Raw genomic sequence first — 57415 nt, 5'->3', positions numbered from 1 at the left:
GCCAAGTCCCGCCGGGCTCTTGATGATCCGGAGATGTACCGCGAGCAGGAGTACGACCGGCGTGCCGCGCTCGGCCTGCGGCAACTCCTCGCCGTGATGCGCGACGAGGGGGCCCCGGGGCTGCTGGACGAGGCCATCACCGAGCTGACCCGAGCCCGCGCGCTGCTCGCCGAGGGACGCGGCAGAGCGTACGGCGTGGACCTTCTGACGAAGCTGGCGGAGGCCCACATAGTGCGCGCCGCGCGGGGCGGTCCGCATGCCGACGCGGACAGAAGGGCGTTCGTGGAGATCACCCGCGAGGCGCTGGGCGAACTGGCCGCCGATGTCCTGCTCCAGACCGGTGCGGACCACGGGCTGTCGGCCGGCCTCAAAGGTGCCGTACTGTCGCGCCGGCTGGCGTTCGTCGCCTTCCGCACCCAGCGGCCGGCCGACGCGGTGGCCGACCTGGAGAAGGGGCGGGCCCTGGTGCTTCAGGCCGCTGCCGCCTCCCGGAGCATCCCCGAGCTCCTCGATTCCGCCGGCCACCCCGAACTGGCCCGGCAGTGGCGCGCTCAGATCCCCAGGGACCCGCTCCGGCCCAAGACCGACGACGTACCGCCGTCCCGGCCGGCCGGGAGTTCGCCGATCCCCAGCGGCCTGCGGCGCAAGGCTCTGGAAGTGCTGGGCGTCCGCCGCGACGCTCAAGGAGGGCCGGGCATCGGGCAGTTGGTGGGCGCGGCGGATGTGACCGAGTTGACCGCCGGCCTCGCCGCCACAGGCACCGACGCGTTGGTCTATCTGGTAGCCGGCATGCCCCTGCCCGGCAATTCGTTCCCCGGCCGCGCGCTGATCCTGCGCCCGGGAGCCGGTCCGACCACGCTTCCCCTGCCCGAGTTGATGGTCCCGGGCAGCCCGCCGCTGGAGCGGTACCTCGACGCCGCGGCGGAACGCTCCCGGGCGCTCACCGACCCGGACGCGGACATGTCGTGGCGTGCCACCCGCGAGGAGCGCTGGCGGGACGCGCTGGGCACGCTGTGCGAGTGGGCCTGGCGGGCAGTGATGGAACCGGTGCTCGCGGCCGTACGTCCAGTGCCGGCGGGCCAGTGGCCACTGGCCCGGACACCGCGGATCGTGCTGGTGCCCTGCGGCACGCTCGGCGTCGTACCGTGGCACGCGGCGCGCACCCGGGGTCCCGGCGAGCACGGCCATCGGTACGCCTGCCAGGAGGCCGTCCTCAGCTACGCCCCGTCCGGCGCCCAGTTCCTGGCCGCGGCCGCCCGGCGCCGGATGCCCCCCGCCGCCGGACCGCAGGTCCTCGTCGCCGACCCGGAACTGACCCTGCCGTGGGCCGAGGTGGAGACAGCCGCCCTGCGGGCCGGCTACTACCCCGACGCACTCCGTTACGGCGAGTTCTTCACCACCGGCGAGGTACCGGACGCCGCGGGCACGCCGGCGGAACTGCTCGCCGTACTGCCCGGCGGTGCGTCGCCCGCGTCCGTGGTCCATCTGTCCTGCCACGCCGTCGCCGCGCCGCGCCCCACCGACTCCGCGCTATGGCTGGCGGACCCGCCCGGCGAGGACCAGGGCGCCGGCCGGCTCACCGTGGCCGGAATCCTCGACGGCGCCGCCGGGCGCCGACCGGACACGGCGGGCCCGCTGGTCGTGCTCAGCGCCTGCGAGACCGACTTGAGCACAGGCCATCACGACGAGGCGCTGACCCTCACCACCGCACTGGTCACAGGCGGTGCCAGCGATGTCGTGGGGTCCCGCTGGGCGGTGCGCGACGGACCGACCTCCGTGATGATGGCGGTCTTCCACCATCACCTCACATCCGGCGGGCTGGCCCCGCCGGACGCCCTGCGCGCCGCCCAGTTGTGGATGCTCGACCCGCGCCGCGAGCTCCCACCCACCGTCGACGGCCTCCTCCGCCGCCAGGTCACCCGCCCCGATCTCCACCACCTCCACCACTGGGCCGCCTTCATCCACCAGGGCAACCCGGCGGCGGGGTGAGGGGGCGGGGGGCGGATCCCACCGCCTCGACCGGCAGTGGTGGACCGCCGATGCCGGACGGAGCCCTACGGCTTCCTGGTCGTGGTGCGAGTGTGCGGCGAAGGGATGACGGCCTTCGGTGAACTCTCGGGCCGGGACGCCGTATTGATGTTTTCCAGCGACAGCCCTCTGGTCCGTACGCCGAAAGCGACAGCGGTCGCGGCCAGCAGCATCGCCGCCGCCCCCACGATGAACACGGCACCCACTCCGGCGCCGTAGAAGAGCGGGACCATATAGAAGGGCGCTGCCGCGGTGGACAGCCGGTTCAGCGAGAACAGCCAGCCGTTGGCCGTGGTGCGCAGGCTCGTCGGGAACTGTTCCAACTGGTAGATGTGGGTGGCATTGGTCTTGATGTTGGCCACCACGGTGAAACAGAAACCGAGAGCAGTGATCATCACCGCTGACTGCGCGTACCCGTAGGCGAGTCCGATCGCCGCCATGACCGTCAGCGCCGCACACAGGATCCACTTCCGCTCGGCCTTCTCCACGATGTGCATGGACAGATACGAGCCGATCGGCGATCCGAGGAACGACAGCGTCATGAACGTCAGTGAACTGCCGAGATCGAAGCCCTTCGCCTCCAGTGCGAGCGTGGCGAGCTTGCTGAAGCCGTAGTACCCGATCGGCCCGAGAGTCCACAGCAAGGCCATCAGCGCTGTACGGCGGGCCAGGGGAGCCCGGAAGAGCATGCGGACGGGCAGGCGCGCCTCCGTGGGCGAGGGGATCGCCTCTTCCTTCGTGGTCGCGGCCGGCGGCCTCCACCCCTCCGCCTCCGCGGCCCTCTCGAAGACGGCGGTCACCTTGTCCGCTTCCGCCGACCGTCCGACCATCTCCAGCCACCGGGGTGACTCGGGCAGACCTCTGCGGACGAAGAAGGTCAGCAGCGCGCCGAGGGACCCGATCGCGAACATCCACCGCCATCCCGCGATACCGAACGGGGCCTTGTCGACGAGCAGCAGGCCCAGCACCCCGACGACGGGTACGGCGACATGGGCACAGGTGTAGGCCCTTGCCGCGTAGTAACCGCGTCGGGCCGGCGGCAGAATGTCGGCCAGATAGGAATCCGTGACCGGGAGTTCGCCGCCGAGTCCGATGCCGATGACGAAACGGCAGACGATCAGAGTCCAGATGTCCGGCGCGAAGGCGCAGGCGATCGTACCCGCCGAGTACAGGCTGAGCGTGATCACGTAGGCGCCGCGCCGCCCGATCCGGTCCGCCACCCGCCCCACCACGACCGCGCCGAGGAAGCCTCCGACGACGGTCGACGCGAGGAACAGCGACAGAGAGAAGCCGTTCAGGGAGAAGGCTTCCTTGAGAGTGCTCAACAGGACACTCGTCAGGAAGAGTTCATAGATCTCGAAGAAGTTGCCGAGCGCCATTACATTGACGAAGCGCTTGTGGCGCGCTGTTACCGGCAGTCGGTCGAGCCGGGCTCCGATCGATGGTCCGACAGTAGCTCGCGGACTATGCATATGTTCTTCCCCTCAGGGGTTCCGAAAGGGAATCCCTTGGTCATGGGAATTACTTGAGCAGGGCGATCTACCGAGAGGGTAGGGAGGTTGACGGCATGACACGCGCAACTACCCTCTGTGCCCACTGGAAGTGGGCATCGACGCACGGCCGTGCGAAGGTCCCCCGGTGGCTCGACCCCTCACCTGGAAGGCGGGCGCGACGGCGGCTGAGCAACTTTGGCCTGGTAGGACAGTTGGTTACTCTTTGTGTCCGTGCGGGCGTCAATCACATCAAGGCATTTACGGATGGACGGAGCGGCCCGGACCCGGTCGGCGATGTCCGCCGCTTTCCCTCGGTATCCGATGCTTTCCGTCGCTTCCCATTCCTGCCCTCGGGGAAGAATCCGCGCGCTGGTTTCGCTTCTGTGGGCTCCGATTTGACGGAGGGGGCAAGGCATCGTGGAAGAACTGCGGGAATTCACCACCGCGATTGGTCGCCAAGGTGGCAAAGGGTACGAGGCCGTGGCGATGGAAGGCTGCACCGCGGGACAACTTCAACGTCCTGCGGCGTATAGCCTGGGAATATGCTGACCGAAGTCACCGCGACCCGCTATGTCACGCCCTTGCGTGAAGGCGGCTCGCTTCCCGGGATCGTCGAGGCCGACGATCTCGGTACATATGTCATGAAATTCACCGGCGCGGGACAGGGACGCAAGACCCTGGTCGCGGAGGTGATCTGCGGGCAGCTGGCCCGCAGGCTGGGACTGAGAATCCCCGAACTGGTCCGTATGCGGCTCGACCCCGTCATCGGACTCTCCGAGCCCGACCAGGAAGTACAGGAGTTGCTGAAGGCCAGCGGTGGGCTGAACCTCGGCATGGACTATCTGCCGGGATCGATCGGCTTCGACCCGCTGGCTTACCAGGTGGGGCCGGAGGAGGCCGGGCGGATCGTCTGGTTCGACGCCGTCATCAACAATGTCGACCGTTCCTGGCGCAACCCCAACATGCTTGTCTGGCATGGCGACGTGTGGCTCATCGACCATGGCGCGACGATGATCTGGCACCACAACTGGCCCGGTGCGCGGGCTTCCGCGGCGAAGCCGTACAACGCCTCCGACCATGTACTCGCCTCCTTCGACCCCGACATCGCGTCGGCCGCGGCCGAGCTGGCGCCGCTGGTCACCGAGGAGTTGCTGACGGAGGTCACCGCCGACGTACCGGACGAGTGGCTGGCCGACGAGCCGGGCTTCGACTCCACCGACGCGCTGCGCCGCGCGTATGTGGAGCCGCTGCTCGCGCGGGCCGGCACGATCCATGAGCGCATCACCCTCGACGCGCCCACCGCCAACGGCCCGTCGCGGGTGCCCGGTTGGCTGGCCGACCGGCTGGCGCCCGCGGCGCGGACCACGCGACGGACGGCTGACGAGAAGAGCGCCAAGGACGGTGGCCGATGAGCGCGAAGGACGTCTACGAGTACGCACTGCTGCGGGTCGTGCCGCGGGTCGAGCGCGGTGAGTGTTTCAACGCCGGGGTGCTGGTCTACTGCCGCGCCCGGTCCTACGTTTCGGCCAGGACCCATCTGGACGAGGTCAAGCTGAGGATCCTCGACCCGGACGCGGATGTGGTGGGGGTACGGGCGGCGCTGCGCGCGGTCGAGAGCGTCTGCCGCGGCGGCGACGCGGCCGGGCAGGCCGCGGACGACGACGCGGGCAGGCGGTTCCGGTGGCTGATCGCGCCACGCTCGACCGTCGTACAGCCCGGTCCCGTACACACCGGACTGACGGACGACCCCGGGGCGGAGGCCGAGCGGCTGCTCGACCTGCTGGTGCGCTGACGGGCGGCGGGCCCGATGTCGCGGTGACGCGGGCGGGGTGATGCCGGTGCGGTGACGCGGGCGGGGTGATGCCGGTGGTGTGACGCCGGCTCCGGATCCCGCCATCGGCGCCGTCGGCCGTTGACACCGCGTGCCGTGGCTTCTAGCGTCTGTCTGCTGGACCTACTAAGCGGTTGCTCAGTGGTCCTGGTGATCAGGAGCCGCAGGAGCCTAGGGCGAGGAGAACAGGGATGTCCACCACCGAGCAGCGCGTAGCCATCGTGACCGGGGCGGCGCGTGGCATTGGCGCCGCCACCGCGGTACGGCTGGCGGCGGAGGGCCGCGCCGTCGCCGTACTCGACCTCGACGAGGCGGCGTGCGAGGACACCGTCGGGAAGATCACCGCCGCGGGCGGCACGGCACTGGCGGTCGGCTGCGATGTCTCGGACAGCGCGCAGGTGGAGACCGCCGTCGCGCGGGTCGCCGCCGAGCTGGGGGCGCCGACGATCCTGGTCAACAACGCGGGTGTGCTGCGGGACAATCTGCTCTTCAAGATGACCGAGGCCGACTGGGACACCGTGGTGAACGTGCATCTCAAGGGCGCGTTCCTGATGGCCAAGGCCTGCCAGAAGTACATGGTGGACGCCGGGTTCGGCCGTATCGTCAGCCTCTCCTCCAGCTCCGCGCTGGGCAATCGCGGCCAGGCCAACTACGCGGCGGTCAAGGCCGGTCTCCAGGGCTTCACCAAGACCCTCGCCAAGGAACTCGGCAAGTTCGGCATCACCGCCAACGCGGTGGCGCCCGGCTTCGTCGTCACCGAGATGACCGCCCAGACCGCTGCCCGTATCGGCATGGGCTTCGAGGAGTTCCAGGCCGCGGCGGCGAGCCAGATCCCGGTGCAGCGCGTCGGCAGGCCGGAGGACATCGCGAACGCCATCGCCTTCTTCGCGGGCGAGGAGGCCGGTTTCGTCTCCGGCCAGGTCATGTACGTCGCCGGCGGACCGCTCAACTGAGGCCGGGGGACACGGACATGACAGAGCGGACGCGGCAGCCGGAGTCCGAGCGCCAGGTGCCGGACAGCGGGAAGGTCGCCCTGATCACGGGCGCGAGCCGGGGCATCGGATACGGAGTGGCCGAGGCGTTCGTCGCCCGCGGCGACCGGGTGTGCATCACCGGCCGGGGCGAGGACGCGCTCAAGGAGGCAGTGGAGAGGCTCGGTTCCGGCCGGGCGATCGGCGTGGCGGGCAAGGCGCACGACGAGCAGCACCAGGCGGCGGCCGTCGAACGTGTCATGGAGGCGTTCGGCAGGGTCGACTTCCTGGTCAACAACGCGGGGACGAACCCCGTCTTCGGTCCGATGGCCGAGCTGGACCTCAACGTGGCCCGCAAGGTGTACGAGACGAACGTCATCTCGGCGCTCGGCTTCGCCCAGCAGACCTGGCGGGCCTGGCAGAAGGAGAACGGCGGCGCGATCGTGAACATCGCGTCGGTCGCCGGGATCTCGGCGTCCCCCTTCATCGGCGCGTACGGCATGAGCAAGGCGGCGATGGTGAATCTGACCCTTCAGCTGGCGCACGAGTTCGCGCCGACGGTACGGGTCAACGCCATCGCGCCCGCTGTGGTCAAGACGAAGTTCGCGCAGGCGCTCTACGAGGGCAGGGAGGCGGAGGCGGCGGCCGCCTACCCGATGGGGCGGCTCGGGGTGCCCGAGGACATCGGCGGGGCCGCCGCGTTCCTCACCTCCGACCAGTCCGACTGGATCACCGGCCAGACGCTGGTCGTAGACGGAGGCATCTTCCTCAACGCCGGGGTGGGGTGACGGGCACGAAGGCCGTTGTCAGTGGTCCCCGGTAGGTTCAGTCGTGCACAAGTGATCGCTTACCGGAGGTTGTTGACGTGACCGACACCGACATGCTGCCCGAGTCCTGGCGCGGCGTCCTCGGCGATGAGCTGCAGAAGCCCTACTTCAAGGAGCTGACCGAGTTCGTCGAGGAGGAGCGGGCGAAGGGGCCGGTCTATCCGCCGCGCGAAGAGGTCTTCGCGGCGCTCGACGCCACCCCTTACGACAAGGTGAAGGTCCTGATCCTGGGCCAGGATCCGTACCACGGCGAGGGGCAGGGGCACGGCCTGTGCTTCTCCGTGCGGCCCGGTGTCAGGACCCCTCCCTCCCTGCGGAACATCTACAAGGAGATGAAGGAGGAGCTGGGCCTCCCGGTGCCGGACAACGGCTATCTGATGCCGTGGGCCGAGCAGGGTGTGCTGCTGCTCAACGCGGTGCTGACGGTCCGCGCGGGTGAGGCCAACTCCCACAAGGGCAAGGGCTGGGAGAAGGTGACGGACGCGGTGATCCGCGCCGTGGCCGAGCGGCCCGACCCGGCGGTCTTCGTCCTGTGGGGCGCCTACGCACAGAAGAAGCTGCCGCTGATCGACACGGAGCGGCATGTGGTGGTGAAGGGCGCGCACCCCTCGCCGCTCTCCGCGAAGAAGTTCTTCGGGTCGCGGCCGTTCACCCAGATCAATGAGGCGGTCGCCGCGCAGGGGCACGAGCCCATCGACTGGCGCATCCCCGACCTCGCCGACCGCGGCTGATCCGCCGGACCGGCCGACAGGCTCGGGTTGTCCGCCCGAGCCTGAAGGCCAATGCTCGTCATGCCGGATAGCGTCGTGTTTGTCGGATTTACTGGACGGCGTGTGGACGGCACATGGACGGCACATGGACGGCATACGGAGGCGGCGGTAGTGAGGGAGCGGCAGGAGGCGTCGGAGGACGCCGTCATGACCAGGATCGGGCAGGCGGTCATGCTTCTCCACGGCGGCGACCGCGAGGAGGCGCGCAATCGGTTCGGTGAGCTCTGGGCGGAGCTGGGGGAGGCGGGGGACACGTTTCACCGCTGCGCCCTGGCGCACTATCTGGCCGATACGCAGGACGACCCGGGTGATGAACTGGCCTGGGATCTGCGGGCGCTGACGGCGGCGGACGGGCTGAAGGAGGAGTCGGCGGGCGGCGGCCGGGGGGCCGACGACGGAGCGGACGGCGACCGGTTGGCGGAGGCCCGGGCGGGCGTACCCGGGACCTCTTCGGTGGTACGGGCCTTCTATCCGTCGCTCCATCTCAATCTCGCCGCCGACTATGTGAAGCTCCAGCGGCCCGAGGCCGCGCGGCTCCATCTGGACCGGGCGCGTGAGGCGGCGGACGCCCTGGGGGACGAGGGGGATGTGAACGGGGTCCGGGCGGGGATCGACCGGCTGGAGTGGCTGCTGCGCGAGCGGTGAGAGAGACAGCGGGGGCGGGGGCCGGGCTGGGGAGCCGGGGGTGGGGCCGGGGGGAGCCGGGGGCGTCAATCGCCGTAGGTGTCACGGCAGATGCGGGCCTGGGGACTGTCCTTCGGCCACTGGCCGTAACGCTCGCCCAGAGCGCAGACATCTCTGATGGCCGGTGTGGACGACGGCGCGGAATGCCGCTGTTCCTGGGGGTGGTCCTGGGTCCGCCGTTCCGGCCGGGGTGCGGCCGGGGGCCGCGCGGAGCCGCTCGCCCGGTCCGGGGCGGACCGGTCCTGGGCCGGCGGGCGGGCTTCGGCGGAGGAGTGCGGCGCCGCTCCCGGAGCCGGCGGGGGAACGACCGCCTCCAGCGCTTCCTTGGCCGGGGCCTCGATGATCAGCGGCCGGGGCGCCGCCGGGCCCTGGATGCCGCTGCTCGTCCCCGGGCGCGGCGAGGGACCGGGCGAGGGGTGCGGCTCCACGGCCACACATCCGGAGACGGCGGTGACCGCCACCCCCATCAGGATCATCGCCGCGCTTCTCGTTCGGTTGGTTCGGTGCACTCGGGCAACTCTGCTGGTTGGGGGCGCTGTTGGGGAGCGGAAGAGCGCGGATTGGCCCGGACGGGTGACGCCGGGCCCACGCGCCGCCCGCCCGGTCGGGTCGGACGCCGGTCCGGTCCGGTCCGTCGAGGTCAGTCGGTCAGCCGGCCGTCGGTCGGGTCAGCCGGTCGGCCGGTCCGTCGAGGTCAGTCGCCCGTCGCGCCGTCGATCCGCTCACGGAGGAGATCGGCGTGGCCGTTGTGCCGGGCGTACTCCTCGATCAAGTGGGTGTAGATCCAGCGGAGGGTGTACGGCTCGCCGGTCTGCCGGCTGGGCGGTCCCGCGCCGAGGTCGTCGAGGGAGTGCCGCGCGGCCAGTTCGCGGGCGTAGGCGATCTCGGCGCGCCAGGTGGCGGACGCCTCCTCCCAGGTGTCGGCCTCACTCGGGTGGAAGTCGCCGTCCGGGTCGGCGTCGCTGCAGTAGAGCGGTGCGGTCCGTTCGTCGGCCAGCCGGTTGCGGAACCAGTCGTTCTCCACCTCGGCCATATGCCGTACCAGCCCGAGCAGGGACAGCCCCGAGGGCGGGACCGACGCCTCCTTGAGCTGTTTCGCGTCCAGGCCGGAACATTTCAGGGCCAGGGTCTCACGGTAGTAGTCGAGCCAGCCCTCCAGCATCTCGCGTTCGCCGGCGAGAGTGGAGGGTTCGGTGCGCTGCGGTGTGGCCTCGGGTGCGGCCTCGGTGGATGTCATGGCGGACATCCTCATGGATGAGCCGCTGATGTAGCGAAGGCTTTAAGACGCCGCCCCACCTATCCGAGCGGCCTCTTATCCTGCGCGGCTTCGCCGGGAGCGCCGGGAGCGCCGGGAGCGCCGGGAGCGCCGGCCGGCGGCCCCCGCGGCGCACGTATGCTTCCGGGACACCGCGTCAGTGAAGCGGACAGACATGCGAACCCGCATGTCAACGACGGGTAAGGACAGGCTGGGGAGGCCCTTGTGAAGGTCGGCTGCATCGGGCTCGGCGACATCGCGCGCAAGGCGTATCTGCCGGTGCTCACCACACAGCCCGGGGTCGAGCTGCATCTCCAGACCCGTACCCCCGCCACCTTGACCCGCACCGCCGCGGTTCACCACATCCCGGCCGAGCGGTGCCACGCGGATCTCGACTCGCTGCTCGCCCAGGGCCTCGACGCCGCGTTCGTGCACGCCCCGACCGCCGTGCACGCCGAGATCGTCACCCGGCTCCTGGAGGCGGGCGTACCAACCTTTGTCGACAAGCCGATCGCGTACGAACTCGCCGACTCCGAGCGGATCGTGCGCCTCGCGGAGGAGCGGGGCGTGAGCCTCGCCGTCGGTTTCAACCGCCGGTTCGCGCCCGGGTACGCGCAGTGCCTGGAGCATCCGCGCGAGCTGATCCTTCTCCAGAAGAACCGGGTGGGTCTCCCCGAGGACCCGCGTACCTTCGTCCTCGACGACTTCATCCATGTCGTGGACACGCTGCGCTTCCTGCTCCCGGGACCGGTCGAACACACCGATGTACGGGCGCGGATCCGGCAGGGACTGCTGCACCATGTCGTCCTCCAGCTCTCCGGCGACGGTTTCACCGCGATCGGCGTGATGAACCGGCTGAGCGGCTCCACCGAGGAGATCCTCGAAGTGTCGGGACAGGACACCAAGCGTGCCGTCCACGATCTCGCCACGATCATCGACCACAAGGGGCAGCCGAGTGTCAGGCGGCGCGGCGACTGGGTCCCGGTGGCCCGCCAGCGCGGTATCGAGCAGTGCGTGCTGGCGTTCCTCGACACCGTACGGGCCGGAAAGACGCTCAGCGCGCGGGATGCGCTGCTGACTCATGAGCTGTGCGAGCGGGTGGTACGAGAGGCGCTGGACCAGTCCGCCGCCTGAGCGAGCGCACGCCCTCCACCGCGAAGAACGCCGCCAGAACGGCCAGCGCGCCATGGACCGCCCAGTCACCGAAGCGCGCGTAGAGGGTCGTGCCCCGGGCCAGCGGGAGATCGAAGACGGCGGCGGCCGAACGGTCCGTGCCGATCGCGCCGCCCACCCGTTCGCCCTCGGGGCCGAACACCGCGCTGACGCCCGTGAGCGTGGCGTGCACCATCGCCCTGCCGGTCTCCGCGGCCCGCAGCGCCGCCAGCGAGGCATGCTGCTGCGGCGCCCAACTGCCCTGGAACGACGAGGTCGAGGACTGCGCCACCAGCACCTGCGCGCCGTCCCTGACCAACCGCCTGCTCATATCGGGGAACGCCGACTCGAAGCAGATCAGCGGACCGAAACGCAGTCCGCCCCTGCCCTCGCCCGGCAGCACCATCACCGACTGGTGGGTGCCGCGAATACGGTCCTCACCCGCCGCCTTGCCCACCGAGGTCACCCAGCCCAGCGCGGCACGGGCCGGTATGTACTCGCCGAAGGGCACCAGCCGCATCTTGTCGTACACATCGCCGGTCGGACCGTTCGGCCCCACCAGGACACCGCGCTTGAATATGCCCGCCCGGCCCGTCGGATCCGTACTGCGCGCGTCGACATTGACCAGGATCTCGGCGCCCACCGTGCGGGACAGTACGGCGATCCGCGCCGCCAGATCGGGCCGTGCCGCCAGATCGGCGCCCACGCTGCTCTCGCCCCACACCACCAGATCGAGATCCTGTCCGGCCAGCGTGCGGGTCAGTTCCTCGCCGCGTGCGAACCGGCGCTCCACCGCGCCCGTGCCGGACACCACGCCCGGCTGGACGACGGCGATCCGTGCCAGGCCCGACCGTTCGGGCTCCGGCGCCCACCACCCCACCGATCCCACGGTGACCGCGCACACCATGGCCCCGAGGGCCGCCACGCCGCGCACCCGGGGCACCGAGACCAGCAGGGTCAGCGCGGTGTTCACCGCGACCACCAGCAGACTGACCAGCCACACCCCGCCCACCGAGGCCAGCCGCAGCGCCGGGGAGACCTCCCACTGACTGGCGCCGAGCAGCCCCCATGGCCCGCCAAGACCCTCCCAGGACCTGACCAGTTCGACCATCAGCCAGCCCGAGGGGAGCACGGCCAGGGCGACGGCCGCGCGGCTCGTGGACGGCGCCCCGCCGAGAACGGCGCGTACCAGCCACCCCCACGGCGCCCACAGCAGACCCAGCAGCGCCGCCAGCACCACGATGAACACATGAAGGCTCGGTATCAGCCAGTGGTGCACGGCGATGATGAAGCCGAGACCGCCCAGCCAGCCTTCCAGCGCCGCTCGGCGGCCCGTGGGCGCGGACCGTATGAGCAGCATCCAGGGCACCAGCGCGACATACGCCAGCCACCACAGGGACGGCGAGGGAAAGGCGAGGGCCGGGAGCGCGCCGGCGGTCACGGCGGACGCGCCGCGCCACCACGGCGATGCCGTTCGCATACCGCGCCTCCTCGCTCTGATCGTGTAGCAGTCCCTTCCCCCGATCGGGGCAACTGAAGCAGTTACGGAGCAGGCGGGTCCGGCGCGTACCCCGCAGGTCAGCCGTCGACGGCGGGGACGGCGGGGACGACAGGGACGGCGGCCGTGGCGGACACGGACGCACGGCGCCACTTCTCGTGGGCCACCACCGTACGCAGCCGCCAGCCGTCCCCACCGCGCAGCAGCCCGAACGTGAACCCGCCGCCACTCATCAGGTCCTCGCCCGACTCGTGCCGCAGCGGGCGGAGATAGTCGGCCCGCAGCTCGGCGCGGTCGCCCGGATAGCCCCCGAGGTCCTGGATGCGCAGCCGCCGGTTGACGATCAGATGCTGACGGACGGTGAAGGGCCGCAGCGTGCCGGCCAGCCAGTCGGCGACCTCGGCGGCGGTCCCCTCGATACCGCCCGCCGCGGTGTAGTCGGCGCGGCCGTCCGGGGTGAACAGGGCACGGAACCCCGGCCAGTCGGCGTCGTCCATGGTCACGGCGTAGTCGGTGATCACCTCATCGATCGCCAGACGGTCCATCACGGTCGCGAGATCCACACGCTGTGTCATCGGTTCAGTCTCCGTCAGCGGGGGCCCCAGGCCAAGGGCCATGAGTGGTCTGATCGACATCCGGCCACCCGCGTGGCCCATTCAGCGCCGTCCGAAGAACTCGATCTCGGCGATGGCGGGTCTGCGGCCGGGACCGTTGCCGTGGACGTCGTCGATCGCGAGCCGCACCCGTACGACGTCCGAGCCGCGTAGGTCGAAGGTCTGCTGGCCGGGCTGGTCCCTGAGCGTGATCCTCTTCTCGGTGACCTCGTCGGCCGCGGAACGCAGTGTCACGGTCAGCGCGGCGGGCCGGGCCTGCGCGAGGAATTCGTCCTCCTTGGCCGACCGGCCCGCGAAGACGACCAGTTTGAGCATCCGTACCGGCTCCTCGAAGTCGGCCTCCAGATACTCGCCGAGTCCGGGCCCGGCCTCGGCGGGGACCCAGAAACGATTGGTGTACGTGTCGAACGCGTCCCGGGGCGGGTGGTCCGACAGCGCGCTGGAGCCGCGGACACGGATCGGCCGCAGCTCTTCGGGCGTACCGGTGCTGTCCTTGGTGAAGTCGAACGCCTCGGAGAGGTGTGGACGTACGAACCAGACGGCGGCGGCCAGGACGACGAGGGTGAGTGGAATGGCCAGGCTCGGGCGGCGCCACAGGCGGCGCTTGGGACGCGTGCCCGCGGCCGGCAGGGCGCGCCGACGGCGGCGGCGCCGGCTCAGGATTCGGCGCCACCACGGCAGCGGCAGTTCGGGCGGTGGTCCCGGATCGAGCAGCAGACCGCAGCGCAGACAGAGGGCGCGGTCGGGAGCGTTCTCCGTACGGCAGTTGGGGCAGCGGACGGCGGGTCCGCGGCTCGGGGGCGGTACGGCGTCGGGGTCCGGCCGGCCGGGCGGCTCGTCGGGTTCCTCCCCGGGGCCGGGTACGGGGGAGTCCAGCCGGTCGCCGGGGCGGCGGGGACCCGCGGCGACGGGCTCCGGTGCCGGCTCCGGCACCGGCACCGGAACTGGCTCCGGGGCGGGCTCCGAAGCGGGCGCACTGGTGGCGGGTGCGGGCGTTGTTGTGGGCATGGGCATGGGCATGGGCGTTGTTGTGGGCGTGGGTGTGGGGCTTGGCGTGGGTGTCGGTGTCGGTATAGCTGTCGGCGCGGGTGTCGGTGCGGGCGTTCGCCGCGACGATCCGGAATCCCCGGCACCGGTGGTCCCCGGACCGGCCGGCTCCGGATCGCCCCACTCCAGGAACGTCTCGCAGGACGCGCAGAACGCCGTCCCCGGCGCGTTGCGGTGCCCGCACTCGGGGCAGGTCATGGCCGCTCCCCGGGACCGCCGGACGGCGCCTCGGCCGACGGCAGGATCTCCACCTCGTACCTGATGTGCGCGGGGATCTCCCCCTCGATCAGCTCCTCCAGACCGACCCGGTCCACCGCGTCCGGCTCCGGCACCCGCAGCCGTACGACCACCCACGGGCGTTCCTCGCCCGGCAGTTCCGTGTGAGGGGTCGCCGACCAGCCGGCGCCGCCGCTCTCGGTGATCTCCGGCGCCACACCGGTCCGCCGCCGGATCGCCTCCGCCAGCCCGCCGCGCGTCCCCCGGCGGCTGTGCCTGGCCACCGCCTCCGTCACCGCCGTCCGCCGCTCGCCGGCCGGCGCGTCGCCGTGCGGCTCCGCGGCCACCCACTGCGCCACCCAGTCGAGGAAGTCCTCGGGCGCGCTGCGCGGATCCAGATGCGCGGGCAGATTGTCGAGGGTCAGCTGGATCGGGGCGAGCACATCGTCCAGCGCCGAGAGGAAGCGACCCAGGAAGTCCTGCTCCAGATAGAGCGCGGGCAGCAGCTCGACCAGCGGATGCGGCGAGGGCAGTCCGGCGACGGTTCCGCGCATCGCTCATACCTCCCGTATCCGCAGCTGGTGTTCGTACGAGAAGGCCAGCGCGTGCCGGTCGAGCGTGATCCTCGTCGTCGCCTCACCCCGCTGCCCGGTCATCGGGTCCGCCGGGAAGAGCCGTACGTCCTCCACCAGATCCACCTCCGGCACCCGCTGGAGCACCGCGAACGCCTCACCGGACTGGATGGGCCGCCCGAACGGCCAGCCCTGTCCGTCCGGGCCGCCGGTCAGCGGGTTGAAGTAGCCGTAGAGCGCGGTGAGCGCGGCCTCGCGCAGCCGCTCGGGCACGGCGCCCCGGCGCGCCTGCACCGAAGCGACGACCGTGACGCCCTGGTAGAACGGCGGCTCCACCATCAGCCGGGCCCCGATCGGACGCCGCTCGTCCAGATGCCCCCTGATCTGCGCCATCGTGTCCGGCGGCGGGATCAGCTCGTCGAAGCTGATCCGGCCCTGCTCATCGCTGCGCCCGGCCGGTACGACCAGCAGGCGCACCCCGCCCGCGTCCGCGTCGCGGCCCGCCGGTACGCAGTACACCCGCGCCGCGTCCGGGGCCACCTCGCGGGCCAGTAGTTCGTAGTCGTGCGGCACGACGGCGCGGTGCAGTGTCCGCAGCGTCATCGGCCCGCGCACCCTGGCGCTCTCCACCGTCTCGCCGTCGACCCCGCCCAGCGCGGGCCGCCGGTTCTCCACCCGCGCCACGAACGGCAATGAGCTGCGCAGGACGCGCAGCGCGCCCCTGGCGACATTGCCCCGTCTGCCCCCGCCCGTACGGTAGCCGCGCACCCGTACCGCGCTGCCCTTGCGCGGGACCGCGCCGTAATACCGCAGGCCGCCGTCCTGTTCCCGTACGGCGGGACCGAAGTCGACCCGGCCGGAGTTGGGGTCCAGGGTGATGTGCCGGTCGTCGGGTCCCGAGTGGGCGAAGTCGTCGACCCGGGTCCAGTCGGCCCAGCCGGACCCCTCGTCCGGATCCGCCACCTCGACGACGAAGTCCCCCGGTACCACGGGCGGTCTCGCGAGCAGGAAACTCTGCCCGGGAACACCCTCCGCGGCACCCAGCACCTCGTCACGTACGGTCTCGGCGTGCGCGGCCTCGACCGTCGCCCCGATCGTGAAAGCGGTGATCCGCCGGACGGTCGGCGGCGCCACATAGCTGGGCTGGCCCGGCTCGGACTCCAGCAGCCGGCAGCGCAGCCAGCCGGCGGTACGCCGTACGACCGCCGAGGCGGTGTGGGTGTGCGGCAGATGGAGGATCAGCTCGCCCGACTTGTTGAAGCCGCCGGTGTCGTCCTTCTCGATCTCGCAGGCCCGCCACTCCGTGCCGTCCCATGCCTCCCAGCGCAGTGGCGCGCGCCGCGGGTCGACGCCCACGCCCTCGACCCGGCAGTCGAGCCGCAGCACGACCACCCCCGCGGGCACCGCGGCGGAGAGGCCCACATAGAGCGCGTCGCCGGGGGTGGGGGTACGGCCGAAGCAGGGCACCTCGCAGCCGAGCGCCACCTCCTCGGACCGCTCCACCGCCTCGCCGTCCGCCGATCGGGTGGCCAGATACGCGAACGAGCAGGGAACGATGGACAGCGGCCGGCTCGTGGTGAAGACCACCGCTTCCTCGGTCTCGGTACGGACCGTGGCGACCTCGGTGCCCGCCCTGACCCGTACCGGCTCGGGCTGCGGCGCCGAGAGCCGGAACGTCACGTCGGTACGGGCCGCCGTCGGCGGATAGAGCCGTACCCCGATGAGATCGAGAAAGGTCAGATAGTTCTTCTCCGGCACCCGGTTCAGCCGGTAGACGAGCTGGTCGACCATGGTGGCGAAGGCCTCGATCAGGGTCACCCCGGGGTCGGAGACATTGTGGTCGGTCCACTCGGGACAGCGCTGCTGCACCAGCCGCTTGGCCTCGTCCACCAGGCCCTGGAAACGGCGGTCGTCCAGATCGGGGCTGGGAAGCGTCACGCGCCGTCCTCCTCGTGCTGCGGGATCACATAGAACGGGAATACGAGATTCCGGGGGTCGTTGGAGCCGCGTACCGTGTAGCCGATGTCGATATAGAGGACCCCGTGGTCCGCCTCGTCGAACCGGACCGTCACATCCGCCACCTCGATACGGGGCTCCCACCGCTCCAGCGCGAGACGCACCTCGTACGCGAGCTGCCCCGCCGTACCCGCGTCCGCCGGGGCGAACACGTAGTCGTTGACGGCGCAGCCGAACTCGGGCCGCATCGGCCGTTCGCCGGGCGACGTCGCCAGGATCAGCCGGATCGACTCCTCCAGCGCGCGTTCACCGCTCACGAGCGCGATGGAGCCGGTGGCGTCCGTACGCGGCGGGAAGGCCCAGCCCGCGCCGATGAACTGCTCTCCCACGGCACTCAGCCCCCGATCAGCACGGTCGGGCAGCCGGTCATGACGGGTGAGCCACAGCCCGCACGGTCACCGACCCGGGCGGCCGGTCTGCCGCCGATCAGTACGGTGGAGCTGCCGGGCCCGGCGATCGCGGACGGCGGATGTACGACGGGAGGCGCGACGGCGCATTGGTGCGGGGTGCCGACGGTGGCGGCGGGCCTGCCGCCGATCAGCACCGACGGTACGCCCGGCGGGCCGACCGTACCGGGGTGGCCGGTGGGGTCGCCGACGCGTGCGGCTGCCGACATCTGTGCGTGCTCCTCTCGCCCGCTCGCTGATGAGCCTGCTAGTTGATCTTGACCAGTGGTGCGTTGATGGAGCAGGTGCCGCCGCCCTTGATCTCGGTCCGCGAGGTCCCGTTGACCGATACCTGACTACCCGTCACATCGAGTGCGCCGCCGGTGGCCAGCCGGAGCCGGCCGGTCCCGCCGTCCACCTGGACGCCGGTGCGTGCCGTCAACTTCACCGAGTCACCCGTGAGTTCGAGCGCGCCCTGCCCGGCGTCCAGTGCCACGCCGCTGCCCGCTTTGATCGAGACCCGCTGCCGGGCCTCGATCTCCACGCTGCCGTCGCTGCTGACGACGATGGTGGTGCCCCTGCGGTCCAGGTCGATCCTCAACTTGCCGTCGCCGGTGACCAGTCGTACGCCCTGCGGGCCGTTCGCGGCGTCCAACAGCTCCAGTTGATTGCCGCCTTTGGAGGCGAAGGCGCGCCGGTTGACCGCGCCGGTGGTGGGGTCGATCAGCTCGCCGCCTCCGGAGCCGCCCCCGGCGCCGCCCCCGAAGCCGCCCCCGGCGCCCTCCCCGCCGCCGTTTCCGCCGCCCTGGGAGGGCTTGTCCTGACCGTTGTAGAGACCGGCCAGTACATACGGCCGGTCCAGATGACCCTGCTCGAACCCGACCAGCACCTCGTCCCCCACCTCGGGGATGAACGCCCCGCCGCCGCCCGTACCGCCGGACTGCGCCGTACGCGCCCAGTCGCTCGCGTACTCGTCAGACAACCACGGGAAGCGGACCTTCACCCGCCCCATCCCTTGCGGGTCCTGAGTGTCCGTCACCGTCCCACTGACCAGCCCCGAGCAGCGCCCGCCCGCGCCCGCACCGGCGCCGCCACCGCCCGAGCCCGCGCCGCCGCCGGTCAGACCGAACAGCGAGCGCTCCTGCTGCCCCGAGACGGTGATCCAGGTCTCGTAGCCGCGTACCGGGTCGAAGACATGCCGCGAGGAGGTGACCGTATAGCGCCCCTCGAAGGGCGCGCCCACGGCATTGAGCGCCACGGCACTGCCCGCCCGCACCCGCGGATTGCCCCGGATCACCGCCTCCAGCTCGGCGAAGGACCCGGCGATCCGCTCCGCCAGCGCCTTCGCCGCCTGATCCACCTGCGCCTGCGTCCCGTACGAGGCGTCCGTGACGACGAAACTCGCCTCACCGAAGGGCGCCGACACCTCGGCCGCCGTCACCCCGAGGGCCAGCGTCGACGTACTCCCCGCCGGTGCCCGGCCCACCAGCGGCTGTTTGGCCGCCACGTCCCAGCCGCGCACCTCCACCTCGGAGACCTGCTCGGCCGACGACACCCCGGCCCGGCAGCGGATCAGATTGCTCCCCATCTCCAGCACCAGCGGGTTCTGTTCGGCCCGCGCGGAGCTGTCCGGCGCGCCACTGGCCTCGGCGGGCCTGGTGATGTGCAGCCGGCCGTCCGTGACATACGCCTGGGCGCCCGCCTCCTCCGCGAGCCCGCGTACGAACTCCCAGTCGCTGATGTTGGGTTGGGCCACATGCTCAAGCACCGGCCCGGCGACATCGACCGTCCCGGGGCGCAGCCCGGCCCGCTGTGCCACCTGCGCGCAGATGTCGGCGAGCGTCATGTTCTGATACCCGGCGACGCGGCGGCCACGGAACAGCCGGTGCGACTCGTCGAGCCCGCGCACCACCGTGAACGTGCCGGTGTCGTCGATCTCGACCTCCAGGGCGGTCACCACACCGGTCAGCAGCGGTGTCGCGGAGGGGCCCCCGCCCGCGTGCGCCAGCAGCCGGGCCTCGCCGCCGATCTTGAGGCCGGTCTGTTCCAGCAGCCCCCGGCCCGGATCGCGGAAGCGCAGAACGAAGAGGTCCGGCAGCGTGCGGCTGTCGTCCACGTACCCCTCGACCAGTGTGTTGGCGAGGGCAGGTGGCAGGGGACTGCCACCGAACTCGACCACCAGCGCCTTGGCGACACTCTGCTGGGCCATCCGCCCTCACCCCTGCCTCGGCAGTTCCCGCGCGCGCCCGGATTCGCGCAGCCGGTCCAGCTCGTCGAGTGCGGGCAGCAGCAACTCCTGGCCGCTGGTCAGCCGCATCGGGTCGTCGATCCCGTTCGCCTCCGCGATGACCCGCCAGGTACCCGGATCCCCGTACTCGCGGTGGGCGAGAGCCGGCAGCGAATCCCCGGCGCGCACCCGGTGCACGCGCCGCGCCGCCAGCGCACCCGACGTCGGGTTCTGTCCCGGCGTCTCCCCGCTGATCTCCTCCATGGTCACCTGGCAGAGCGCCCGGATGGGCACACCTGAGGTGGTGAACAGGGTGTACTTCGCCTGCACTTGGCTCACATAGCCGGGAAAGCCCGTCAGCCCGCCCCAGTGGAAGACCACCCACGGGGGCGAGGAACGCTGCTGCTGACGGGTCTCGTCGGTCGGCACACAGCAGGCGAACAGCTTCTCCACAGAGGTCACCACACTGCTGTCCTGCGTGTCGCTGGCGTCGAAGAACATCTCGACCGTGAGCTTGCTGGGCCCCGGCCCCTGATACTCCGGCGGCCCGGAACTCTTCGCGCCCTTGGCGGGGGTGCGCTTCCAGGACGCCGTCTTCGTCAGGCTCAACTCCTTGGGATTGAACTGGAAGTCGATACGGCCGCACGGCCCGCCGGGGGTCAGACTGCCGCCGGGCGGCGGCGTACGCAGCTCCAGATAGGCGTGCTCCAGCTTGGACCTCGGAGAGCCGGGCGCCCGGGAGGCGGCCGTACCGGATCCGGAGCTGCCGGCGGCACTGAAGGCGATGGGCCCGCTCATCGTGCTCAGCCCTCCATCACATAGCCGTGGTGGGCGATCTCGATGGTCTCGATCGCGACCTTGGGGGACTCGGGGGTGAAGGAGGGGCCGGTCCAGCGGACCGGTACGACCTCCAGCAGCCCCCACTGGGCCACCTTGCGCCCGTCGCCCGTCCTGGCCTCGATATGCGCGGTCTTACGGATGAAACCGGTCGTCATACTGGCGAACCACTTGGCGACCTTCTCCGTCTCCCGGGTCAGCGGGCGGGACAGCTTGACGTTCGAGTACTTGAGCCGGGTGGGCAACTGCCAGACGTGGCCGTTGTTGCCGCCCTCCTCGCGTGCTTCGAGCACCACTTCGCAGCCGAGACCGTCGCAGGTGTTGAACGAGCCGAGTTCGATGCCGTCGATGGTGACGACGAAGGAGACGCTGACGGCCGGATCGTCGTTGTCGGTCGGGGCCATGGCACGTACCTCTCCATGCTGGTGTTGATCAGGTCAATGCCTGGTGTTGATCAGGAATCCGGCGCGTTCGCGCTCCAGGCGCAGGTCTGCCTTGAGGAGTCTGCTCAGGGGCGCGTACAGCGCTCGTACGAGTTCATCGGTGACGGGCGGGGTGGCGGTGCCGGTGCCGGTGCCGGCGCTTGTGCCCGTGCTTGTGCCTGTGTTCGTGTCTGTACCTGTGCTTGTGTCCTGGGCCGGGGAGCCGGGTGGGACGGATTCGGGGTCGTCGGGGCTCGGTGCCGGGTCGGGGGCGTCGGCCGGCAGTGGGTCCGGTTCCGGCGCGGGTGGGGGATCGGGGATGGAGCCGGCGGCCGGGGACTCGCTGATCGTGGCCGCACGCTGGATCACGCGCGTACGGCTGAAGACCACGCTGCCATCGGCCATCCGCTGGGCCACGCCTGCGGCGACGGCTACGGAACCGGCGCCCTGGAATGTGGGGGTGGGACGCCGGGGGCTACTCGTCGCCGTACCTCTGGTCATGACGTCGCTGCCCACGGCCGCTCGGGCCACGACCGCTGGGGCCACGGCCGCATGGGCCACGGTCAACGGCCTTGCTGCGGGGGAGCGTTGGACCGATGTCGTCCTCTCGGGACGAGTGCGTTCCCACCGGACCGGCACGGCCGGCGGCTCCGGGGCTGTGCCGGTGGGGGCGGGGACAGCCGCTGGGGCCACGGGGGCGTCCGGCCCGGTGGCGAAGAGGGGGACCGCCCGCTGTGCGAGGAGCGGCGCCACCGGCCCGGACGCCGGTTCTGTCGGCCGGGGGAGTGCGGGAGGACCGGTCAGGCGCTGGATGGGGACGGGGGCCTGGACCGGGACGGGGGCGGGGACGGGTACGGGTACGGGGGCGGGGTCTGTCGGCGAAGCGGCGAGTCGTTCCGTCCCGGACTCCGGCGTGTACGGGGTGTGTTGTCGGGTGAGGGGCGGGGCCTCACCGAGCAGCGGCCCGATCGGTTCGCCCGTATCCGGCGGAGACTCGGGTGCGCTTGGATGGACCGATGGGGCAGGTGGGGCTGATGTGGCCAGTTCGTCCATCGGGCCGGAGGTGCGAGCCGCGATCTCCCGTTGTGCCGTGGGCGGCAGACCGGCCAGTGGCGCCCCCAGACCCGGCATACGCGGACGGGACGGCGGCTGTGGCGTCTCCGGCGGGACGGGCAGGGGCGCGGCATGAGACCGCTGAACGGGTCGGTGTCCGGGACCAGTTGGTGACGTACTGACAGTGGGGACGTCGTCCGGGACGGGTGTGGCGGACGGAGGCGAGATGGGCAACGCCGGCTCCACAGGCCGCTCACCCACCAGCTGACGTACGGGAAGCTCGGAGGGCGAGCCGCCGGCCGTGACCATCTCCCCCGGGGAATCGCTCCGTTGCGGCGGAACAGCTTGGGGCTGTACCTGTACGCGCCCCGTCGCCCCCGGCCAGGTGGCGACCACGTCGCCTTCCGCCCGCCGCGTCCGCGTGCCCTCGGCCTGTCGGCTCACCGTTGGCGTCGTCGGACCAGTGGAGGCGACGAGCCCGTGCACCAGCCCCGAGGGTGCCTGTGGGCTGACCAGATGGCCCAGCGGGGTACTGAGCGTGACGTCCTGCCAGGTGCCGAGAGATCCCCGGAATCCGTCCGGGTCCGTGACCAGGTCAGGCGTTGTCAACGTACGTTGCACAGGCGGAAGTTCGAGGCGGCCGACCGCCCGGTGTCCTGTCCCGGCCGGTGCGTCGGCGTCCGCCGCGGCCGTACCCGCGCCCGCCGCGGCCCGGTCCCCACGCAGCCAGGACAGCAGTCCCATGGTCTCGTTCCTCCCTCGCGTTTCCGGTCCCGCTGGACGCTTCCGTTACTCCTGGCCGGTGAGCCGGGCGATCTGTGCGATATATCCGCGCCGCTCGGGATGCTCCAGGTCGAGCAGTTCGTCGCGCGGCCAGTGGAAGTGATAGGCGAGGTACGCGACCTCCTCGTACAGCAGGTCGGCCGCGTACGTCACGATTCCCCCGGGCGACCACCTCCGGCGAGGTCCACGGCGAAGTTCTCCTGGCAGGAAGGGCAGGTCACTGCGGCGCGGGTGTGACCCTCGGCGTTGATCCGACGGTAGAAGTCCTGGAGGAAGGCGAGGTCCGAGGCGAACAGGTCCTCGATGACGCCTGGATGGATGTCGTCGACAGTGCCGATCCGGCTGACCACGCGGGCGATCAGGACTACCGACAGATAGGCGGCGTTCTCCCGTACGCGGTCGTCCCGGAGCGGGATCAACTCGTCGCGGGCGGTGGCCAGTCGCATCACGCCACCGCGGTGGACGGTGCCGGCGTCGTCCACGTACCCGCGCGGCAGCTCAAAGGGGAACTCGGTCCGTAGCGATTCGCGGGACTCGCGGAGCTCCCGGGACTCGCGGGACTCCCCGGCGGAAGTGCGTTCGTCGTCGCTTCCCCCACCCCGCGCGGAGGCGGACAGCACCCGCCGCATCAGTCGACTTCCATGCTCTCGTAGGTGATCGCCAGCTTCTCCGTGAGCACGGAGGTGTCACCCGCCTTCAGTGTCCCGATCTCCAGGGACTTCGGCCAGGCGTTGATCAGCTTGTAGCGCTTGATCGCGATGCCCTCGTAGTCGTAGACGATGATCGCACCGTTGCGCCGGGCGTCCGACATCCGGCCGAACCGGGAGTCCTTGACCCACTGCTCGAAACTGTTGTCCTCGGTGAGTCCGCGGCTGACGGTGACCTCACCCGCTTTGGGCCGTCCCGGGAGCTTTTTGATGGCATATTTGCCGTCGGCGGTGTTCTGCTTCAGCTCGATGACATCCTGCTCCATCTTCAGACCACTCACCTCGGTGATCTGTTTGATGACGACGCTGTCGAATTCCAGACCGAAGGAATGCCCGACGGAACTGTCGAGATCGGGAAGTGGCACTACCAGCCTCCTCTACGCTAATTGTCAGTTCGTCGATCGGCGATGGTCGATCCTCAATCCTCGAACGCTGAAGGCCGAAGACCGAAGACCGAAGGTCATTCCTCGACGGCGCCGGATCCACCGGTCAGCTGGGACAGCCGGAACACCACGAACTCCGCGGGCTTCACCGGAGCCACCCCGATCTCGCAGATGACCTGCCCCGCGTCGATGCTCTCGGGCGGGTTCGTCTCACGGTCGCACTTCACGTAGAAGGCCTCCTCGGGCGTGAGCCCGAACAGCGCGCCTCTGCGCCACTCATTGACCAGAAACGCCGATACCGTACGGCGGATACGGGCCCACAGCGCGTCGTCGTTCGGCTCGAACACCACCCATTGCGTTCCGGTCAGAATCGACTCCTCCAAGTAATTGAAGAGTCGGCGTACATTCAGGTAGCGCCAGTCGTGGTCCGACGCCAGTGTTCGCGCGCCCCAGACACGGATACCGCGACCCGGGAAGGCGCGGATGCAGTTCAGACCGATCGGGTTGAGCAGATCGTGTTCGCCCTTGGTCAACTGCGTCTGCAAGGCGACCGCTCCGCGTACGACCTCGTTCGCCGGAGCCTTGTGCACCCCGCGAGAGGCGTCGTTCCGTGCCCATACGCCGGCGATGTGACCGCTCGGCGGTACGAAGGTATTGCGGCCGGTCGCCGGGTCGAACACCTTGATCCACGGGTAGTAGAGCGTCGCGAACTTGGAATCGAAGCCTGTCGTCTCCGTCCGCCAGCCCTTGATCTGCTGCGGGCTCAGGGCGGGGGGCGCGTCCAGGATCGCGATGCGGTCACCCATCAGCTCGCAGTGGCTGATCAGGGCCTGCTGGACCGAGATCACCGACTCCCGGTCCAGTACTCCGCGCTCGAAGGCGCTCATGAGGTCCGGTACGGCGACCATGGTGACCTCGTCGATGGCCTCCAGCCCGCCGAGGCCGGTGCGCTGGTCCGGGTCCCCCACATACTCGTCCGCGGACAACGGCCCGGTCGCGGTCTCCGCGTCGTCCGCCGGCCGGAGTGTCACGGTCTGCGCCTCGGGTCTGCCCGGCGCGGGCCCGCGCCCCGGCTCGCGTACCTCGATCAGCTGAGACCGGGCCTTCACCTGCGAGGCGACATTGTCCTTGCTGCGCTTGGACGACACCGCCGGGTAGGTCTCCACGACCTTGCCGTCCCGGGCCACCACCAGACTGAACACGTCCTGCGGCGGATCCTCGCCCTCAGGATCGGCCACGGTCACAGTGATCTCACCGGTCACACCGGGCAACGCCCGTACGGTGTACGGCCCGAGGCGCGCCTCCGCGCCGGAGGTGAGCTCCCCGGACGGGCCACCGTCCGCCTCGGCTCCACCGATTCGAATCACGTAACAGGTCCCGCCGCCATTGGCGAAGAATCCATAGACGGACGAGGCGAGATAGGTGCCCTCGACGAATTCGCCGAACCGGCTCACGAATTGCGACCAGTTGGTGATCAGCGTCGGTTCGTTGAGCGGCCCGCGCCGGGCGAAGCCGACAAAGGCGGCGACGGACGTACCCACGCCTTCGATCGGCCGTGAGCCGGACTGGACCTCTTCGACGTACACGCCCGGGGACAGATACGACGGCATGCGACTCTCCTTGACCGGGAACGTGGGCGCCATGACCGTGGATCGCGATTGATCAGAAACGCGGTTGATCGAGAACGTGGTGGATCGGGAACGTGGTGGATCGGGAACGTGGTTGATCAGAAACGCGGTAGATCAGAAACGCGGTTGATCAGGGAACGTGGGCGATTCTCGCCGTGGGCGAGATCATCCGGAACGGGCATTCGGCCGCCGCGTCGTACCGAGGCGACTGCCCGAAAAGGCAGAGTCGCCGGGACAGGTGATCGGGCAACGCATCCTGCCCCCGGCACTGTCCCGCATGCGCTGCCGGGCGTACCGTACGCGCCCACACCCTGGCTGGTATGTCGGGGACCCGCGACCGGGAGCGGCGGTGAAGGCCGCTCCGGACAAGAGCTCTGCGGCTGCCGTACGCGCGGACGCGCCCCGGTCCTCGGCCCCCGCGAGGGAGCCGGCCACCTCCCCCGACGTATCGACGGCATCCGCCCCCGGACCGCGGCTGAACGCCCGTAGCCTCCAGCGCCTCCAGGGCAGGGCGGGCAACGCGGCGGTGTCGCGGCTTGTCGCGCAGCGGTACGCCGAGGTGGTGAAGCCCCCGCCGGCGCAGGCGCCCGGCTTCCGCGAGGTCCAGCAGGACATCGCCGCGAAGAAGCAGCGGATCAAGCAGCACAAGCCGGCGGCGGGCGAGTCTAAGTCGGCGCAGGACGCGGCCGTCGCTCCACCTGACGACAAGCAGGCGCAGGGCAAGGCGGCCAACGCCGAGAAGATGAACGAGGCCAAGCCCGGGGAGTTCGACAAGAACGCGTTCGTCGGCGCGGTCAACGAGGCGATCGCCGCCCAGGCGCCGAAGAACCTCGACGAGGCAGACGGATTCGCCGACTCCGGCAAGGCCGACAACATCAAGGACTCGATCGACGGCAAGGTCAAGGACGGCAAGAAGTCGTCGGCCGAGGACATCGAGAGCGCGACGACGGCCGCCCCGGACACCTCGCGGGCCAAGGAGAAGCAAGTCACCCCGATGGGCCCGGACCAGCCTCCGGGCAACCCGGGCGCACCCAGCGCGGCGGACGCTGTGCCGGCCAAACAGCCGGACAAGGTCCTGGACTTCTCCGAGGGCAATCAGCGGGTAGACCAGCAGATGGCGGATGCCGAGGTCACCGAGGAGCAGTTGGCCAAGGGCAACGAGCCGCGGTTCGACGCGGCGCTGTCGGAGAAGAAGAAGGGCGAGCAGCACACCGCCGTCGCCCCCGCCAAGGGCCGCGCGGCCGAGGCCAAGCAACTGTCAGCGGCGAAGGCCGGCGCCGCCGCGTCCGGCGCGGCGGCCATGAGCGCGATGACCGCCGACCGCGCCGCCGCGGGCAAGGCGGTCGACGGCGGTAAGGGCGAGACGAAGTCGGCGGACGAGAAGAAGCGTGAGCAGGTCACCGCCAAGCTCCAGAAGGTCTTCGACGCCACGCAGAAGGATGTCGAGAAGATCCTCGGCGACCTGGACGGAAAGGTCGACAAGCAGTTCACCGAGGGCGAGAAACGGGCCCGCGACGACTTCACCGCCGATCACAAGCGCCGGATGAAGCGGTACAAGGACAAGCGTTACTCGGGGTTCACGGGCAAGGGCCGTTGGATCAGGGACAAGTTCAAAGGACTGCCGCAAGAAGGCCTGGACATCTTCAAGAAGTCCCGGGAGCTCTATGTCACCAAGATGCGGGCGGTCATTTCGTCCATCGCCGACACCATCGGCACCGAGTTGGGCCGGGCCAAGACCCGTATCGCCACGGGCCGGGCGGAGTTGAAGGCGGAGGTCGACAGACTCCCGGCGGATCTGAAGAAGTTCGGCGAGGAGGCGGCGGCGGACTTCGCCGGCAAGTTCGACGACCTGGAATCCGAGGTCAACGACAAGTCCGCACAACTGGTCCAGAACCTCGCCCAGAAGTACACCGAGGCTCTCAACTCGGTGGACGAGGAGATCAAGAAACTGGAAGAAGAGAACAAGGGGCTGATAGCGAAGGTCGTGGACGCCGTGGCAGGCGTCATCCAGACCATCATGGAGCTGAAGAACCTCCTGATGGGCATCCTCGCCAAGGCCGCCGGCGCCATCGGAAAGATCATCAAGGACCCGATCGGCTTCCTCAAGAACCTGGTCTCCGGGGTCGGCGCGGGCCTGAATCTCTTCATCGGAAACATCGCCACCCATCTCCAAAAAGGCCTGGTCTCCTGGCTCCTGGGCACAGCGGTGAGCACGGGCCTCGAAATCCCCGCCCGCTTCGACCTCAAGGGAATCATCCAGCTCATCGCCTCGCTATTGGGCCTGACCTGGGACAACATCCGAGCCCGCGTCACGCGCAAGGGCGTCCCCGACGAAGCGATGACCAAGGCCGAACAATCCGTCCCCGTAGCCCAGGCCCTGGCCCGAGAAGGCCCGGCCGGCGCCGCCCAGGAGATCACCGCCGAGACAGGCGATCTCAAGTCGACCATCCTGGACGACCTCAAGTCCTATCTGATCCCGACCGTCCTCATAGCGGGCATCACCTGGATTCTTTCCCTCCTCAATCCCGCCTCGGCGTTCGTACGGGCGGTCAAGGGGATCATCGACATCGTCACGTTCATCGTGACCCAGGGCGCCCAGATAGTCGAATTCGTCAATTCGGTCCTGGACGCGGTAGTGGCCATAGCCAACGGCGCCGCGGCTGCCGTCCCCAAAACAGTGGAAACCGCCCTGGCGGCCAGTATCCCCCTCCTGATCGGTTTCCTCGCCTCACTCCTGGGAATCGGCGGCCTGGCCAACAGAGTCAGACAGGCCTTCCAAAAGGTCTCCCGCCCGGTCAACCGAGCCATCGACAAAATAGTCGACAAAATCGCCAAAGCCGCCAAGAAGTTCCGGGTCAAACTCGAAAAGAGGAGGCCCGGCCACGGCAGCGCAGAGGAGAAACGTAAGCGACTCGACAGAGGTATGGAAGCAGCCGTTGCCGCGCTCAATAGGTACAGTAATAGCCCGGTGACGTCGGGCGTGCTGCGTCCGGTTCTCTCTGTGATTCGAGCCAGGTATCGGTTGAAGGAACTCACTCCCGTGCCGGACGGCGACACGTGGTCGGTGAGAGGGAAAGTGAATCCGGTAGATCTGAGGAAAAGCTCCGCACCAACTCCCCGGCGAGGGAGTGGCAGCTCGTCGTCCGAAGAGCAACGCAAACGCATGGTTGCGGCCAACCTCCCGTTCTTCGGTGCTGAAATCATCATCAATCCTGCCCATAAGTGGTGGTGGGTGAGGCAGCTCAATAAGCCGAAACTGTGGGAGGAGGATGTTCTCAATCAGACGAAGGGGGCTGCTCGGGAGTATCTGCGATCGCCGGGCACGGTGCAAAGTGTCTACTCGTCATACTTTAAAGGTAAGGGGACGTATCCAGACAAGAGGCATGCTTATGAGGGAAGGGTCTTCAAGAGGAGTCCGATCCGTAGTGAGCTTATTGAGGCGCTAGGTAATAGTGCAACGGTTGAGCACATTCGAAACAAGGGTCTTGAGAAAGTTCAGGAAGGAAGTGAGAATCGAGGTCTCCTTGAGGAGATGAACTTCCTGCCGGAGATCGAACCGTACGGGATTTTCAAACCTTTCCCCGAAGGTGACAAAGATCCTGACCCGGATCTGGTGGAAGCGGTCAACGGGGCGAGGCGAGGTGATCTTCATCCGGTCTTGGCATTCCTGCACGACATGGTGGAGTTCGGCCAAGTCGGGAAAATTTCATGGAGGAGGCTGAACGAAATATGGAACTCCGATGGAGATTCGGCGTCCTGGTTCAAGGACCGTTTCCGCGGCATCGACGAGGGGAAGCATGAGTGGATTCCGACGAACTATGTTCGAGCCACTCTCCAGACGGCGATAGATGAGAAGCGTAGAACAGGCCTGACGCAAGGGCTGGATTGGGTGACTCTGCAGCATAATCTTCGATCTCGTACGAGTATGGTGCTATGGCGGATACTCGACAGCGAGGGAAAGGAGGTCGCCCCAGGAGGGCACGTCGGATCATTTTATGAGGCTTATAAGAACAAGGAAGGGAAGACGCGTTACAAGTCGGTCATGACGAATGGTACACATGCATTCCATGAGAAGCTGCGAGAGATATTCAACGAAAAGAAAGGGCTCGGCGCGAAAGGTTTCGTATCCGCGCTGAGGGGAATGCTCGGCGGGGAAAATGGCCTGGTGTGGGATGGCGACATATCGGGCATGCCTGCGGCGATTCGAATTCAGGAGATTGGTGCCCTCTATCGCACGCCGGGAGGTGAGATGGCGGAGGGGATGACCGTCGAGGGGTTATCCATCCAGCAGCGTTCCAATTTTACACAGATTGAACTTGATTTCGACCGGGCGCACGACAGTCTACGGGGTGGGTGAATGTCACTTCATGTTGATCGGGCGATTGAGGAAGCGATTTCACGTCAACTGGGAGGGGACGGAAACTGGTCGACCGAGCAGCTTGAGTCCCTGACCGTTCTTCATGTCTCCCATGCCCGAGAACTGGAAGGATTGCTTCTCTGCCCTAATCTTGAGGGGCTGATCCTGGTGGGCTGCGAACTGACTTCCCTGAGGGCGCTTCCTCTTCTTGAATCACTGGTCTCGCTTACCGTGGAGGACAGTTCTCTTGTTGATTTGAGCGGGATTGAATCCTTCGAGCTCTACACGCTGAGGGTAGCGAGGAATTTTATAAGGGAACTCGCCCCGCTATTGAATCAAGCCCGCCTGAAGCGGGCGGACTTGAGGGGTAATCCGCTGTCGGAGCAGGCGTATACGGTGGCGATTCCAAAGCTGCTCTCGCGAGGAGTAGACATTACTTCGTCGGCGGCGCGCGAGTGGCATCTCACGCGCCGCCTTCATGATTCTGGTCTACCGTTTTCATTCTATCGTGCGACAGACGGTTATCGTCTCAGTCGCCCCGGTCTGTCTCTTACTGAAAGACCCGAGGCGGATCACCCCATCGTAGAGCCTGATGAATTAGAGAGGCTTCTCGCAAACTCATTGGGTGCGGTGGAAGATTTATTCGACCGTGGCGACTTGAGTTGGCCGTAGTCATGGCGAGTTACTAATGCCGTCCGCGCCGACGAGCTCGCCCGGCATCCAACACCAGCAGCTGTTCACCGCCTTGGCCGTCCAACCCGTTCACGACTCAGCCCACCGATTCGCTGCTCCTGCTGGCGGCGGCGTCACCAGGCCCCAGCCCGCGCCGGCCATTACCAACGGCAAGCGACCCGACAACCATGAAGCTCAGCATTCATGGTGAAGCATGAGGCCAACCCCATCTGGCTCACGCATCGAAATCGTGATCCCCGTACTCGACGTAGCCCCGGTCCATCAGCTCGATCGCCGACTCGTCCCCGTTGAGGTCATCAAGGTCATCGACGCGGACGTCGCCAAGCATGACGTAGTCGCCGTACTGCGCGATCTCACCCACAAGCGGCGGGACGAGGACACTGTCCCAGTCCACAGTGACCTCGATCCTGCCATTGAAGGAGCCATCGAACATCCCGTCGGCAAGCACCATCCTCACCTTCGCCGGATCATCCGCGCCGACGGCGTAGCCGATCGGCTTGCCCGATCCGTGGAAGGTGATGTCCGGGTAGCCATCGACCCGGATCGTGACGAACCGGTGAAGGTCAATCGAACGCACTCTTTCACCCCGCTGATACACATCCAGGGCCAGATCAGCACCACTGCCGTAGTCGAACAGCAGCCATATGTTGACGGACTCGTCGAGTTCGGAGTCCAGAGCGTTCTTGGCTTCGTCGAGGCTGCCGCAGATGTGGTGCGCGTCCTTCCTGGCCCCGCCGGGAGACACGCCAAACCTTAAGTCGTAGAAACTCTTGGGCATCATGCCCGGAACTCTACTCGGGGGGACCGACAACCGGCTTCCGCCACAGGATCAGCACCGCGGCGGCAGCTCCCGCAACTGCCACTACCCATGCCACGCAGCCCCAACGACCAGCCAGATCATCATCTACGGCTGGAGTATTAGGGACGCCGAGGTCGCCGCGCGACAACCGCAGTGGGCCGACTTGCCGCCGTTCCTTCTCGTGTACGCGAGGAACGGGAACCGATACTGACCGATTCCGAACGGGTCACCCTGCGGTCGACACCACACTCTGGAGCGACGACGTGTGGGTCGTCGACTCCACACCGGTGGGGTGCGGCCCCCTCACAGGCCGGCGTCGTCCTCGCGATGCGCGGGGTCTGGGCTGCACAGCCAGCCGTTGATGGCGAAGCGGCTGTCCGCGTGCCGCTCGCTCGGGCAGTTGACCGGGCGCACCTCGTGCCAGGCGGTCGGTCGGAAGAACACGATGCTGTTGTGCTCCGGCGGCCAGTCCCGCCAAGTGCGGTCCTCCCACTTCCCCGTTGTCTCGGTGTGGAGCGGCAGGGCGGCATCGAACACACGCAGCTCGCCCCCGTCGAAAGGCCGGGGGGTGCGATGCAGGTAGTACACGAACGTGAGCAGTCGCCGGGGGGCGAATCGAGCGGCGGTGTCCTGGTGCGCCCGGTAGAAGTCGCCGTCGTTGTGCGCGTTGAGGGTGTAGTCGGGTTCGGTGTTCCGGCAGGAGACTCCGAGAGTGTGCTCGACCGGCTCCAGTACCTCATCGATGGCCGCCATCAACTCCGGTACGGGGAAGTCCTGGCGGGACCGGGATCGGCGAATGTCGGGGACCAGTTCCCGGTCACGGATCAGGGAGGGCTTCAACGTGTCTTCGGTGGAGGCGATGGCGCGCTCCAGTAAGGCGTCGGCCGTCCGCTCACTGAGGAACTGAGTGATGCGACAGACCGTCACGGGAAGCCGCCAGACCGCGTCCGTACACACCGGCGACGGCTGATCCACCGTCTCGGACGGTCCCGTCACGGTGTCGTGTTGTGTCATGGTGTTCTGCCTTCTGGATCGCGATGAGTGTTCCGCGGGGATCGACAGGGGCTGACCCCTGTCCGCGCGCACCTACGACGCGGGCTCGGGCTCGGCCTGGGGCTCGTTCACGCTCGCGGCTTCTCGCAGCCGATCCACTTCGGCCGTGAGTTCTTCCACGCGGCGGTGCAAGGCCTGGACGCACACCAGGGCGACGCCGAGGCCGTCGACCACAGGGATCTTGGTGTCGTCCTGGTTGAAGCCGAAGGCGGCGTGCCAGTCCTGGGCCATCGGCCCGAGGTGACGTACGTCTTCGGGCTCCCAGAGGTAGCGCCAGGTACTGATGGGCAGCGCGGCCACGGTCTCCAGGACCTCGTAGCCGTTGACCGCTCCGGCCGGTGCCACAGCGTCGCTCTCCCGCGCGCCGCCCGAACGGAGGGCCGGGGCGCCGTGGTCGGCCGCCCGGCACCGCCGACGGAAGAACCACATCTCTACCGGCTCCAGTCGACCGGGACCACGTCCTGTTTGAGTCCGCGGTCACTGCAGACGGAGCACGGGCCGGCCGGGACACCAGGGCCTTGGTCGATGCCGATGGTGATCGCTCCGTGGGCTCCGGCCGGGGCGTGGACGCCGTCGCCGATCATCGAGGCTTCGTAGCCGCCCAGCAGCTCCTGGAGGGTTCCGGGGCCCAGATTCTCCGGGGCGGTGATCGCGGCGATGCCGTCGTAGTCGGTGTAGGACGCCCCCAGTGTCCGGCCGCCGATGGTGGCGAACACGATCCGCGCACCGCGGATGGGCTCCCCGGTCACCGCGTCGACCGCCATCGCGTGGATGTTCTCCAGCTGCATCTGCGTGACATTCAGGGAGGCTTGGCTGGCGGTGAGCCTGGTCGGCTTCAGGGAGCAGTCCTCCGCCCCGCCGCATGACGGCGCCGCTGTGTCGGCCGCGGACGCGGGGGCACCGCTTCCCACCCCGAGCGCCGCCAACGCCACCGCCATTGCCGAGACAGCCATACGCCCCGAAGACCTCATGTCCACTCCTCTTCCGGCGACGGACGCCGTCTCATCCGGACGGCACAGCAGACTGTAGGGGCGCACGGTCAGCCCTACCGCGCCGAGCCACACGATGCCTTCTATCGAGTGAACTGCCCTCATAGAAAGGTGACTTGACTCGACATCAGCAGTTGAGCAGATCCAGGTAGGGGCCGAATTCCGAGGCCAGGGTCAGGCGGCCCAGTTTCTGGTACTCGCGTTGGATCGCGTGGATCAGGGTCGGCATCGTCACCGGGGTGCCCGAGGCCGCCGAGAGATAGGCCGCCGTTACCGCCACCGAGCGGATGTTGCCACCCGCCAGTTCGAACGACTCGGCGCAGAAGGGGAGGTCGAGGTCGGAGGCGCGGGGGAGTGTGGGGCCCAGACAGCGTTCCCAGAGGAGCAGGCGTTGGGGCGGGTCCGGGACGGGGAAGTCGATGACCAGATCGAGGCGGCGGGTGAAGGCGTCGTCGAGGTTGGCACGGAGATTGGTGGCGAGGATGGCGAGGCCGTCGAAGGACTCCATGCGTTGCAGCAGGTACGCGCTCTCGACGTTGGCGTAGCGGTCGTGGGCGTCCTTGACCTCTGAGCGTTTGCCGAAGATCGCGTCCGCCTCGTCGAAGAGCAGGACGCCATTCACGCCGGCCGCTTCGGAGAAGATGCGTTCGAGGTTCTTCTCGGTCTCGCCGACGTACTTGTCGATGACCGTCGCCAGATCGACCGTGTAGAGGTCGAGCCCCAGATCCGCCGCGATCACCTCCGCGGACATCGTCTTTCCGGTGCCGGAGTCGCCCGCGAAGAGGGCCGATACGCCCCGGCCCCTGCCGCCGCCCGGGCGCATTCCCCACTCGCCGAGCACCTGGTCGCGATAGCGGGCGCGGGCGGTGAGTTCGCGCAGCTGGGCGTGAGTGTCAGAGGGGAGTACCAGGTCGTTCCAGGTCACGGCGGGTTCGATACGGCGGGCCAGCCGGTCGAGGCCCGCCGCGTTCTGGGCGCGGGCACCCCGGCGGATGTGGTCAGGGCCGAGGGCGCCACCGTCCAGCCGGGCCGTCTGGGCCGCGCTGCGGGCCGCGCCCTCGATCTGGTCCGGGGTGAGGAGGAACGGGGAGAGCAGAACGCCGACGTCCAGATCGGCCGGGACCGGCTCGGCGTAGGCATCGCGCCAGAGGGCGGCCCGTACCGCCGGTTCCACCCGAGGGGCGTGCAGCAGCAGTGGCGGGCGCGTCGACCAGGCCGCGTCCCAGGGGGAGCGGCCCACCAGGACCGTCGGCAGCGGGGTGTCGGTGAGGAGCCGGAGAGTCCCCGGATGGTCGCGCGACAGCGCGTCCAGCGGCGCGCAGACCAGCCCCGCCCCCGTCAGCCGGCCCTCCCGTACCAGCGCCCGCACCGCCTCGACGGGCGTCGGATCCTCGGCCAGCCGGGACAGATCCAGGCCCAGTACGCCGCGCCCGGCGAAGCTCAGCGCCGTGGCGGCCAGCGCCGTACCCGCGCCGCCCTGTTCCTCGCGGAGATACGCCAGATGGACACCGGAACCGAGGGTACGGGCGAGCGGCCCGGGATCGCCCACACCTGGTACGGCGTGCCATGGCGCCAGCAGACCGGTCAGCCGGGGATCGGGGCCGTCGTCGCCGAGGAGGTGCGCCGTGACGCGGTCGGGAACCCGTAACGCGCGCCCCAGGAACGGCCGGTCCGCCTCTTCCACCAGCAGCAGCCCGCCGGCACGCAGCGGTGCCCGGGGGCCGAGCCGGGCGCGGGCGTCGGCGTCCGCCGGGGAGAGGCCGCAGAGACCGAGGGCGAGTCCGGTGGACGGGCGGCGGCGGGTGACATCGTCGTTGAGGTAGCCGTAGAACGCCTCGAACCGGTCGTCGAGATCCGGCAGGAGCGCGATGAGCAGAATCTCGATATCCAGCGGAGTGAGACCGAACTCCCTTTCCAGCGTGGTGAGTCGGGACCGTGGTCGGCGTGTGGCGGAGGCGCTGTCCTCGTCAGGTGTATCGGTCTCGTCCGGCGCGGGGAACCTACGGCCCTCGTCCAGCAGCCGCGTGATCGTCTCCTCGGTCAGATACAGCCCCCGGAACGCGTCGTCCGGATGCGGGTCCGTGAGCCGGCGCGCCTCGACCGCCCGGCGTACGCGCCGCTCGACACGTACGGCGCAGCTCAGGAGATGACGGAGGTCTTGGCCGCCCCCGTCGGAATCGGGCCGCTCCCCGTCGTACCGTTCGCACTCAGGCATCGCCCCGGTTCTCCGTAATCCGCAGGGACAGCCCGGGGCGCCGCCCCGCTTCGCGCTCGCCCCGACTGCCGCCCTCGTCCGTCGGATCTCCGCCCCGATCGGCAGCGGCTCCGTACAGCGGAAGCGCCCCACGGCCCGGCATCGCTCTGGCGGGCCGTCGCGCACGCTCCTCCCGCGCGCGGTCACTCGCGCGGTCACTCGCGCGGTCACCGAAGTGGACGCGCATCCCCTCGTCACCCACCGGCGGACCCACGGCATAGGTCGGTGACGCTGTGACCGGCACACTGATCACCAGGTCCAGCGACGGCTTCAGTTCGCCGCCGAGCGCGCTCCACACGTCCGCGAAGGAGCGGTCCTCCGGCGGTGGCAGCGCGATGGTCATGGGTACGGCCACCCCGATGTCCTGGAGCGTTCCCGTCAGCCGCTCGGGAGGCAGCGCCTCGTACCGCAGCAGACAGGCCAACAGCGAGGACAACAGCCGGTGTTCGTCCTCCGGCCGCTTCGTCCAAGCGGTGATCAGATACGAGAGCTTGAAGAAGCGCGGCGGCCGGCGGCGGGCGACGACCGTGCCCTGTTCGTCGTACTCGTTGTGCAGCCCGCGTTCGCGCCGCCGCATGTCCTCGCGGATGTCGTAGAGATACACATTCACCGTGGGCGCGTTGACTTTGGCGGCCCAGTCGCGGGTCGGTGCGTCGAACACCACCGCGATCTGGGCGCCTTCGAGGACTTCGGCCCTGAGCAGCGCGCGCAGCGCGTCGTCCACCTCATGGATCACGACGACCCCGCCCCCGTCATCCGGTCCGTTCCCATCCGGTCCGTTCTCATCCGCGCCCCGCGAAATCCGGTGGCTGGAGCTTGCGTTGGACCACCAGGACTGGCTTCGTCAGCCGGTCGAGACCGGTGACGTCCGCCCGGAGATCGCGTGGCCCGAGCCGGTCCCTGCGTAGTACCGGCACCTGCGTCTCGAACGTACCGTCACGCCCCACCGTCACCGGCGATCCGTTGGCGGTGATGCCCGCGCTCCAGCTCAGCCGTACGTTCGAGCCCGGCGGGAAGTCCGTCCCACGTGCCAGCACCACCTGCCCCGGTGTCGCGACCTGCGGGGTGACGGCCAGCTTCGGCTGGAGGACGCGGAGCGCGCCCCGGTCGGTGTTGTTGGCGGGCCTGCGATCGGGCAGTGTGGCGACGGCGGTCGCGTGGACGTCTCCGCTGATCGCTGTCCGGTACGTCCCTGTCTGGGTGACCTCGACCCGGCCGCCCGCCGGGATGGTGCACGGCGCGGTCGGGGTGCAGCGCGACAGCCCGGCCAGCGTACGTCTGCCCGCGTCCGGCGTCCTCGGCCAGGCGGAGGTGACGATGACACCGGTCGCCGTGTCCGGACCGGCGTTGGTGAGGAGGAAGCGGGCACGGGCGGTACGGCCCGTGTACGTGCGCGACGGGGTGATCTGTACGTCCACGGTGACATCGGCCGTCGGAGGCACCGGGGGAGCGGGCGGGGCGGGAGGAACAGGCGGAACGGGCGGGACAGGCGGCAGCTCCAGCACCTCCACCGTGGCCGTGTCGGTGCCGGTGTTTCCGTTCGAGTCGGTGGCCGAGCAGGTGACCAGGGTGCGGCCGACCGGGAAGAGCGAGCCCGACTCCGGGGTACAACGTACGGGCAGGCGCCCGTCGTTGGCGTCCACGGCGGTCACGGTCAGCTCGACGCGCGCGCCGTCCGGGTCCCTGGTCGTCACCGTACGGTCGTCCACGACGACCACGGGCGCGTCGACATCGTTGACGTCGATGGTGATCGTCTGCGTCAGCTCGGGGTCGGCCGCCGCATTCGGGCCGACGGCATCCGAACCGGGCGGGCTGGTGCCCACCAGAAACTGGACCGTGCAGGTCAGCCTCCGCCCCTGCGGAGCGTCCTCGGCGACCGTGATCGTCTCGTCGAAGGCGGCGGCATCGCCGCTGGTGACGGTGCGGGTGGGCGGGGCGAGCGTCACCGTCAGGGCGGGATCGCAGTTGTCTAACTGGTGGCCGACCTGGGTGGGCAGGTTGGCGAGGCCGTCGGCGATCGACTGTGCGACCGCGTCCGCATCGACACCGGAGATCAGATGGCCTTCGGTGGCCTCGATGACCTTGTCGGCCTGGCCCGGCTCGTGCAGCGGATCCTCGATCTGGCCGGGGACACCGGCGTCCCCGTTGCCGTTGAGTCCGTCACCGAGCACGGTGGCGATATCCACGCCCAGTACCCGGATTCCCCGGGACTGGAGTGCGTAGATCGTGTCGGTCAGGGAGTGCCCCATGCTCGGGTCGTGGCTGGAGGCGTCGCCGACCAGGACGACCACGGGGCTCGCGTCCGTACGGAACTCGGTCTGGCCACCGCTGCCGTTGGCGATCTGCCACAGCGCGTTGATCCAGTCCTCGGAGGGACCCCTGCTGCCCTGGCCACGTTCGACCGTGAGGGCGTTCACCCCCTCCTGCACCTTGCCGAGGTCGTCCGTGAGCGGCTGGAGCACGGTATAGGTCCGGGCGCCGTCGATCTGCTGGTCGCCGAACGTGGCCACGGCGAAGCGCGAGTCGGGCTGCTCCTCGGTCACTCTCTCGGTGATCACGGGAAGGTTCTGCTGGATCTGCTCGATGGACGGTTCCATGCTCAGGGTGCCGTCGACCAGCAGCACGATGTCGGGCTTCGGAGGGATGGCCGGCGTACGGACCAGCTTGTCCACGGAGATGGACTCGCCCGGGTCCAGCCGCTCCGTCACCACGGCGGGTGTGACCGGCGGCTCGGGTACGGGGACGGCCGCGCGCGGTTCGGCGGCCGAGCTGGGCAGGCCGCACATGACCAGCAGCAGGAGGGCGAAGGGCAGTACGCGCAGGGCACTGCCGCCGCGCCGTGGCTGTTTCCGTACTGACCTTCGGAACCGCTGTCGTGGCTGTTTCCGTACTGACCTTCCGAACCGCTGTCGTGACTGTTTCCGTGCCGACCACCGGAACCGCTGAGACCGCCGCACGGAACCCTCCCCAGATCGGCGCACCGGCATCCACCATCCCGTGCTCGCGCCCCGCGGGCAGCGGGGCGCGAGTCATTCCCACGGGAACCGAGTTCTGCCCTTTGAGGCAGCCGTGGGACGAGTTGCTGTGCTGAAAGATCAAAATCCGGCGCGGTTCGAACTATGGATCTGTTCGGCCCGTAGATCTGTTCGGTCCGTGGATCTTTTCGAACTGTGGCTCAGATCAGACCCTGGCGAAGTGCGTACGCCACCGCATGGGAGCGATTACGCAATTGAAGCCGGGTCATGACCGCGTGCAGGACGTTCTTTATCGTGCGTTCGGAGTACGCGAGCTTGGTCGCGATATCGGCGGTGTCGTATCCCTCCGCGACCAGTCGCAGTACATCGATCTCGCGGGAGGAGAGCCCGGTGAAGTGCAGGCCGCGCGGTCCGAGCACCTGGCCCTGCAGCTTTCCCACCTGCTCCAGAAGGCGTCCGAGAAGATCGGCGGGCACATGGCCCTCGCCATTCGCCACGGCGACAATGACCCGTACCAGATGATCAGGTGTCGCCTCTGAACGCCGGACCACCCCGGCGACACCGCACTCCGCCGCGCTGACCAGCTTCTGCTCGTCGATCTCGGTGGCCACCAGTACTCCGCGTGCCGTACCGCTGCGCTGGATATTGCGCAGCATCCGTAATGCCTCCTCATCTATGACATCCACGACCACCACGACTACCTGCGGGGTGAGTTCACCGTCCTCCCAACCGGTGAGTGTCACCTCCGGCCTGGTCCGCAGCTGGCTGGCCACTCCCGCTTGGGAGATCGGATCCTGTGCGCGTAAACCAACGATCGTACGGTCTGTCATGAAATTCCCCCTCCGCAAATGCGAACCGATAGCGTCATCATGGGCCGTATGGGACCTGGCAGACTGAGCCGTAGCTGCCTTACGCATCGGCAGATACTCCATTCCCACCGAGTGCGGAGGCGAAATCCGCAGCCGCCCGATGGGCACTACATCTGCCCGAAAGTGTTCCTGTCCGACCGCTGTTCCCGGTAATGCGCGGTCCTACGGTGCGACGTATGAGTCTTACGGCCAGCCTCGACGCACCGTCCGTCACCGCAGAGCCGGGCGCGCGGACGGATGTACCCCTACAGATCCTCAACTCCGGCAGTACGGTCGAGGAATACCGCTTCGAGGTGGTCGGAGCCTGCGCCGCGTGGGCGACCGTGGAACCGGCGGCTCTGTCCCTCTATCCGGGCGCCTCCGGCACCGTCGTGGTACGGCTGACGCCGCCGCGCGACCCCTCCGTGCCGGCGGGAGAGACACCGTTCGGTATCCGCGTGGTGCCGACGAGCGAGTTGAGCGAGACCGTGGTGCCCGAGGGGCGGGTGACCGTGGCGCCGTTCACCGAGGTGACCTCGGAGCTGGTGCCCCGCAGCTCCAACGGCGCTCGCCGAGGCAGCCACCAACTCGCCGTGGACAACAGGGGAAACGCGCCGGTGACCGTACGCCTCAGCGGCCGGACCGGCACCGAGCGCGCCCGTGTCCGCTTCGCCACCGCCGAGCTGCGGATACCGCCCGGACACGCGGACTTCGCGAAGCTGTGGGTACGGCCGGCCAAGCGGCTGTGGCGCGGTACGCCGATGACCCACACGTTCCAGGTCTTCGCGGCGCCCGTGCCGGCGGAGGAGGGCCAGGAGCCGTACGAACCGGTCGTACTCGACGGATCGTACGAGCAGCAGGCGATCCTGCCCGGCTGGCTGCCCCGCGCGCTCATCCTCGCGGCGGTCGTGGCGATCGCGCTGGTCGGGCTCTGGTACGCGTTGCTGCGCCCCGCGGTGAAATCGGCGGCGCGGGAGGCGATCACCCCGGAGGCGGTGGCGTCCGCCGCGGAGAAGACCGCGTCTCCGAGCAGCGGGACGGCGGACGGCGGAGCCACGGCCGGAACCGGAGGCGGGAACGCCGGGGCGACAGCCGGTGCCGAGGGAGGCGCGACCGGCGGAGCGGGACAGAACGGGACGGGTTCAGGGGCGAGTTCGGGATCCGGAACGGGCGCGGGCAGTGTGGGAGGGGCGGGCGCGCCGACCAGTGCGCGCGTCGAGGTCAGGGACGCGGTGGGCGGCGGCTCGGCCAGCGGATCCGCGTACCGGGTGCCGGCCGGCAGCACCTTCGAACTCACCGACATCGTGGTCCAGAACCCGCAGGGCGACGCCGGAACACTCGTCGTGTCCAGCCAGAGCGATCCCGTACTGCGACTGGCGCTGGAGAACTTCCGTGACTCCGACTATCACTTCGTCACCCCCATTCTGGTACCGGCGGGCGGCGAGATCACGATGACCGTCGACTGCCGGCAGGTGGGCAGGCCGGTGCAGGCGCCGAGGCCGTCGCGCTGCGCGGAGTCGCTGTTCTTGGGAGGGACGCTGCGGTCGGGCTCGGAGTGACGGGTGCGGGAGTGGGAGTGGGAGTACGGGAGTACGGGAGTACGGGAGTACGGGAGGATATCCCGGGGTGGTCAGCTGGGCGGAGCCTCTTCCTCCTCCTCGGACCCCTCCTCGGCCCGCTGGACGAAGGACCCCTGTACGTTCGCGGGCTCCTCGTCCTCGTCCTCCGTCGCCTGGCGTTGTACGGGGGCTGCGGCACCGGTCGTAACGGGTGTGGGTGCGGGGGCGGGAGCCGGGGTGGAGTCGGGCGTCGGGATGGAGTCGGGCGTCGGTGTCGGGCTCGGCTCGGAGAGCACGCGGTCGGCGTTCGCGACGGCCTCCTGTTCGAAGCGGTCGGACGGATCGCTCACGCGGATCCCGCCGGGCGCCTCGGACCCCTCCACGGGACCGTTGCGCTGCTGGACCACATGCGTCAGCTCGTGCGCCAGTGTGGTCCGGCCGCCGGGTGAGGACGGGTCGTAACTGTCGCGCTGGAAGACGACATGGTTGCCCACGGTGTAGGCGTGGGCGCCGACGCCTTTCGCGGACTCATGAGCCGCGGTGTCGGTGTGCACACGTACGTCGGAGAAGTCGGCGCCCATGCGGCTCTCCATGTCGGTACGGGTGTCGGTGTCCAGAGGCGAACCGCCGCCGGAGGAGATCACATCGTGCACGGGGGAACGGTCCTGATGGGCGCCGGGCGCGGGCTCCTCCTCGGGTGCCGCGTCCCTGCTGAGCATCGTCCCGACGGCGCTGTTTCCCACGGAGCGTTGGAGGCTGCTCAGCCCGGCCGCCCCGACGACATCGGGCCGCCCGGCGGCGGCAGCCTTGAAGAGATACGAGGTCTGCGCGGACTCTCGCGCGTCAGTGGCCGTGTCCTGTGCGGTGGATCGGAAGGCCTCATCGTGCCCGTGTTCGTGCCCGTAATCGTGCTCCGACTCGTACCCCTGGTCGTGTGCGCGCATCTCCGTCTCCCCTGACTGTGCCGCTCACCCTGCCCGGACCTCCACTGTCCACTCTCGGACCGAGCGCGGCGGACGGTCCAGCCCGGACTTCATGGGCGGGGGGCATCGCGTTCTGCCTCATGGGGCAAGGCGGGCGGCTCGGGAGGGTGGTGGCCTTGACGCCCGGCCCGGAGCCGCGAAACTCAGAGCTCAGGGGCGGCCCCCACCCGCCATCGAACGCACCGGGTAACCCCGACGCCGCCTGGCGCGTCGATGGTCGACGGTCCGTTCTGACGTGGCGGCCGTATGTCGCGCTCGCCGAACCGCGCCGTGGGCGGGCCGTACCGCTCCCGCCGTACTCCGCGGCAAACGTCTCGCCCCACCGGTATGCCCTTGCCTGCTGCTGCGCCACATGGCCCGGTAAGTAAACCCTTCGGGGGTTAGTGCTACTGATCGGGTCGGCCCATGTGGAGTGGAGGCGGTGAGTGGGGGCGCTCAAGGCCCTCTTCGCTTAACGTAGCCGTTCGGATACGTTATGTGTCGATCGGGGCCGGGCCAGGGAGACGGAGACGGATATGACCATGCCAGCGTCGCGGGTGGAGCGAGTCGGTGTGTTCTGCGGCGCCAGGCCGGGCGCCCGCCCCCAGCATTTGAGACTCGCCACCGAGTTCGGCGAGGCGCTGGCGCAGCGCGGCACGGGACTGGTCTACGGCGCGGGAGGGGTCGGCATCATGGGTGCCGTCGCCGATGCCGTGCTGGACGCGGGGGCGCCGGTGACCGGAGTGATTCCCCGCCAGCTGTACGAACGTGAGCAGCCGGACGAGTCGCGCACCGAAGTGATCGTCGTGGAGACGATGCATGAGCGCAAGGCGTTGATGTACCGCCTCGCGGTCGGTTTCGCGGTGCTCCCGGGCGGCCTCGGCACGCTCGACGAACTGCTCGAAGTGGCGACCTGGAACCAACTGGGCATCCATCACAAGCCACTTGTCCTGGTCAACCAGGGCGGATTCTTCGATCCGCTGCTGACGCTCCTGGACAATATGGTCTCCGACGGCTTCATCAGTCAGGAGGAACGCTTCGTCATCCAGGTCGCGTCCGGGGTGGAGGAGGCGCTCGACTGTCTGGTCGGCCCGGAGCCCCGGCCCGAGCGGCCGACGCCCCCGCCGGTCGCCGCCTCCCGGACCCCGGTGGCCCCCACCGCCGCGACCTGATCGAACCGGCAGGCGGAGGGCCGGGGTTGCGGTGCGGAGTGTGTGTGGACGGATCAGCCGGGGGCCCGAGAGTGGGCCGAGCGAAAGCCTAGGCGGCCTCGTCCACGCCGTCGCGGAGGGCCGCGGCCCACTCCAGCAGCAGGACCTCGTACGCCTCCGCCGGCCACGTTCCGTCGGACGAATCGGCCGCGTCGACGAGCGCGCGGATGCGCTCGTTGGCCGCGACGGCGTCGGATGACGGGGTTGCGGAAGCGGAGGAGGAGGACATGTGTCCAGCCTAGGGGGAGGGGACACCGTCCCGGTGCCGATCAGGGAGCGTCCTTGCTCACACTTCGTTCACACGCCCCCACGCTCCCCGGCCGACCGTCGGCCCCGGGCGGCCCGCCGCCGGCCCCGGTCAGCCCGCCGACTCGCCCGCGTGCGGGCTCAGCGTGTCCGTGCCGACGAGGACGAAGATCGCGATACCGAGCAGGATCCGGTAGATCACGAACGGCATGAAGCTCTTCGTGGTGATGAACTTCATAAACCAGGCGATTACGGCATATCCAACAACAAACGCCACGATTGTCGCGAAGATGGTCGGTCCCCAGGTGATATGTCCCTCGCCCGCGTCCTTCAGTTCGAACGCGCCCGAGGCGAGCACCGCGGGGATCGCGAGCAGGAACGAGTACCGCGCCGCCGCCTCACGGGTGTACCCCATCAGCAGACCACCGCTGATCGTGGCGCCCGAGCGCGAGACGCCGGGCACCAGTGCCATCGCCTGGCAGAAGCCGAAGATCAGCCCGTCCTTGACGCTCAGCTCCTTCAGCGACTTGCGCTCCCTGATCGCGCGGTGCTTGCCGCCGGTCTCGTCGCGGGCCGCCAGCCGGTCGGCGACACCGAGCACGATGCCCATCACGATCAGCGTGACGGCGATCAGCCGCAGATCACGGAACGGGCCGTTGATCTGGTCCTTCAGCGTCACGCCGAGGACGCCGATCGGGATCGAGCCGACGATTACCAGCCAGCCCATCTGGGCATCGTGATCACCGCGCATCGACTTGTTCACCAGCGAACGGCACCACGCGGAAACGATTCGGGCGATGTCCTTGCGGAAGTAGATGAGGACCGCCGCCTCCGTACCGATCTGGGTGATCGCGGTGAACGCCGCGCCCGGATCGTGCCAGCCGGCGAAGACCGCCGTCAGCCGCAGATGGGCGCTGGAGGAGATGGGGAGGAACTCGGTCAGCCCCTGGACGAGCCCGAGGACAAAAGATTCGAACCAAGACATGGGGTACTACGCCATCCAAGAGATGATCAAGCACTGGCCGGCGGAACAGCGGCGCAGTGACGGACTGAGGGCTGACGGTCGAAGCGCGGGTTCGATCATATGGATGGGTGAGTGGTCCTACTCATGCCGGCTCTTCACTGACGTGGCGCTCATGTGGCGCTGATGTGGCAATGCTGAGGTCGGTCCCGGGCTGAGTCCGGGACAGGGCAGATCATCACCGTCCGCACAGGGCGACGGCGATCACATGGTGGTGGTGGGCAGCGTAGCGTCTGTTAGATAACGGGACGGAGGTGACCCCTGGTGCCACAGGACCTAGCCCTGGCACATCCCGCGCCGTGAATGACCTACACCCGAGGCATTTCGGCGAGGGCAAGGTCACAGTGATGCGGTCTGCTCCTCGTTCGCCGGGCTGCCCTAACATCTGGGCATGACGGTGCTGCCTGACGACGGGCCTTCCCTGGCCGCAGAGTTCCCCGACGCGACCCGAGAGCAGTGGCAGAGCCTGGTGGCAGGCGTGCTGCGCAAGTCGGGTCGGGATCTCTCGGGGACGGACGCCGAGGATGCGCTCTCCACCACGCTTCAGGACGGGGTCACCACCCGTCCGCTGTACACCGCGGACAACGCGCCCGGGGACCCCGGTTATCCCGGCTTCGCGCCGTTCACCAGAGGCAGCCGCCCCGAGGGGGGCGTGGTCTCCGGATGGGACGTACGCCAGCGCCATTCGCTTCCCGATCCCGTACGCGCCAACGAAGCCGTGCTCTCCGACCTGGAGAACGGGGTCACCTCCCTCTGGCTGTCGGTGGGTTCCGCCGGAATCCCGGTGTCCGGGCTCGCCACGGCGCTCGACGGCGTCTATCTCGACCTCGCGCCGGTCGCCCTCGACGCGGGCGCCGAATTCGGTCCCGCCGCACGGGCGTTGCTGAAGCTGTACGAAGAGCGCGGGGTGGCCCGCAACCAGGCGCGCGGCACCCTCGGCGCTGACCCCGTCGGTGAACTCGCCCGTACCGGACGGGAAGTGACGGGCCTGACGGAAGAGGCCGCCGAACTCGCCGCGCTCTGCGACCGGGAGTATCCTGGACTGCGCGCGATTACCGTCGACGCGCTGCCGTACCACGAGGGCGGCGCCTCCGACGCGCAGGAACTGGGCTGTTCCCTCGCCACCGGGGTCGGCTGGCTGCGTGACCTCACCGAGGCCGGACTCACCGTCGAAGCCGCCTGCGGTCAGATCGAGTTCCGGTACGCCGCGACCGCCGACCAGTTTCTGACGATCGCCAAACTCCGGGCCGCGCGCAGGCTCTGGGCCCGGGTGACGGAGGTCTGCGGCGCCGGCACGGGCACGGGGGCGCAGCGTCAGCACGCCGTGACCTCATCGGTGATGATGACCCGGCGCGACCCCTGGGTGAACATGCTGCGCACCACGGTCGCCTCGCTGGCGGCCGGGGTCGGCGGCGCGGACGCCGTGACCGTACTGCCCTTCGATCACGCCCTCGGGCTGCCCGACGCCTTCGCCGGCAGGATCGCCCGTAACACCTCCACGATCCTGCTGGAGGAATCCCACCTGGGACGGGTCATCGACCCCGCGGGCGGCTCCTGGTACGTGGAACGGCTCACCGACGACCTCGCGCACGCCGCCTGGGCGTGGTTCCAGGAGATCGAACGCGCCGGCGGCCAGCGTGCCGCGCTCCACGACGGACTGATCGCCGACCGGCTCGCGGCCACCTGGCAGGAGCGCTCGGGCAGGCTGGCCCGGCGGCGCGAACCCATCACCGGCGTCAGTGAGTTCCCACAGCTCTCGGAGCCCCCGGTGGAGCGCGACCCGGCGCCCGCGCCGCCCGGCGGCGGACTGCCGGTGGTACGCCGCGACGAGGCGTACGAGACGCTTCGCGCCCGCTCCGACGCGCATCTCGCCGCCACCGGCGCCCGGCCGCGTGTCTTCCTGGCCGCCCTCGGACCGGCCGCCGCGCACACCGCGCGCGCCACCTTCGCCGTCAGCCTCTTCCAGGCGGGCGGGATCGAGCCGGTCCACGACCCGGTGACGGTCGACGCGGCGACCGCCGCCGACGCCTTCACCCGCAGCGGGGCCGCCGTCGCCTGTATCTGCTCCAGTGACGCGCTCTACGCCGAAGGTGCCGCGCCCGTCGCGGCGGCGCTCAAGGCGGCCGGCGCGCTCCAGGTGTTCCTCGCCGGCCGCCCCGGCGAACAGCGTGAGACCTATGTACGGGCCGGAGTCGACGAGTTCGTCGTCGCGGGCGGCGACGCGATCGCCGTCCTGACCTCCGTCCTCGACCGGATGGGAGTGGCGTGATGGGGATCCCGGACTTCTCCGAGATCGAACTCGGCCCCGGCGACAGCGCCGGAGCGACCGAGGACCAGTGGCGTACGGCCGTCAAGGAGCACACCGGCAGGACCGATCACGAACTGTTCTGGGACACCCCCGAGGGCATCGCCGTCAAACCGCTGTACACCGCGCGGGACCTGACGGGGCTCGACTTCCTCGGCACCTACCCCGGCATCGCGCCGTATCTGCGCGGCCCGTACCCGACGATGTATGTCAACCAGCCCTGGACCATCCGGCAGTACGCCGGGTTCTCCACCGCCGAGGAGTCCAACGCCTTCTACCGGCGCAACCTCGCCGCCGGGCAGAAGGGCCTGTCGGTCGCCTTCGATCTGCCCACGCACCGCGGCTACGACAGCGACCACCCCCGGGTGACCGGCGATGTCGGCATGGCGGGCGTGGCCATCGACTCGATCTACGACATGCGCCAGTTGTTCGACGGCATCCCGCTCGACAGGATGAGCGTGTCGATGACGATGAACGGGGCGGTCCTGCCCGTACTCGCGCTCTACATCGTGGCCGCCGAGGAACAGGGCGTACCGCCCGAGAAGCTGGCCGGGACCATCCAGAACGACATCCTCAAAGAGTTCATGGTCCGCAACACCTATATCTATCCGCCGAAACCGTCGATGCGGATCATCTCCGACATCTTCGCGTACACCTCGCAGAAGATGCCGCGCTACAACTCCATCTCCATCTCCGGCTACCACATCCAGGAAGCGGGCGCGACGGCCGATCTGGAGCTGGCGTACACCCTCGCCGACGGTGTGGAATATCTGCGCGCCGGGCTCGGCGCCGGACTCGACGTGGACGCGTTCGCGCCCCGGCTCTCCTTCTTCTGGGCCATCGGCATGAACTTCTTCATGGAGATCGCCAAACTCCGCGCGGCCAGGCTCCTGTGGGCCAGGCTGGTCAACAAGTTCGACCCGAAGAACGCCAAGTCGCTCTCCCTGCGCACCCATTCACAGACCTCCGGCTGGTCGCTCACCGCACAGGACGTCTTCAACAACGTCACCCGCACCTGCGTCGAGGCGATGGCCGCCACCCAGGGCCACACCCAGTCGCTGCACACCAACGCGCTGGACGAGGCCCTTGCCCTGCCCACCGACTTCTCGGCCCGTATCGCCCGCAACACCCAGCTGCTGCTTCAGCAGGAGTCCGGGACCTGCCGGGTGACCGACCCCTGGGGCGGCAGCGCGTATGTCGAGAAGCTGACCTACGACCTCGCCAGGCGCGCCTGGCAGCACATCGAGGAGGTCGAGGCGGCCGGCGGAATGGCGCAGGCCATCGACGCCGGAATCCCCAAACTCCGGGTCGAGGAGGCAGCGGCCCGTACTCAGGCGCGGATCGACTCGGGACGCCAGCCCGTCATCGGCGTCAACAAGTACCGGGTGGAGACCGACGAGAAGATCGACGTGCTCAAGGTCGACAACTCCTCCGTACGCACCCAGCAGATCGAGAAGCTGCGGCGGCTGCGCGCCGAACGCGACGAGGCCGTCTGCCAGGACGCGCTGCGCGCGCTCACCGCCGCCGCCGAGGCCGGCTCGCGCCCCGGACTGGACGGCAATCTGCTCGGCCTCGCGGTGGACGCGGCCCGCGCCAAGGCCACCGTCGGTGAGATCTCCGACGCCCTGGAGAAGGTGTACGGGCGCCACTCCGGCCAGATCCGTACCATCACCGGTGTGTACCGCAACGAGGCAGGCACCTCCCCGGCCGTCGAGCGCACCCGCGCCGCCGTCGAGGACTTCGAACGGGCCGAAGGACGCCGGCCGCGCATCCTGGTGGCCAAGATGGGCCAGGACGGCCATGACCGCGGCCAGAAGGTGATCGCCACGGCCTTCGCCGATCTGGGCTTCGACGTCGATGTCGGCCCGCTGTTCCAGACGCCCGACGAGGTGGCGCGGCAGGCCGTCGAGGCCGACGCGCATATCGTCGGCGTCTCGTCGCTCGCCGCCGGGCACCTCACGCTCGTACCGGCGCTGCGCGAACAGCTCGCCGAGGAGGGCCGCGAGGACATCATGATCGTGGTGGGCGGGGTGATCCCGCCCCAGGACATCGAGGAGCTGCACCGGGCGGGGGCCGCCGCGGTCTTCCCGCCCGGCACGGTCATCCCGGACGCCGCGCGCGATCTGCTGACCGCGCTCGCGGCCTCGCTGGGGCACGAGGCTCCCGCCGGGAACGCCGCCTCCGGCGACGCCGCTTCCGGCGCAGAGCGGTGAGCGCGTGCCCCCACGGATCGACATCGACAGCTACGCCAAGGGCGTTCTGGACGGCTCCCGTTCGTATATCGCCCGTGCCGTCACACTCGTGGAGTCCACCAGGCCCGACCACCGCAGGCTCGCCCAGCAGCTGCTGACCGAGCTGCTGCCGCATTCCGGGAAGGCCCGCAGGATCGGTATCAGCGGGGTCCCCGGCGTCGGCAAGTCCACCTTCATCGACGCGATGGGGACACTGCTCACCGGCCTCGGCCACCGCGTCGCGGTGCTCGCCGTCGACCCGTCCTCCAGCAGGACGGGCGGCTCCATCCTGGGCGACAAGACCCGGATGGAACGGCTCGCCGTGGACCCGGCCGCGTTCGTACGGCCCTCGCCGACCGCGGGCACGCTGGGCGGGGTGGCCAAGGCGACCCGCGAGACCATCATCGTCATGGAGGCCGCCGGTTACGACGTGGTGCTCGTCGAGACGGTAGGGGTCGGCCAGTCCGAGACCACCGTCGCCAATATGGTCGACTCCTTCCTGCTGCTCACCCTGGCCCGCACCGGTGACCAGCTCCAGGGCATCAAGAAGGGCGTCCTCGAACTGGCCGACGTCATCGCCGTGAACAAGGCCGACGGCCCGCACGAACGCGACGCGCGCTCCGCCGCCAGGGAACTCGCGGGCGCGCTACGGCTGATGCACCCGGCGGACGCGGCCTGGACGCCGCCGGTGCTCAGTTGCAGCGCGCGGGAGGGCAGCGGCCTCGACACCGTGTGGGAACGCCTCGAACAGCACCGCGCGGTGCTCGGCGCCGACGGCCGGCTGGCCCGTAAGCGCCGGGACCAGCAGGTCGACTGGACGTGGGCGATGGTCCGCGACCACCTCCTGGACCGGCTGCGCGAGCACCCGGGCGTACGGGAACTGGCGCCCGCGCTGGAGCGGGAGGTACGGGACGGGACCCTGACCGCGACGCTCGCCGCGGAGCGGATCATCGAGGCGCTGGCGGCCCCCACCCGTACGTGACTCCGTAGCGCGAACCGGTGGGAAGCCCCTGGACCAGCGTGTCCATACTGGACGGGCGCGATCTTACGGACGCGTCCGCCCAGGGGACGCCTCCGCCCAGGGGACGCCTCCGCCCAGGGAAGGAACCAGCGAGAGCATGGCCCACGACGAACCCGTACTGACCACCCGCGCGGGCCGTACGGCCCACCTCACCCTCAACCGGCCCCGCGCCCTCAACGCCCTCACCCACCCCATGGTGCGGACGATCGATGAGGCGCTGGCCGTGTGGGAGGGCGACGACGACGTCACGGCCGTGATCATCTCCGGCGCCGGCGACCGCGGGCTCTGCGCCGGTGGTGACATCCGTGTGATCCACGAGGACACGCGCACCGGCGGGGGCGTCTCGCCCGCCTTCTGGCGCGACGAGTACCGCCTCAACGTCCGGATCGCCCGCTACCCCAAGCCGTATGTCGCGCTGATGGACGGCATCGTGATGGGCGGCGGCGTCGGCGTCTCGGCGCACGGCAGCGTACGGATCGTCACCGAACGGTCGGCTGTCGCCATGCCCGAGACGGCGATCGGACTGGTCCCCGACGTCGGCGGGACCTATCTGCTCTCCCGGGCGCCCGGCGAGCTGGGCACGCATCTCGCTCTCACCGGGCAGACGGTCGGCGCGGCGGACGCCCTGCTGTGCGGGCTCGCGGATCACTTCGTACCCTCCGGCCGGCTCGGTGACCTGCGCGCCGCCCTCGCGGGACCCGAGGTGCGGGAGGCGGCGGACGTACGGGAGATCGTGCGCCGGTACGGGACGACCGCGCCGGAGGGGCGGCTCGACGCGGACCGTGAGTGGATCGACGCCTGCTACCCGGCCGGCTCGGTGGAGGAGATCATCGACCGTCTGCGTGCCAGCGGGGAACCGGCGGCGAAGGACGCCGCGGAAACGCTTCTGACCCGGTCGCCCACCGCGCTGAAGGCCACCCTCGTCGCGATCCGCCGGGCCCGGCGGACGGCCACGCTGGAGCAGGTGATCGCGCAGGAGTACCGCGCCTCGTGCGCGGCGCTGACCTTCCCCGATCTCCAGGAGGGCATCCGGGCCCAGGTCATCGACAAGGACCGCAGGCCCCGCTGGTCGCCGAGGGAACTGGCGGAGGTCACGGACGCGGATGTGGCGCGGTTCTCCGCACCGCCGCCCGGCGGCGACCTCGGGCTCGCCGCGCCGTGACGCGCCGCGCCGTGACGCGCCGCGACCCGGCGTGAGGTGAGATCAGCGGCGGCCGAGGCGGTGGCGGTGGCGCCAGGCGACGACCGCCGCGGCCACCCCGGTGACCACGATGAAGCCGGTCGCGATCAGGAACATCGGCGAGGTCGGGGACGACGCCTCGCTGCCCGCGATCACATACGCCGCGGTGTTGGGGATCGTTCCGATCCCCGTCGCCAGCAGGAACGGCGCCCATCGCATCTGTGAGACGGCGGCGCAGTAGTTGGCCGCGGCGAACGGCACCCCGGGAAAGAGCCGGAGCGCCATCATCGACCGGAAGCCGTGCTCGCTCAGCTGTCCGTCGGCCGCCAGCAGCCAGCGGCCCCGCAGCAGCGGCCGCAGCGCCCCCTGGCCGAGGAGACGGACGAGCCCGAAGGAGATCGCGCCGGCCAGTACCGACCCCGCGACGGCGGCGAGCAGCCCGGACCCCGAGCCGAAGAGCGCGCCGGCGGCGAGACTGAGCAGCGGACGGGGTACGAACGCGACGGCGCACAGCCCGTACGCCACGGCGAACAGCACCACGGCCGTCGCGCCGCTGAACTGCGGCGGCCAGCCGTCGGCGAGGAACTTCTGCGGTTCGTACAGCAGCACCGCCACGCCCGCCGCGGCCAGCACCGCGATGAGCAGGGCGAACCGCGACCAGGGCGAGAGCAGCACCCGGAAGCAGCGGACAGCGAGGCCCGGCGAAGGCTCGGGGGCCGGCTTGGGGAGCGGCCTGGGGGCGGTGTCGAGCATTCGGGGATGCTAGCCGACAGACGTGAACTCCCGTGGCGCGGAAAACCATTCGACGTGAACAGCGGGTATGCGCCAGGATCGGCGACATGTTCCGGTACGCCTTCCCCGCAGCGCCGTCCGCAGTCGCGGACGCGCCGAAGGCTGCCGGTTTCCCCGCCGGTCTCCCCATCGCGTACGCGCCCCCCGCGGCAGCGGCAGCCGCGGCGGCGGCAGCAGCGCCCGCGGCGCCCCTCGGCGGCGCCCGAAGCTGACCCTTCCCGGATCGTCCGGCGGACCCCGCAGGGGGAGGGTCGGCAAGGCCCGGGGGTCCCTCTCAGCTTCGAGTTCCGGGAAGGAACACGCGAACCATGCCCAAGACGGCATACGTGCGTACCAAGCCGCATCTGAACATCGGCACCATGGGCCACGTCGACCACGGCAAGACCACCCTGACCGCCGCGATCACCAAGGTCCTCAGCGACCGGGGGACCGGCACGTTCGTGCCGTTCGACCGGATCGACCGGGCCCCTGAGGAGGCCGCCCGGGGGATCACCATCAACATCTCGCACGTCGAGTACGAGACCGACACCCGGCACTACGCGCATGTGGACATGCCGGGCCACGCCGACTACATCAAGAACATGGTGACCGGCGCCGCCCAGCTCGACGGGGCGATCCTCGTCGTCTCCGCGCTCGACGGGATCATGCCGCAGACCGCCGAGCATGTGCTGCTCGCCCGCCAGGTCGGCGTCAACCACATCGTCGTCGCCCTCAACAAGGCCGACGCGGGCGACGACGAGCTGACCGACCTGGTCGAGCTGGAGGTGCGCGAACTGCTCACCGAGCACGGGTACGGCGGCGACGCGGCGCCCGTCGTCCGGGTCTCCGGGCTGCGCGCGCTGGAGGGCGACCCGCGCTGGGTGGCGGCCGTGGAGGCGCTGCTCGACGCGATCGACACGTATGTGCCGATGCCCGTCAGGTACACGGACGCGCCGTTCCTGCTCCCGGTGGAGAACGTCCTCACCATCACCGGGCGCGGCACGGTCGTCACCGGCGCCGTCGAGCGCGGCACGGTGCGTGTCGGCGACCGGGTGGAGGTGCTCGGAGCCGGAATCGAGACGGTCGTCACCGGGCTGGAGACCTTCGGCAAGCCGATGGAGTCCGCCGAGGCCGGGGACAACGTCGCGCTGCTCCTGCGCGGTACGCAGCGCGACGCGGTCCGCCGCGGCCATGTGGTGGCGGCGCCGGGCAGTGTCGTACCGAGCAGGCGCTTCACCGCGCAGGTGTATGTCCTCTCCGCCCGTGAGGGCGGCCGGACGACCCCGGTCACCAGTGGCTACCGGCCGCAGTTCTATATCCGTACGGCGGATGTGGTCGGTGACATCGACCTGGGCGAGGCGGCCGTCGCGCGCCCCGGGGACACGGTCGGCCTGACCGTGGAGCTGGGCCGTGACGTCCCGCTGGAGGCGGGGCTCGGCTTCGCGATCAGGGAGGGCGGCCGTACGGTCGGCGCGGGCACGGTCACGTCCCTGCTCTGACCGCGTCCGCAGGGCTGTCCCCGGCCCGTGTGCTCACGGTCCGCGCCCGCCGCCCCGTACCCCGGGGCGGTGGGCGCGCACAATGGAACCGTGAACGAAGCGATCCCCGTCCTGCGCGCCGTGGACAGCGGCACCGCCAAGCTGCTGCCCGACGTGGACAGGGAGCGTGCCTGGCTGCTGACGGTCGACGGCGCGCCCCAGTCCTATGTCGATCTCGACGAGCCGACCCATCTGGAGTTCGAGTACGTACGGCGGCTCGCCCATGTCGTCGACCGCGTCGGCGACGAGGGCGATCCGCTCACCGTGCTCCACCTCGGCGGTGGGGCCTGCACCCTGCCCCGCTATGTGGCCGCCACCCGGCCCGGCTCCGCGCAGTGCGTGGTGGAGGCGGATACGGGACTGCTGGCGCTGGTCGCGGAGGTCCTGCCGATACCGGACGGCACCGGCATCACCGTGCACGGCGCGGACGCACGCCACTGGCTCGAAGCCGCTCCCGACCGTTCCGTGGATGTGCTCGTCGGCGATGTCTTCGGCGGCTCGCGGGTGCCCGCCCATCTCACCTCCGTCGAGTACGCGCGCGAGGCCGCGCGGGTGCTGCGTACGGACGGGGTCTACGCCGCGAATCTCGCCGACGGGGCGCCCTTCGGCTTCCTCCGCTCCCAACTGGCCACCTTCGCCACGGCTTTCGAGGAACTGGCGCTGATCGCGGAGCCCGCTGTGCTCCGTGGCCGCCGCTTCGGCAACGCCGTGCTGGTCGCCTCGCACACGGAGCTCGACACGGCCGCCCTGGCCCGCCGTACCGCCGCCGACGCCTTCCCCGCCCGGGTCGAACACGGCGCGTCGCTCCGGAAGTTCATCGGGGACGCGAGGCCGGTACGGGACAGCGGCGCCGTACCGTCACCCCGCCCGCCCGACGGCGCCTTCAGTATCGGCTGACACGGCGGCGGGTTCCGTGGTCTTCCCTGTCCCGGCCGGTGTGGTGGCGGCGCGGCGCGTCAGCCGGCGTACGTCCGGCACGGTCAGGACCGCGGCCGTCAGCACGATGACCAGCGCCGAGCAGCCCCACAGCGCGTACGTGCGGCCGAAGGCGCTCTCCGCCGGTCCCGCGAGCGCGGTGGCCACCGGAATCATCCCGATCGAGCCGAGCATGTCGTACGCGGAGACCCGGGAAAGCTTCTCCTCGGCGATCTCCTGATGCAGCGCGGTCATCCACGACACCCCGAAGACCTCGACCGAGAGCCCCGTCAGGAACATCACCACCGCCAGCCCCGCCCCCGGCAGCGGCACCGCGAGCCCGGCGGACGGCAGGGCGAGGGGAAAGACGCAGAGCGTGCCCGCGAGCAGCAGCCGGCGCGGCTTCCAGCGCATCATCACCAGCGCGCCGCCCACAGTGCCCGCGCCGAAGGCGGCGAGTGCCAGACCCCAGGGGCCCGCCCCGCCGAGTTCGTCGCGGGCGACCAGCGGCCCGTACACCGACTCGGCCGCCACGACGACCGCGTTGACCACCGCGAACTGGACGACGATCGTCCAGAGCCAGGGTCTGCTGATGAACTCCCGCCAGCCGTCGCGCAGATCGGCGACCATCCCGGCGCCCGGTTCCCGCGGCGGGATATGGCTGACATCGAGGAAGGCACGCAGCGCCCCGGCCACCAGGAAGGCGGCGGCGTCGACGGCCAGCACCCAGCCGGGGCCGATCACCGCGATGAGCGCCCCGCCCAGAGCGGCGCCGCCGATCCCGGCGCCGTGCATCGACATCCGGTAGAGCGCGAAGGCCCGGCCCGCCTGTTCGGCGCTGACAGTGGACATCAGCATGCCCTCGGAGGCCGGGCTGAAGAAGGCGTGGCCCGTACCGCCGAGCGCGGCCAGCGCCATCATCTGCCACAGCCGCGCGTCGCCCGTCAGGACCAGGACGGCGAAGGTGGCCTGCGAGACGCAGTTGACGGCGTTGGCGGCGACCATCACCCGGTGCCGGGGCAGCCGGTCCGCCAGCGCGCCGCCGACCAGCAGAAAGAGAACGAGCGGAATCGTACGGGCCGCGGCCACCAGCCCCACGTCGCCCGCGTCGCCGCCCGAATCGAGCACCGCGAACGCCGAGGCGATCAGCGCGCCCTGGCTGCCCAGATTGGTGGCGATCGCCGCGGCGGTCAGCAGTGTGTAGTTACGGCCGGCCCACGAGGGGCGGTGAGGACGGCGGGTGCGTCGCGGGCGTCGTGGGCCGGTGTCGGCGTCGGCGGGAGGGGTCACCCGGGGACTATCCCCGCGACCGGTACCTCTTGCCAACCGATTTTGTCACGTTCCGGTCAGGAGGCCCCGGCCAGCCGGACGGTGCTCATGATCTTCTTGATCGTCGCGTCGGGGATCTCGTCCGGCACGCCCTTGTTGGCGTAGAGCACCCAGGTCGAGAAGTCGCCCTTGGCGTTGGCGAAGGTGAAGGCGATCGACTTGCCGTCGGTGTCGCACTTGTTCTTCTTGGTGAGGCCCGTCGCCGTCGCCGTCGCGAAGTGGCCCTTGAGCCCGGACGTGGTGGTGAACGCCTCGGCCTCGCTGATCTTCAGCTTCTCCTTGAGCGACGCCTCGGGCTCCTCCTGGGCGTACGGGGCCCAGACCCAGCTGCCCGCCTCGGTCCGCGCGGCCGACGCCGTGTCCTTGGCGTTCTTGCCGCCCTTGGTGCCGGTGCCGCCGAGGCCGCTGTCCTCCATCTTTCCGTCCTTGTTGGCGTCCTGGGAGCACCACTTGGACTTGTAGAAGGCGGGTGCCGAGAACGTGACGAGGGGTGAGCCGTCACCCTTCTTCACATCCTCGAAGCCGGATATCACGCCCGGCTTGTCGACCTCCCAGTCGGCCGGAACGTCGAACCGCGTCCCGTGCTTCGGGTTGGTCACGACCTTCCAGCCCGGGATGGTCGGCTCGGCTGCCGAGCCGTCCCGGGGGTTGTCGACGGACGGGGCGGCGGACGGCTCACCGGACGCGGAGGAGGACGCCTTGGCGTCGTCCGCGGCCTGGTCGTTCTTCTTGTCGTCCCCGCCCATCACGAAGAACGCGGTGCCCGCGGCGGCGATCACGACGACCGCGGCGGCGACGACAGCGACGACCGTCGTGCTCTTCTTGTCCGGTCCGGGACCGGACGGACCGGACGGACCGGACTGACTGGGCTGCCCCGGTACGGCGTACTGCGGCGTGGTCGGCTGCTGGTACGGGTTGGGCTGCTGGTATCCCTGCTGCGGATAGCCGGGCTGCTGCGGATACCCCGGCTGTTCCTGCCCGGGCTGCGGCGGCGGATAGCCCGGCTGCTGATACCCCGGCTGCTGATAGGGATTCGGCTGCTGGTACCCCGGCTGTTGGTACGGATTGGGATTCTGGTCCTGCGGGTTTTGCTCGCCCCCGGGCGGCTGCTGTCCTGGCCACATGGCGAGTAACGATAGAGGGGCCCCGGGGCGGCTGCCATGTCCGGTCCGTCAGGGGATGGTGAAGCTCTTCTACTCGCAGGTAACATCGCGATTCATGACCACAGATCAGCTGTCCGTCGGTGAATTGCTCGCCGCCACCGTTCCCATGGTCAGGACCCTGGGACTGGAGTTTCTGGAGATCACGGGGGAACGGGCCGTCCTGCGGCTGCCCGACCAGCCCGACTACCACAACCACGTCGGCGGACCACACGCAGGAGCGATGTTCACCCTCGCCGAGTCGGCCAGCGGCGCCATCGTGCTCGCCGCCTTCGGCGACCAGCTCAAGCGCGCGGTCCCGCTCGCCGTCACGGCGGACATCGGCTACAAGAAACTCGCCAAGGGGGTCGTCACGGCCACCGCCACGCTGGGCCGCCCCGTGGCGGACGTCGTCGCCGAGCTGGACGCCGGTGAGCGGCCGGAATTCCCGGTGGCGGTGACGCTCACCCGCGAGGACGGAGCGATTACCGGAGAGATGACCGTCGTCTGGACCCTCCGCCCCAATTCCTGACCTCCGTCCGCCCGAATTCCTGACCTCACCCGCTCACCAGGTAGGCTGCCCGGCGTGCGCCTGGCCAGGCGCACGCCGGGCAGCGGA

Annotated in this window: 51 protein-coding genes (1 of these 51 cut by a window edge); 19 read left to right on the top strand and 32 right to left on the bottom strand. The window is 69.7% G+C overall.

The annotated features are described in order from the left end of the window. A protein-coding gene (locus tag ACFRMN_RS31500) for a CHAT domain-containing protein (RefSeq protein ID WP_383025956.1) crosses the window boundary here: on the top strand, positions 1 to 1989 show its 3' portion. It extends 1848 nt beyond the left edge of the window; 1989 of the gene's 3837 nt are visible here — the last part of the coding sequence; the start codon falls outside the window, past its left edge; it ends in the stop codon at positions 1987 to 1989. A 65-nt stretch (positions 1990 to 2054) separates the two neighbouring features. On the opposite strand, the gene ACFRMN_RS31495 is transcribed toward ACFRMN_RS31500, so the two are convergent. Further along, positions 2055 to 3500: an MFS transporter gene (locus ACFRMN_RS31495; RefSeq protein ID WP_383025953.1), complete on the bottom strand. Its 1446-nt coding sequence runs from the start codon at positions 3498 to 3500 to the stop codon at positions 2055 to 2057. Positions 3501 to 4063: 563 nt separating this feature from the next. On the opposite strand from ACFRMN_RS31495, the gene ACFRMN_RS31490 reads away from it, so the two are divergent. The 6 genes from ACFRMN_RS31490 (at position 4064) to ACFRMN_RS31465 (ending at position 8565) form a co-directional block, all read left to right on the top strand. Further along, positions 4064 to 4933 carry a HipA family kinase gene (locus ACFRMN_RS31490; protein ID WP_383025950.1) on the top strand — a complete coding sequence of 290 codons (870 nt, stop codon included), beginning with the start codon at positions 4064 to 4066 and terminating at the stop codon, positions 4931 to 4933. After that, positions 4930 to 5313, top strand: coding sequence for a DUF3037 domain-containing protein (locus ACFRMN_RS31485; RefSeq protein ID WP_383025948.1), 384 nt, complete (start codon positions 4930 to 4932; stop codon positions 5311 to 5313). The genes ACFRMN_RS31490 and ACFRMN_RS31485 overlap by 4 nt, the downstream gene beginning before the upstream one ends. 230 nt (positions 5314 to 5543) lie before the next feature. Beyond that, positions 5544 to 6305: a 3-oxoacyl-ACP reductase FabG gene (gene fabG, locus ACFRMN_RS31480; protein WP_383025945.1), complete on the top strand. Its 762-nt coding sequence runs from the start codon at positions 5544 to 5546 to the stop codon at positions 6303 to 6305. A gap of 17 nt (positions 6306 to 6322) precedes the next feature. Continuing rightward, positions 6323 to 7111, top strand: a complete 789-nt coding sequence (locus tag ACFRMN_RS31475) for an SDR family oxidoreductase (protein WP_383025942.1) — start codon at positions 6323 to 6325, stop codon at positions 7109 to 7111. 77 nt (positions 7112 to 7188) lie between these two features. Continuing rightward, a complete protein-coding gene (locus ACFRMN_RS31470; RefSeq protein WP_383025939.1) occupies positions 7189 to 7881 on the top strand; it encodes a uracil-DNA glycosylase in 693 nt (230 codons plus the stop codon). A 150-nt stretch (positions 7882 to 8031) separates the two neighbouring features. Continuing rightward, a complete protein-coding gene (locus ACFRMN_RS31465) occupies positions 8032 to 8565 on the top strand; it encodes a hypothetical protein (protein ID WP_383025937.1) in 534 nt (177 codons plus the stop codon). Between the two features lie 65 nt (positions 8566 to 8630). Here the strand turns inward: ACFRMN_RS31465 and ACFRMN_RS31460 are convergent, their stop codons facing one another. Together ACFRMN_RS31460 and ACFRMN_RS31455 are read right to left on the bottom strand one after the other, a co-directional pair. Then, the gene (locus ACFRMN_RS31460; RefSeq protein ID WP_383025934.1) at positions 8631 to 9080 is read right to left on the bottom strand and encodes a hypothetical protein; all 450 of its coding nucleotides are present in this window, start codon (positions 9078 to 9080) and stop codon (positions 8631 to 8633) included. A 218-nt stretch (positions 9081 to 9298) separates the two neighbouring features. Further along, positions 9299 to 9841: a DinB family protein gene (locus tag ACFRMN_RS31455; RefSeq protein WP_383025931.1), complete on the bottom strand. Its 543-nt coding sequence runs from the start codon at positions 9839 to 9841 to the stop codon at positions 9299 to 9301. 243 nt (positions 9842 to 10084) lie between these two features. Here ACFRMN_RS31455 and ACFRMN_RS31450 point away from each other — a divergent pair, with 243 nt between their 5' ends. Beyond that, positions 10085 to 10993, top strand: coding sequence for a Gfo/Idh/MocA family protein (locus ACFRMN_RS31450; protein WP_383025929.1), 909 nt, complete (start codon positions 10085 to 10087; stop codon positions 10991 to 10993). On the opposite strand, the gene lnt is transcribed toward ACFRMN_RS31450, so the two are convergent. The 15 genes from lnt to ACFRMN_RS31375 all read right to left on the bottom strand — a co-directional run bounded on the left by lnt (position 10914) and on the right by ACFRMN_RS31375 (position 25382). Further along, positions 10914 to 12491, bottom strand: a complete 1578-nt coding sequence (lnt, locus tag ACFRMN_RS31445) for an apolipoprotein N-acyltransferase (protein ID WP_383025926.1) — start codon at positions 12489 to 12491, stop codon at positions 10914 to 10916. The genes ACFRMN_RS31450 and lnt overlap by 80 nt on opposite strands. Positions 12492 to 12589: 98 nt before the next feature. Beyond that, the gene (locus ACFRMN_RS31440; protein WP_383025923.1) at positions 12590 to 13084 is read right to left on the bottom strand and encodes a nuclear transport factor 2 family protein; all 495 of its coding nucleotides are present in this window, start codon (positions 13082 to 13084) and stop codon (positions 12590 to 12592) included. Between the two features lie 81 nt (positions 13085 to 13165). Then, positions 13166 to 14131: an NADase-type glycan-binding domain-containing protein gene (locus ACFRMN_RS31435; RefSeq protein ID WP_383025920.1), complete on the bottom strand. Its 966-nt coding sequence runs from the start codon at positions 14129 to 14131 to the stop codon at positions 13166 to 13168. Positions 14132 to 14364: 233 nt separating this feature from the next. Beyond that, positions 14365 to 14940, bottom strand: a complete 576-nt coding sequence (locus tag ACFRMN_RS31430; RefSeq protein WP_383025917.1) for a phage tail protein — start codon at positions 14938 to 14940, stop codon at positions 14365 to 14367. Between the two features lie 3 nt (positions 14941 to 14943). Beyond that, entirely contained in the window at positions 14944 to 16896 is a 1953-nt protein-coding gene (locus ACFRMN_RS31425; RefSeq protein ID WP_383025913.1) for a putative baseplate assembly protein, read from the bottom strand. Then, the gene (locus ACFRMN_RS31420) at positions 16893 to 17303 is read right to left on the bottom strand and encodes a GPW/gp25 family protein (RefSeq protein WP_383025910.1); all 411 of its coding nucleotides are present in this window, start codon (positions 17301 to 17303) and stop codon (positions 16893 to 16895) included. Before ACFRMN_RS31420 ends, ACFRMN_RS31425 begins: the two co-directional genes overlap by 4 nt. Before the next feature lie 5 nt (positions 17304 to 17308). Then, entirely contained in the window at positions 17309 to 17590 is a 282-nt protein-coding gene (locus ACFRMN_RS31415) for a PAAR domain-containing protein (protein WP_383025908.1), read from the bottom strand. Positions 17591 to 17628: 38 nt separating this feature from the next. Further along, on the bottom strand, positions 17629 to 19569 hold the full coding sequence (locus ACFRMN_RS31410; RefSeq protein WP_383025905.1) for a VgrG-related protein: 1941 nt from the start codon (positions 19567 to 19569) through the stop codon (positions 17629 to 17631). 6 nt (positions 19570 to 19575) lie between these two features. Then, the gene (locus ACFRMN_RS31405; protein WP_383025902.1) at positions 19576 to 20385 is read right to left on the bottom strand and encodes a LysM peptidoglycan-binding domain-containing protein; all 810 of its coding nucleotides are present in this window, start codon (positions 20383 to 20385) and stop codon (positions 19576 to 19578) included. Between the two features lie 5 nt (positions 20386 to 20390). Continuing rightward, positions 20391 to 20828 (bottom strand): phage tail protein, encoded by a 438-nt coding sequence (locus tag ACFRMN_RS31400; RefSeq protein ID WP_383025899.1) that lies wholly within the window; start codon positions 20826 to 20828, stop codon positions 20391 to 20393. A 33-nt stretch (positions 20829 to 20861) separates the two neighbouring features. Further along, entirely contained in the window at positions 20862 to 21251 is a 390-nt protein-coding gene (locus ACFRMN_RS31395; protein WP_383025896.1) for a hypothetical protein, read from the bottom strand. A 1437-nt stretch (positions 21252 to 22688) separates the two neighbouring features. Next, a complete protein-coding gene (locus ACFRMN_RS31390; protein WP_383025894.1) occupies positions 22689 to 22835 on the bottom strand; it encodes a DUF6760 family protein in 147 nt (48 codons plus the stop codon). Further along, complete coding sequence (locus ACFRMN_RS31385) at positions 22832 to 23311, bottom strand: hypothetical protein (RefSeq protein ID WP_383025891.1); 480 nt, start codon at positions 23309 to 23311, stop codon at positions 22832 to 22834. The genes ACFRMN_RS31390 and ACFRMN_RS31385 overlap by 4 nt, the downstream gene beginning before the upstream one ends. Beyond that, entirely contained in the window at positions 23311 to 23754 is a 444-nt protein-coding gene (locus ACFRMN_RS31380) for a phage tail protein (protein WP_030353092.1), read from the bottom strand. Before ACFRMN_RS31380 ends, ACFRMN_RS31385 begins: the two co-directional genes overlap by 1 nt. A gap of 95 nt (positions 23755 to 23849) precedes the next feature. Next, on the bottom strand, positions 23850 to 25382 hold the full coding sequence (locus tag ACFRMN_RS31375) for a phage tail sheath family protein (RefSeq protein WP_383025888.1): 1533 nt from the start codon (positions 25380 to 25382) through the stop codon (positions 23850 to 23852). Positions 25383 to 25749: 367 nt separating this feature from the next. On the opposite strand from ACFRMN_RS31375, the gene ACFRMN_RS31370 reads away from it, so the two are divergent. Together ACFRMN_RS31370 and ACFRMN_RS31365 are read left to right on the top strand one after the other, a co-directional pair. Beyond that, positions 25750 to 29757 carry a hypothetical protein gene (locus ACFRMN_RS31370; protein WP_383025885.1) on the top strand — a complete coding sequence of 1336 codons (4008 nt, stop codon included), beginning with the start codon at positions 25750 to 25752 and terminating at the stop codon, positions 29755 to 29757. After that, on the top strand, positions 29758 to 30429 hold the full coding sequence (locus ACFRMN_RS31365) for a hypothetical protein (protein WP_383025883.1): 672 nt from the start codon (positions 29758 to 29760) through the stop codon (positions 30427 to 30429). A 235-nt stretch (positions 30430 to 30664) separates the two neighbouring features. On the opposite strand, the gene ACFRMN_RS31360 is transcribed toward ACFRMN_RS31365, so the two are convergent. The 8 genes from ACFRMN_RS31360 to ACFRMN_RS31325 form a co-directional block, all read right to left on the bottom strand. After that, complete coding sequence (locus tag ACFRMN_RS31360; protein WP_383025880.1) at positions 30665 to 31231, bottom strand: hypothetical protein; 567 nt, start codon at positions 31229 to 31231, stop codon at positions 30665 to 30667. A 321-nt stretch (positions 31232 to 31552) separates the two neighbouring features. Next, positions 31553 to 32263, bottom strand: coding sequence for a 2OG-Fe(II) oxygenase (locus tag ACFRMN_RS31355; protein ID WP_383025877.1), 711 nt, complete (start codon positions 32261 to 32263; stop codon positions 31553 to 31555). 72 nt (positions 32264 to 32335) lie between these two features. Further along, positions 32336 to 32731 carry a tail fiber domain-containing protein gene (locus tag ACFRMN_RS31350; RefSeq protein ID WP_383025874.1) on the bottom strand — a complete coding sequence of 132 codons (396 nt, stop codon included), beginning with the start codon at positions 32729 to 32731 and terminating at the stop codon, positions 32336 to 32338. 2 nt (positions 32732 to 32733) lie between these two features. Further along, positions 32734 to 33255, bottom strand: a complete 522-nt coding sequence (locus ACFRMN_RS31345; protein ID WP_383025871.1) for a hypothetical protein — start codon at positions 33253 to 33255, stop codon at positions 32734 to 32736. 163 nt (positions 33256 to 33418) lie between these two features. Next, a complete protein-coding gene (locus ACFRMN_RS31340) occupies positions 33419 to 35506 on the bottom strand; it encodes an ATP-binding protein (RefSeq protein WP_383025868.1) in 2088 nt (695 codons plus the stop codon). Further along, positions 35499 to 36281 (bottom strand): DUF4255 domain-containing protein, encoded by a 783-nt coding sequence (locus ACFRMN_RS31335; protein WP_383025866.1) that lies wholly within the window; start codon positions 36279 to 36281, stop codon positions 35499 to 35501. Before ACFRMN_RS31335 ends, ACFRMN_RS31340 begins: the two co-directional genes overlap by 8 nt. A gap of 46 nt (positions 36282 to 36327) precedes the next feature. Then, a complete protein-coding gene (locus ACFRMN_RS31330; RefSeq protein ID WP_383025863.1) occupies positions 36328 to 38331 on the bottom strand; it encodes a VWA domain-containing protein in 2004 nt (667 codons plus the stop codon). Between the two features lie 389 nt (positions 38332 to 38720). Further along, a complete protein-coding gene (locus ACFRMN_RS31325; RefSeq protein WP_030353099.1) occupies positions 38721 to 39350 on the bottom strand; it encodes a response regulator transcription factor in 630 nt (209 codons plus the stop codon). Positions 39351 to 39565: 215 nt separating this feature from the next. On the opposite strand from ACFRMN_RS31325, the gene ACFRMN_RS31320 reads away from it, so the two are divergent. Further along, entirely contained in the window at positions 39566 to 40927 is a 1362-nt protein-coding gene (locus ACFRMN_RS31320; protein ID WP_383025860.1) for a hypothetical protein, read from the top strand. A gap of 71 nt (positions 40928 to 40998) precedes the next feature. Here ACFRMN_RS31320 and ACFRMN_RS31315 read toward each other — a convergent pair whose 3' ends face one another. Then, positions 40999 to 41871, bottom strand: a complete 873-nt coding sequence (locus ACFRMN_RS31315) for a DUF4157 domain-containing protein (protein WP_383025857.1) — start codon at positions 41869 to 41871, stop codon at positions 40999 to 41001. 554 nt (positions 41872 to 42425) lie between these two features. Here ACFRMN_RS31315 and ACFRMN_RS31310 point away from each other — a divergent pair. Continuing rightward, positions 42426 to 43061, top strand: a complete 636-nt coding sequence (locus tag ACFRMN_RS31310; protein WP_383025854.1) for a TIGR00730 family Rossman fold protein — start codon at positions 42426 to 42428, stop codon at positions 43059 to 43061. Between the two features lie 88 nt (positions 43062 to 43149). Here the strand turns inward: ACFRMN_RS31310 and ACFRMN_RS31305 are convergent, their stop codons facing one another. Continuing rightward, positions 43150 to 43329, bottom strand: a complete 180-nt coding sequence (locus ACFRMN_RS31305; protein ID WP_383025851.1) for a hypothetical protein — start codon at positions 43327 to 43329, stop codon at positions 43150 to 43152. 129 nt (positions 43330 to 43458) lie between these two features. Next, positions 43459 to 44331: an undecaprenyl-diphosphate phosphatase gene (locus ACFRMN_RS31300; RefSeq protein WP_383025848.1), complete on the bottom strand. Its 873-nt coding sequence runs from the start codon at positions 44329 to 44331 to the stop codon at positions 43459 to 43461. Between the two features lie 427 nt (positions 44332 to 44758). Between ACFRMN_RS31300 and mutA the strand changes: the two genes are divergently transcribed. From mutA to ACFRMN_RS31280, 4 genes are all read left to right on the top strand, one after another. Then, positions 44759 to 46636 carry a methylmalonyl-CoA mutase small subunit gene (gene mutA / locus ACFRMN_RS31295; protein WP_383025846.1) on the top strand — a complete coding sequence of 626 codons (1878 nt, stop codon included), beginning with the start codon at positions 44759 to 44761 and terminating at the stop codon, positions 46634 to 46636. Further along, the gene (gene scpA / locus ACFRMN_RS31290; RefSeq protein WP_383025843.1) at positions 46636 to 48885 is read left to right on the top strand and encodes a methylmalonyl-CoA mutase; all 2250 of its coding nucleotides are present in this window, start codon (positions 46636 to 46638) and stop codon (positions 48883 to 48885) included. Before mutA ends, scpA begins: the two co-directional genes overlap by 1 nt. Before the next feature lie 4 nt (positions 48886 to 48889). Beyond that, positions 48890 to 49885: a methylmalonyl Co-A mutase-associated GTPase MeaB gene (gene meaB, locus ACFRMN_RS31285; RefSeq protein ID WP_383025840.1), complete on the top strand. Its 996-nt coding sequence runs from the start codon at positions 48890 to 48892 to the stop codon at positions 49883 to 49885. Between the two features lie 136 nt (positions 49886 to 50021). Continuing rightward, positions 50022 to 51086 carry an enoyl-CoA hydratase/isomerase family protein gene (locus tag ACFRMN_RS31280; RefSeq protein WP_383025837.1) on the top strand — a complete coding sequence of 355 codons (1065 nt, stop codon included), beginning with the start codon at positions 50022 to 50024 and terminating at the stop codon, positions 51084 to 51086. Between the two features lie 42 nt (positions 51087 to 51128). Here the strand turns inward: ACFRMN_RS31280 and ACFRMN_RS31275 are convergent, their stop codons facing one another. Beyond that, positions 51129 to 51857 (bottom strand): TVP38/TMEM64 family protein, encoded by a 729-nt coding sequence (locus ACFRMN_RS31275; RefSeq protein WP_383025835.1) that lies wholly within the window; start codon positions 51855 to 51857, stop codon positions 51129 to 51131. Positions 51858 to 52204: 347 nt separating this feature from the next. Between ACFRMN_RS31275 and tuf the strand changes: the two genes are divergently transcribed. Continuing rightward, complete coding sequence (tuf, locus tag ACFRMN_RS31270; protein WP_383025832.1) at positions 52205 to 53374, top strand: elongation factor Tu; 1170 nt, start codon at positions 52205 to 52207, stop codon at positions 53372 to 53374. A 90-nt stretch (positions 53375 to 53464) separates the two neighbouring features. Beyond that, positions 53465 to 54310, top strand: a complete 846-nt coding sequence (locus ACFRMN_RS31265) for a spermidine synthase (protein WP_383025828.1) — start codon at positions 53465 to 53467, stop codon at positions 54308 to 54310. On the opposite strand, the gene ACFRMN_RS31260 is transcribed toward ACFRMN_RS31265, so the two are convergent. Both ACFRMN_RS31260 and ACFRMN_RS31255 read right to left on the bottom strand, forming a co-directional pair. Beyond that, positions 54272 to 55618, bottom strand: coding sequence for an MFS transporter (locus ACFRMN_RS31260; protein ID WP_383025825.1), 1347 nt, complete (start codon positions 55616 to 55618; stop codon positions 54272 to 54274). The genes ACFRMN_RS31265 and ACFRMN_RS31260 overlap by 39 nt on opposite strands. A 56-nt stretch (positions 55619 to 55674) precedes the next feature. Then, positions 55675 to 56781: a hypothetical protein gene (locus ACFRMN_RS31255; protein ID WP_383025822.1), complete on the bottom strand. Its 1107-nt coding sequence runs from the start codon at positions 56779 to 56781 to the stop codon at positions 55675 to 55677. A gap of 109 nt (positions 56782 to 56890) precedes the next feature. Here ACFRMN_RS31255 and ACFRMN_RS31250 point away from each other — a divergent pair, with 109 nt between their 5' ends. Beyond that, positions 56891 to 57328, top strand: a complete 438-nt coding sequence (locus ACFRMN_RS31250) for a DUF4442 domain-containing protein (RefSeq protein ID WP_383026034.1) — start codon at positions 56891 to 56893, stop codon at positions 57326 to 57328. Positions 57329 to 57415: the final 87 nt, after the last annotated feature.

Source organism: Streptomyces sp. NPDC056835, from assembly GCF_042789485.1.
Taxonomy (GTDB): domain Bacteria; phylum Actinomycetota; class Actinomycetes; order Streptomycetales; family Streptomycetaceae; genus Streptomyces.
Note: the sequence above shows the minus strand (reverse complement) of the source record. Positions and strands in the feature narration are given on the sequence as shown.

Excerpts from the sequence above, each read along its gene's own strand:
- tuf (WP_383025832.1), top strand. The coding sequence starts at position 52,205 with ATGCCCAAGACGGCATACGTGCGTACCAAGCCGCATCTGAACATCGGC.
- ACFRMN_RS31320 (WP_383025860.1), top strand. The coding sequence starts at position 39,566 with ATGAGTCTTACGGCCAGCCTCGACGCACCGTCCGTCACCGCAGAGCCG.
- ACFRMN_RS31460 (WP_383025934.1), bottom strand. The coding sequence starts at position 9,080 with ATGATCCTGATGGGGGTGGCGGTCACCGCCGTCTCCGGATGTGTGGCC.
- lnt (WP_383025926.1), bottom strand. The coding sequence starts at position 12,491 with ATGCGAACGGCATCGCCGTGGTGGCGCGGCGCGTCCGCCGTGACCGCC.
- ACFRMN_RS31280 (WP_383025837.1), top strand. The coding sequence starts at position 50,022 with ATGGCCCACGACGAACCCGTACTGACCACCCGCGCGGGCCGTACGGCC.
- ACFRMN_RS31330 (WP_383025863.1), bottom strand. The coding sequence starts at position 38,331 with ATGTGCGGCCTGCCCAGCTCGGCCGCCGAACCGCGCGCGGCCGTCCCC.
- ACFRMN_RS31315 (WP_383025857.1), bottom strand. The coding sequence starts at position 41,871 with ATGCGCGCACACGACCAGGGGTACGAGTCGGAGCACGATTACGGGCAC.
- ACFRMN_RS31275 (WP_383025835.1), bottom strand. The coding sequence starts at position 51,857 with ATGCTCGACACCGCCCCCAGGCCGCTCCCCAAGCCGGCCCCCGAGCCT.
- ACFRMN_RS31400 (WP_383025899.1), bottom strand. The coding sequence starts at position 20,828 with ATGGCCCCGACCGACAACGACGATCCGGCCGTCAGCGTCTCCTTCGTC.
- ACFRMN_RS31415 (WP_383025908.1), bottom strand. The coding sequence starts at position 17,590 with ATGTCGGCAGCCGCACGCGTCGGCGACCCCACCGGCCACCCCGGTACG.
- ACFRMN_RS31305 (WP_383025851.1), bottom strand. The coding sequence starts at position 43,329 with ATGTCCTCCTCCTCCGCTTCCGCAACCCCGTCATCCGACGCCGTCGCG.
- ACFRMN_RS31350 (WP_383025874.1), bottom strand. The coding sequence starts at position 32,731 with ATGTGGTTCTTCCGTCGGCGGTGCCGGGCGGCCGACCACGGCGCCCCG.
- ACFRMN_RS31485 (WP_383025948.1), top strand. The coding sequence starts at position 4,930 with ATGAGCGCGAAGGACGTCTACGAGTACGCACTGCTGCGGGTCGTGCCG.
- ACFRMN_RS31405 (WP_383025902.1), bottom strand. The coding sequence starts at position 20,385 with ATGAGCGGGCCCATCGCCTTCAGTGCCGCCGGCAGCTCCGGATCCGGT.
- ACFRMN_RS31410 (WP_383025905.1), bottom strand. The coding sequence starts at position 19,569 with ATGGCCCAGCAGAGTGTCGCCAAGGCGCTGGTGGTCGAGTTCGGTGGC.
- fabG (WP_383025945.1), top strand. The coding sequence starts at position 5,544 with ATGTCCACCACCGAGCAGCGCGTAGCCATCGTGACCGGGGCGGCGCGT.
- ACFRMN_RS31475 (WP_383025942.1), top strand. The coding sequence starts at position 6,323 with ATGACAGAGCGGACGCGGCAGCCGGAGTCCGAGCGCCAGGTGCCGGAC.
- ACFRMN_RS31310 (WP_383025854.1), top strand. The coding sequence starts at position 42,426 with ATGACCATGCCAGCGTCGCGGGTGGAGCGAGTCGGTGTGTTCTGCGGC.
- ACFRMN_RS31435 (WP_383025920.1), bottom strand. The coding sequence starts at position 14,131 with ATGCCCACAACAACGCCCGCACCCGCCACCAGTGCGCCCGCTTCGGAG.
- scpA (WP_383025843.1), top strand. The coding sequence starts at position 46,636 with ATGGGGATCCCGGACTTCTCCGAGATCGAACTCGGCCCCGGCGACAGC.
- ACFRMN_RS31395 (WP_383025896.1), bottom strand. The coding sequence starts at position 21,251 with ATGGCCGATGGCAGCGTGGTCTTCAGCCGTACGCGCGTGATCCAGCGT.
- ACFRMN_RS31345 (WP_383025871.1), bottom strand. The coding sequence starts at position 33,255 with ATGGCTGTCTCGGCAATGGCGGTGGCGTTGGCGGCGCTCGGGGTGGGA.
- mutA (WP_383025846.1), top strand. The coding sequence starts at position 44,759 with ATGACGGTGCTGCCTGACGACGGGCCTTCCCTGGCCGCAGAGTTCCCC.
- ACFRMN_RS31360 (WP_383025880.1), bottom strand. The coding sequence starts at position 31,231 with ATGATGCCCAAGAGTTTCTACGACTTAAGGTTTGGCGTGTCTCCCGGC.
- ACFRMN_RS31455 (WP_383025931.1), bottom strand. The coding sequence starts at position 9,841 with ATGACATCCACCGAGGCCGCACCCGAGGCCACACCGCAGCGCACCGAA.
- ACFRMN_RS31255 (WP_383025822.1), bottom strand. The coding sequence starts at position 56,781 with ATGTGGCCAGGACAGCAGCCGCCCGGGGGCGAGCAAAACCCGCAGGAC.
- ACFRMN_RS31355 (WP_383025877.1), bottom strand. The coding sequence starts at position 32,263 with ATGACACAACACGACACCGTGACGGGACCGTCCGAGACGGTGGATCAG.
- ACFRMN_RS31430 (WP_383025917.1), bottom strand. The coding sequence starts at position 14,940 with ATGCGCGGAACCGTCGCCGGACTGCCCTCGCCGCATCCGCTGGTCGAG.
- ACFRMN_RS31440 (WP_383025923.1), bottom strand. The coding sequence starts at position 13,084 with ATGACACAGCGTGTGGATCTCGCGACCGTGATGGACCGTCTGGCGATC.
- ACFRMN_RS31495 (WP_383025953.1), bottom strand. The coding sequence starts at position 3,500 with ATGCATAGTCCGCGAGCTACTGTCGGACCATCGATCGGAGCCCGGCTC.
- ACFRMN_RS31340 (WP_383025868.1), bottom strand. The coding sequence starts at position 35,506 with ATGCCTGAGTGCGAACGGTACGACGGGGAGCGGCCCGATTCCGACGGG.
- ACFRMN_RS31325 (WP_030353099.1), bottom strand. The coding sequence starts at position 39,350 with ATGACAGACCGTACGATCGTTGGTTTACGCGCACAGGATCCGATCTCC.
- ACFRMN_RS31300 (WP_383025848.1), bottom strand. The coding sequence starts at position 44,331 with ATGTCTTGGTTCGAATCTTTTGTCCTCGGGCTCGTCCAGGGGCTGACC.
- ACFRMN_RS31375 (WP_383025888.1), bottom strand. The coding sequence starts at position 25,382 with ATGCCGTCGTATCTGTCCCCGGGCGTGTACGTCGAAGAGGTCCAGTCC.
- ACFRMN_RS31490 (WP_383025950.1), top strand. The coding sequence starts at position 4,064 with ATGCTGACCGAAGTCACCGCGACCCGCTATGTCACGCCCTTGCGTGAA.
- ACFRMN_RS31365 (WP_383025883.1), top strand. The coding sequence starts at position 29,758 with ATGTCACTTCATGTTGATCGGGCGATTGAGGAAGCGATTTCACGTCAA.
- ACFRMN_RS31385 (WP_383025891.1), bottom strand. The coding sequence starts at position 23,311 with ATGCGGCGGGTGCTGTCCGCCTCCGCGCGGGGTGGGGGAAGCGACGAC.